Raw genomic sequence first — 57,671 nt, forward strand, 5'->3', positions numbered from 1 at the left:
CGGCATGCCGGCGTCGGCCTTGGTCTGGTCCCGCGGCACCGTCTTCATCAGTTCCGCGTGCACGACCAGCCGCTGGTAGTTGTTGAACTTCGGGTTGCAGGTGGTCAGCGTGAGCAGCGCCTTGGTCGGGGTCTCGCCCGGCTTGTTGGGCACCGGGGCGACCACCTCGACCTGGTTGGGCGTGACGATCTGGTGGCCGGTGACCTGGTAGACGTACCAGCTCTCGCGGGTCTCCACGCCGATCACGTCGCCGGGCTTCAGCTCGTCCAGCCGCCAGAAGATCTTCTTGATCCGGTGGCCGGCCACCGAGAAGTTGCCGATCTGGCCGGGCTTGGCGGTCTCCGGGTAGTGGCCCGGGGCGTACTTGATGTCCTGCGGACGGACACCGTCGACGACCACCCACTCCTTGTCCAGCTTCGGGATGTAGAGGCGGCCAACCAGGGCCTCGCCCGGCGCGGCCGGACCCTGCACCTTGCTGGTCGGCGCGACGGTCGGATCGGCCCAGGCCTGGTCCAGCTCCTGAGCCAGGTGGTCCTGCTCGGCCTGCACCTCGGCGGAGTTGCCGAAGACCTCGTAGCCGGCGAACAGCAGCACGATCAGACCGAAAGTGATCATCAACTCGCCGGCCCCGCGGATGCCGGTGCGCAGCCGGGACGCGGTGGTCGGGCGGGTCAGCTCGGAGTAGACGCTCTTGTAGCCCTCGTCGGTCTGCTCCGGGCGCAGCTTGACGACCTTCTCCCCGCGTTTCGGCGGTTCCGGCTCGGCGGTCTCGGCGGCGGGCTCGTCGAGGACCGGCGGGACGTCCTTGATCGAGGCGGCGCCGACCACGGCCTCCGGGCCGGCGGCCTCGCGGGCGGCCTGGGCCGCCTTGCCGGGCGGCAGGACGGTCAGCTTGCCGGGCAGCGGGGCGCCCGGCGTCAGGGTGGGCAGGACGCCGGTCGGCGCGTCGAGGGTCGGGATGACCCGGGTGGCCGAGACGATCGGGTTGGTGGCCGGATCGCTCGGCTCTAGCGGCTCGTTGCTGGCCCACCGGGTGTTCTTCGAGCCCATCGGCGGACCGCTCGCAGCGGGCAGAGGACGCGTCGCGGCCCCGGAGGGCTCCCAGGATGCCGGAACGGCGGTTTCGGCCGTCTCCGGGGATTTCCGGGCCGTTTCCGGGGTGCTGGTGATCGGCTGGCCGGTGACCGGGGCGGTCGGGTGCGCCGCCCAGGCGGCGGCGGTCGGCACGCCCGCCGGTGACGCGGTGGCGGCGAGTGGCGGCGCGGCGGGGGACGCGGTGGCCGGGGAGGCCGGCGCGGCGGCGGTCTCGATGCGACCGGTCGCGTCCGGATCCCAGGCGGGAGCGGCCGGGCTGGCCGGCGCCGCGGCGCGCCGCCCGGAGACCGGTGCGGTCTGCCGAGTCGGCTCGGCGGACCAGTCGGCCGGGGTGCTCGGCGCGGCGGCCTCCGCGGGCCAGCCGGCGGGGCTGCCCGGCGTGGCGGGAGCTGCGGTGCGACCGGCGGGGCTGCTCGGTGCGGCGGGATCCGGGGACCAGCCGGCGGGACTGCCGGGCGGGCTGGACGGCGCGGACCAACCCGCGGGGCTGCCTGGCGTGGCGGCGGCCGCGGACCAGCCGGGCGCGGCCGGGGCGGGGCTCTGCGGGCGGGTCGGCTGGGTGCTCCAGACCGGTCCGCCGGCCGGCGTCACGGCGGGCTCGCCCGCTCGCGCGGGCCGGTCGGCGGCACGCCCGGGCAGGTCAGCCGCGGGCACGGGCACGTCGGTGACGCGCGGGAGCGGCTCGGTGGCACGGGCGGCGGTCCGGTCGCTGGCCGGGAACTGCTGGGTGTCGCCGACGGGCGCCGGGGACGCTTCGGTGCGTACCGAAAGCGGGTTTGGCTCCTCGTCGGGAGCGGGGGCGAAGAAATCGAAACTCTCCGGCGCGGCCGGGGCCGACGGCATCGCCCGGCGGCGGGCCGCCGCGGCGGCCGCGCTGACCTCGTCGAGACCATTTTCGGTACGGGCGGAGTCCCGGGCAGCGCGAATCCGCCGCTGCGCGCTCTCGTCCGCCGCGAGGATCGCGGTGTCCGGGGCGTCCGGCTGAGCGGGGCTCGGCGGCGCCTCGGGAAGGCGGGGGGAACGGGCCGGCGCGGCCGGGCTCACGTTGGCGCCGAGTCCCACCGGTGGGGTCAGCGGGCCACCGGGCACCCCGTCCGGCGACGCGTCGCTGAGCCGCGGGATGTACGCGGTCTGGGCCTCGGAGTCGGGAGCGCGGTGCCGTCCCCGGCCGGCCGGGCTGCTCCCCGGGTAGTCCGCGGGCGTGCTCGTCACTGGGCAGCCTGTGCGGATCGGAGGTCGGTCGACCCGTCGTACGCCGGCACTGTCACATCCTTTTCGTTTCTCTCCGCGTAGCCGAGCCCGAAATCGGTGACGGCCTCGCGGAACTGCCTGACTCCTTCTGCGGACTCCAACGCACGATGCATCGCTGTGGGTTCGCCGATCGCTGTGATCTTGAATGGTGGCGAGAAAACCTGGTTGTGAAGGAGCAGCGTGTTGCCGACACAGCGTACCGCGCTCGTGCTGATCACGCGGACATCCATGATCGTCATGGCCTCGGCCCCGCCGGCCCACATCGCGTTCACCACCGCCTGGACATCGCCCTGGTGAACGACCAGATCGTCGTTGTCGGGGGCGTTGTCACCGAAGTCGGATCCGCGTCGCGGTGAGTCGTTGAGGGTGACGGTGAGGCCGGGTCCGTGCAGGGCGGTGAAGCCGGCCGGCTCGCGGACCGCGTCGGCGTGCTCGCGGGCGTCTTTCACCGGCGTGTCCACCTCGGCGAGCCGGGCCGCCTCGGCGTCGACGCCGGCGCGCAGGGCGGCGGCCCGTTTCTCGCTGTCGGCCAGGCGGTCCCGCTTGTCGGCGATCAGCTGGGCCAGCTGTGGCCGCCGGTCGTCACGCAGTGCCGTCCCGTCCGCGGTGGTCGCGGACGTGGTGAAGAGCAGGCCCGCGGCCAGCGCGATCAGCGGAACTCCGACGGACCAGATGGTCCGCCGGCCACCCCGGCGCGGCCGCAGTCCACGAGCCGCGCGCCGCAGCGCCAGCTGCCAGGAGGCGCCCCCGCGCCCACCTTGAAAAGCCACCCGGCCTCCCGCGAGAAGTCGACGCCGGGTATTTTCTCGCCCCGGCGGGTGCCTGTCCGCACGCTGTCTTGATTACGCTAGCTGGCGAACAGTATTCGCCACGGGCAGCATTCGGAGTCCCCGGAGCCGCTCACCGGTGGTTGTTCACCACTTGTTGCCCTCAGGAGAGTTCCGTGCCCAAGTCGCAGGTTCGTAAGAAGAAGGTCTACACCCCGCCCGCGGACATCCGTCCCGCGGTTGCGGCGGCGTCCAAGAAACCGAGCCCGGTCTGGCTGCCCGCCACCGCGGTCACCCTCATCGTGGTCGGCATCGCCTGGCTGGTGATCTACTACCTGTCCTCGCAGCAGTACCCGGTGGCGAGCTGGCGGTACTGGAACCTGGCGGTCGGTTTCGGCTGCATGGTGGCCTCGCTGGGCATCCTCTCCCGCTGGCGCTGAGCTGTCGCTCTCGCCGGCGCTGAGCCGTGTGAAATTCATCTAAACCAAGCGCACCCCCGCCTGGCGTGGGGTGCGCTTTCGGCTGAGGGGCCGGAGGTCCTTGACCTGCGACCTGCACCGGCCTATTACTCATGGGTAACATAGGCTGGCGCCCAGCCGACCGAGGAGGCACAACACACATGGGCTACGCGCAGATAATCGCCACCGTCTTGTCGGTGGCGGTCACGGTGGTGGCCGTCGCCCTCGCGGTGCGTGCCGTTCTCACCATCACCAAGGTGATCCGGTCGGGCCAGCCCGCGCCGGAGCGGTTCACCGACAAGGGGACCCGGACCAAGACCCTGCTCAAGGAGTCGGTCGGGCACACCCGGATGCTCAAGTGGAGCGCCATCGGCGCCGCCCACTGGTTCGTCATGTTCTCCTTCATCATCCTGTCGTCGCTGGTCCTCGAGGCGTACTTCGAGGCGGTGACGCCGGACGGCGAGCTGCCGATCATCGGCCACTGGGCGATCTTCGGGTTCGTCACCGAGTGGTTCGGGATCCTCGGCACCGTCGGCATCCTCTACCTGATCTTCGTGCGCCAGCGGCAGAAGCCGGGCGCGGTGAAGCGCAGCCGGTTTCTCGGCTCGACCATGTGGCAGGCCTACTTCGTCGAGTCGATCATCGTCGGCGTGCTGGTCTGCGGCTTCCTGATCCGCGGGCTCAAGGTCGCCAACGACACCTTCCCGTACCCGGTCTGGGCCGCGCCGCTGTCGCACGCCATCGGCGGCGTCCTGCCCGCCTGGGAGGACGGCCCCACCTGGGTCGCCCTGGTCAAGCTGCTCATCTCGATGGGCTGGCTGATCACCATCTCGCTGAACCCGACGATGGGCGTGGCCTGGCACCGCTTCCTGGCGTTCTTCAACATCTTCTTCAAGCGCAGCCCGGAGAAGCCGGCCGGTTCCGGCCTCGGCGCGCTGAAGCCGATGATGAGCGAGGGCAAGCCGCTGGACTTCGAGGAGGCCGACCCGGAGAAGGACCTGTTCGGGGTCGCCCAGGTCGAGCAGTTCACCTGGAAGGGCCTGCTCGACTTCTCCACCTGCACCGAGTGCGGTCGCTGCCAGTCGCAGTGCCCGGCGTGGAACACCGCCAAGCCGCTCTCGCCGAAACTGCTCGTGCTGTCGCTGCGGGACCACGCGTACGCGAAGGCGCCGTACCTGCTGGCCGGTGGCGGCAAGGACCTGACCGGCGAGGAGAAGGCCACCGAGGCGCAGCTCGCGCACCTCGACGTCCTGTCGCTGGCCGAGGGCAACCGCCCGCTGATCGGCGGCGTCGACGAGAACGGCGTGATCGACCCGGACGTGCTCTGGTCCTGCACCACCTGTGGCGCTTGCGTCGAGCAGTGCCCGGTCGACATCGAGCACATCGACCACATCGTCGACATGCGCCGCTACCAGGTGCTCATCGAGTCGTCGTTCCCGTCCGAGGCCGGCGTCATGCTCCGCAACCTGGAGAACAAGGGCAACCCGTGGGGCGCCCCGCAGAACACCCGCGAGGACTGGACCAAGGGTCTGGACTTCGAGGTGCCGCGGGTCGGCGAGGTCGAGGACTTCGACTACCTGTTCTGGGTCGGCTGCGCCGGCGCGTTCGAGGACCGGGCCAAGAAGACCACTCGCGCGGTGGCCACGCTGCTGCACGAGGCGGGCGTCAACTACGCGATCCTGGGCGAGGGCGAGACCTGCACCGGCGACCCGGCGCGGCGGATCGGCAACGAGTTCATCTTCCAGATGCTCGCCCAGCAGAACGTCGAGACGCTGAACGAGGCGTTCGGCGACCAGAAGGTGAAGCGGATCGTCGCGACCTGCCCGCACTGCTTCAACACGCTGGGCAACGAGTACGAGCAGCTCGGCCTGAAGGTCGAGGTCGTGCACCACACCCAGCTGCTGGCGCACCTGGTCAAGGAGGGCAAGCTCACCCCGGTCCAGCCGATCGAGGGCGACATCACCTACCACGACCCGTGCTACCTGGGCCGGCACAACCGGGTGTTCGACGCGCCCCGCGAGGTGCTCGGCGAGACCGGCAACCTCATCGAGATGCCGCGCAACTCCGAGCGGTCCTTCTGCTGCGGCGCCGGCGGCGCCCGGATGTGGATGGAGGAGCGGATCGGCAAGCGGATCAACGTGGAGCGCACCGAGGAGGCCCTGGCCACCGGTGCGAAGACGATCGCGGTGGGCTGCCCGTTCTGCTACACGATGATCGGCGACGGGGTGACCGGCAAGGGCAAGCAGGAAGAGGTCGAGGTGGTCGACGTGGCCACCGTGCTGCTGCGCTCGCTCAAGCAGGAAGCCTGACAACGATTCACGTGAAACGGCCGGCCTCGTCTCGGGGCCGGCCGTTCGCCGTTCCGGGCCGGGGTGCCGAACCCGGCCTACGAGCTGATCGCGGCGGCCGTGGTCGCGGCCACCACGCCGGCGGTGATCGCGGCCTGGACGTCCTGGATCGCCTTGCGCACCGCGGCGGCCGCCCAGTCGCCCTGGCTGATCTCCTTGAGCCGGGTCCGGACCATCTTCCGGTCGAGGTCGCGGAACAGCTTCTTGTCCAGCTCGGTCGCGGCCACCAGGGCGCCGAGCGCGGCGGTGCGAGGCGGCACCTGGCCGCCGGCGAGGATCGCCGTGCGGAGCTGCTCCAGGGCGGCCGGCGCGGTGGCGTACGCCGACGGGTACCGCGTGCGGGGGAAGACGCCGAGCACCGTGCTCCGCTCGACGCGCAGCACCCCGGCGGCGACCAGCCGATCGAGCACCCGGCGCTGGGTGCCCTTGGCGAAGCGTTTCACCCAGTCCACCGGCTTGCGCGCCCGCCGGTCGGTGGCGATCCGGTCGAGGGCCTCGTCGAGCAGGGCGTCACCCGTCGATCCGGCGCCCCGGACCACCACCCGGCCGTCCACCACGTCGACCCGCTCGGCCAGCACCAGCTCCAGGAGCAGCGCGCCGCCCAAGCCGTGATCGATCCGGGTGCTGTCGATGACCCGCCGGCCGAGCTGGTCATGCGCGAGAACGGTGAACTCCTCGAGAAGGGTCATGACCCGACGGTAAAGGTGCTTGTCACCACCACGGTTGGTATCGGACGGTGGCGGTCCGGCAGAATGAGGGCCGAGGTGAAGCGATCATGGACGGCCTGCTCCTGACCGCGGTGCTCCCGCTGGTGGCTTTCGCGCTGCTGACGGCGGGCAACGCGTTTTTCGTGGCAGCCGAGTTCGGGTTGGTCACCGTCGACCGGGCGGAGATCGATCAGCGCGCCGCGGCGGGCGACCGCCGCGCCGGGACGGTCCGCACCGCGCTGCACGGGCTCTCTTTCCAGCTCTCCGGCGCCCAGCTCGGCATCACACTGACCGCACTGCTCACCGGCTACCTGGCCGAGCCGGCCCTGTCCCGGCTGATCACCCCGGTGGTCGAGCCGCTGGCCGGGTCGGCCACCGAGACCATCACGCATGTGCTCGCGCTGGTCGTCGCGACCCTGCTGTCGATGCTCTTCGGCGAGCTGGTGCCGAAAAACGCGGCGCTCGCCCGGCCGATGGGCCTGGCACTGGCCACCGCCGCCCCGCTGCGCGGTTTCTCCCGGCTGTTCCGGCCGATGATCACCGCGTTGAACGGGACGGCCAACTGGCTGGTCCGCCGGATCGGCATCGAGCCGCAGGAGGAGCTGGCCAGCGCCCGCTCGCCGGAAGAGCTAGGGCTGCTCGCGGCGATCAGCGCCCGGGCCGGCGCGCTGCCCACCGACACCGCGACGCTGATGCGCCGGACCATCCGGTTCGGCGAGAAGCGCGCGGCGAAGGCGATGACCCCGCGGGTCGACGTCGTCGGGCTGAAGACCACGGCGAGCGTCGCCGACCTGATCACGGTGGCCCGGCAGACCGGGCACACCCGGTTCCCGGTGTACGAGAACACGCTCGACGTGGTGACCGGCGTGGCCGGGGTCAACGACGCCCTCGGGGTGCCGCCCGAACGGCGGGCCGCGACCAAGGTGTCGGCGCTGGCCCGGGAGCCGGTGTACGTACCGGAAAGCCTCGGTCTCGACAAGGTGCTGGCCGCGCTGCGGGCGGCGGACGCCGACCTGGCCATCGTGGTCGACGAGTACGGCGGCACCGACGGCGTGGTGACCGTCGAGGACCTGATCGAGGAGCTGGTCGGCGAGATCGCCGACGAGTACGACACCGAGCTCGACGAGGCCGGAGCCGCCGAGCTGACCGCGCCCGGCGGCGAGAAGACGTTCCTGGTCGACGGCCTCCTGCGGGAGGACGAGGTACTGGAGCAGACCGGTTTCGCCCTGCCCGAGGGGCCGTACGAGACGCTGGCGGGCTTCCTGCTCGCCCGGCTCGGGCACATCCCGGTGGTCGGCGAGTCCCTCGAGGAGCAGGGGTGGGAGTTCACCGTGATGGAGGTGGACCGGCACCGGATCGAGCAGGTCCGGGTGGTCGCCCCGCCGGAGGAGCCGGCCGATGACTAACCTGATCATCACGGCCGTGCTGCTGCTCGGCAACGGGGTCTTCGTGGGCGGCGAGTTCGCGCTGATCGCCTCCCGGCGGACCGCGCTGGAGCCGCTGGCCGCCACGTCCAAGGCGGCCCGCTGGGCGCTGTCCGCGATGAACCAGATCCCGCTGATGATCGCCGGGGCACAGCTCGGCATCACCATCTGCTCGCTGGCACTCGGCGCGATCGCCGAGCCGGCCCTGGCCCACCTGCTGGAGAAACCGTTCCACGCGGCCGGTCTGCCGGAGCGGGCCGTGCACCCGGTCGCGTTCGTGCTGGCCCTGGTGGTCGTGGTCTTCCTGCACACGGTGGTCGGCGAGATGGTGCCGAAGAACATCACGCTCGCCGGTCCGGAGCGGTCCGCGCTGATCCTCGGCCCGTTCATGCTGGCCTTCTGCACCGCCACCAAGCCGCTGCTGGTGGCGATGCGCTGGGCGTCCCGGACGGTGCTGAAACTCTGGAAGATCGAGGCGACCGACGCGGTGAAGACCGTCTTCACCGCCGAGGAACTGGCCGGCATGGTCACTCAGGCGCGCAGCGAGGGCCTGCTCGGCTCCGAGCAGTACGCCCGGATCCACGCCGCGCTCGGGCTGAACAGCCGGACCGCGGCCGACACGCTGCTGCCGTGGTCCCGGGTGACCACGGTGGCCGCCGACGTGTCCCCGGCGACGCTGGAGGCGGTGGCCACCCGCAGCGGCCGGTCCCGTTTCCCGGTGGTGCAGCGGGACACCCGGCGGGTGCTGGGGTTCGTGCACGTCAAGGACGTCCTCGGCTACTCCGGCCCGCAGCGGCGGCTGCCCGTCCCGGCCGAGGTGATCCGGCCGCTCGCTGTGGTGTCGCCGGAGCGCAGCCTGGCCGACCTGCTGCTCACCATGCGGCGGGATCGGCTGCACATCGTGCTGGTCAGCGACGGGCGGCGGCCGCTCGGGGTGATCACGCTGGACGACGTGCTGCACGCGGTGATCGGCGAGCCAGCCGGGGCGGGGAACCCCGCGGGGCGGCGCTGATCCGGCGCTGATCCCGAGAGGTGACGGCTTGGTCTTTCGGGTTCGGCGGTTCGGGCGAACGCGTACGGGTGGTCTGTGCCGTGTCCGGAGTTTCGACGCGAGGACCAAGCGACAATGCGGACAATAGCCCCATGCTTCCCTCCCGGCGGCGTGCCTTCCCGATCGGTGCCCTGTCCGCAACCCTCGTTCTCGTCGGCGCCTTCCTCCTGACTCCCCGGCCCGCCGGCACCGCCGCGCGCGCCCAGCCCGCCTATCGCCTGCTGCCCCCGCCCGCGGCCGGCGTGCTCACCAACACCACGCCCTTTCCGGCACCGGTCTCGCTGGGCCGGGTCCGGGTGGCCAGCACCCCCGTATCGCTGCGCTACGACTTCGATCGGGGGGTCGGCGAGCCGATCGCGGACACCGGCGGGCAGCACGAACTGCGGCCGCTCGGGCAGAACGGCGGGACGCTGCGCCTCGTACCGGAAGGGGTCGGCCTGGCGGTCGCCTACCCGGACCGATGCACCCTGCCCCGGGAGCGGGATTGCCCCCGGGCGATCCTCGAAGGCCAGCGCGACGACAGCCTCAACCCGGGCCGCCGCCCGCTGCGCTACGGCGCGTCCGTCCTGATGACCCACGCCGACCTCGCCGACGGCGCGAACGTGGTGCAGAAGGGCTACTCGGTCGGCGGGGTCAGCCAGTTCAAACTGCAGGTCGACCACCGGCAGGGGCACCCGAGCTGCGTGATGGCCGGCGAGCGGGCGAGCATCTACCGAGCCGAACCGCAGGTCGACGTCGCCGACGGGCGCTGGCACGACCTGGAGTGCAACCGCACCGAGAACCGGCTGACCATGCTGGTGGACGGCGTGCCCTACGCCTCGGTGCCGGTGCCGCCGGCGCTCTCCATCGCGAACGCGGAACCGCTCCGGGTCGGCGGCAAGGGTCCCGGCCGCGGCAACGACCAGTTCGCCGGCGAGATCGACAATGTCTTCCTGGACATCGGCGCATAGGTAGCCGGGCTACTTATGTAGCTGGTTTACGTATAGGGTGCCGGCATGACCAACCCGATGCGGGAGCCGACCTACTTCATCCTGGCCGCACTGCAGGACCAGCCCCGGCACGGCTACGCGATCATCAAGCGGGCCGCCGAGCTGTCGCACGGGCGGGTCAAGCCGGCCACCGGCACCCTGTACACCGCCCTCGACCGGCTCACCGGCGAGGGCTACGTGCGGGTGGTCCGGGAGGAGACGGTCAACGGCCGGGTCCGGCGTTACTACGCGCTCACCCCGGACGGCCTGGCCGCCCTGCGGTTCGAGGCGGCCCGCCTGGCCGAGGCGGCCAGCGTGGTCATCTCGCACGTCGCTGTGGGACTGGTGTGAGCGGCCCGCCGGCGATGACCTACGACCGGCTGCTGCGGCTCTACCCGGCCGACTTCCGGCGCGAGCGTGGCGCGGAGATGCTGGGCACCCTGCTGGAGATGGCCGAGGAGGACGGGCGTACCCGGCCGGCCCCGCGCGAGACGGTCGCGCTGGTGGTCACCGCGTTGCGGATGCGGGCCCGCCGGGAGACCTACGCGACGCCGCGGCAGAGCTGGCTGACCGCGATCCGGATCGGCGCGCTGATGCTTGTCGTCCAGGGGCTCGCGGTACCGCTGGCGTCGCTGCTCGACGACGCGCTGCACCGCGTTCCGGCCTTCTGGGAACTGCACGGGCCGCCGGTGAACACCCTGGTGCCGTTGGCCCTCGGCGGGATCGCGCTGGTGCTGGCGGCTGTCCGCCGGCATCTGCTCGCGGCCGTCGTGCTGCTGCCCGCCGGCTTCGCCGGCTTCTGGTCCTTCTTCGCGGCATCCGCGCTGCTCGCGGCCCTGGTGCGGCGACGGCCGCAGCCGGCTTCCGGACTGCTTCGGTACGCACCCCTGCTCCCGTTGCTGGTCGCGTTCCTCGACGAGGGGCTGGGCCAGCTGTTCCCGCAGATCTCCGGCATCATCGGGTTCGGGCTGTTGATGGCCCTGCCCGTCGCCGGTCTGCTGTGGCTGGCCGTCGACGAGCGGGTGGCGATGGCGTTGGGGCTGCTCTATGCGGCCAGCCTGCTCATCGGGTTGGGGCAGGTGCTGATCGGCGGGGTGTACAGCTGGGCGTGGGCGGTTCTGGACCTGGGGATTGTCGCGTTGCCGCCGGCTCTGTTGCTCGGCCTGGCGACGGAGACCGCTCGTCGGCAGGCCAGGCTTTGACCTGGCGCTTGCCGGTCGCCTGGTAGGCCGGTCCGCCGGCTCCGCATGGTCACCTCGCGGCGGCGAGCCGGCTGGCTCGCCCTGTCGATCTCCGCCGGCCTCGTGGCCGCGGCGGCGAGCCGGCTGGCTCGCCCTGTCGATCTCCGCCGACCTCGTGGCCGCGGCGGCGATCATCGTGCTCGCCGTCGCGAGCGGCTCGAGCCTCATCCCGGCCGTCGCGGCAGGGCTGTCCGCCGGCAGCTGTTGGAGCATCATCGGACCGGCCGCCGACGCGAGCCGAGGGCCATCGCTGTCACACCATGGCCCAGAACGACGGAAGCCCTGGCCGGACCATCGGTCCTGACCAGGGCTCCCACACGTGGAGCGGGTGACGGGAATCGAACCCGCGCTGTCAGCTTGGGAAGCTGATGTTCTGCCATTGAACTACACCCGCAAGCGGCATCACTGTACCCGATTATCCGGCTCTGTGGCGGAACCACCCCGCGATGTTGGTCCACCGGGGTGTCCGGTGGCTGGTGGAGGCGTGGGCCGTCCCGCGATGACCTGGGGCGGCGGCAGCTCGATCCGTGATCGGCCGCCGCCCCATGTCATGCCGTGCGGTGCCGCGCCGTGCCCGCGCCGCGCCGTGCCCGCGCCGCGCCCGCGCCGTGCGGTGCCGTGCCCGCGCCGTGCCATGCCGCGCGGTGCCGTGGACACATTGCTCCGCGGCCATGCCGGCCTCAACCGCCCAACCGGGTACGGCGATCGTTGCGCGCCATCGGTCCGACGGGCTACCGAAGCACGTGGATGGCTTCCCTGAGCGACCAGCGATCAACCGGCCATAGCAAGTTTCCGGGTTAACTTCCGAGGAGCCCGCCAGCTCTGCGCGATCGGAATCGGAAGCGGCGCCGCAGCCAGCGGAACCGCCCCCGACGGCCCGTGGCGCCGCAGCGTCGCCGACTCGACGCTGAGCTCGAAGAGTCGCCAGTCGACGTCGGGCGAGGCACGCAGGGCCCCGGCGATCGCTGACACCGTGCGCGGGTCACGGACCGGCAGCGCCTGGCCGCTCAGATAGGCCTCGTCGTCGCTCTCCTCAGGAGGGTAGGAGTGCAGCGCATAGCGCGGATCGCGCTCCAGGTCGCGCCGTTTCGGCGAGTTGACCAGGAAGCAATACAGCCCGGCGCCGGCGAAGACCGGGGAGATCGGGTGCACCCGCGGACCGCCGTCCGGGCGGACGGTGGCGAGGTAACCCATGCCGGGACCGTACTGCTGCAGGAGCGCACGGATGCCGGCGGCGAGCGACGGCTCGGCAGCGGCGAATTCGGACCAGGAAGCCATGCGGCCATTCTATCGAACATACGTTCTAAGCGGCCAGTGAACGCGCCGATCGGGGGACAACCACCGCGAATCGGCGGCTCCCGGCAGGTCGGTATGGTGTTGCGATGCTGCTCTCCGACCGTGACCTGGTGGCCGAGATCAAATCCGGCAGCCTCTCGCTCGAGCCCTTCGAGCCGTCGCTCATGCAGCCGTCCAGCATCGACGTCCGATTGGACCGCTTCTTCCGGGTTTTCAACAACCACCTCTACACCCACATCGACCCGGCCGAGCAGCAGGACGAGCTGACCGCCGAGGTCGAGGTCGAGGATGGTCAGCCGTTCGTGCTGCACCCGGGCGAGTTCGTGCTGGCGTCCACGCTCGAGGTGATCACACTCGGCCAGGAGCTGGCGGCGCGTCTGGAGGGCAAGAGCAGCCTGGGCCGTCTCGGCCTGCTCACGCACTCGACGGCCGGCTTCATCGACCCCGGCTTTTCCGGTCACGTCACGCTGGAGCTGTCCAACGTGGCGAACCTGCCGATCAAACTTTGGCCAGGGATGAAAATCGGTCAGCTCTGTATCTTCCGGCTGTCCAGCCCGGCCGAGCACCCCTATGGCTCCGCCGTCTACGGCTCCCGCTACCAGGGCCAACGCGGCCCGACGCCGAGCCGCTCGGCGATGAACTTCCGCACCTGGCCGACCCGCTGACCCCGGGGCCGTGGTCCCTTTCGGACCCGACCCGTCCCCCGGACGGATGAACCTCCGCGGCACCTCACGGTCCGCTCGCCACTCCCGCTTCGCTCGAGACGTTTTCGGTACGCCCCGAGCACGGCCACGGCAGCAGGGCGAGAACGCACTCAGCCGAGCGCGGCAGAACCTGATAGCGAGGCGAAGCGGGCTCAGCGCCGCGCGGTCGAACCGAGCAGCGGGTGAGGCGGGCTCAGCACAGCACGGTCAAACCCAGCGGCTGGTTGAGGCGGGCTCAGCGCCGCACGGTCGAACCCCGCAACGGGTTGGGGTGGGCTCAGCGCAGCACGCGAAGTCCCTGCGCCGACGCGGCCCCGAGCACCTGCTCCACCTCAGCCGCGCTCAACCCGGTCGTCGGCACCCGCACCCACCTCCCGCCGCGCAGCCCGAACATCAGCTGCCCGGACAGCGCCTCCACGCTGCGGAACGCCCGCCACGCGTAGGCATGCCGCCCGACCTCGCTCGACCGGGCGATCCCACCGTCGCTGATCTCATAGGTGGTCACCCGGCTCTCGCGCAGGGACCGCCGCGCGGTGCCGTTCAGCAGCACGACCGGCACCAGCACGGCGAGCACCACCCCGCCGGCCAGCAGCCCCGGCTGCAACACGCCGGTCGCGAGCTGCCCGAGCACGGTCGCCGCCAGCAGGGCCCACCCCGCACAGCGCGCGACCAGCACCGGCGTGCGCAGCCGCCGCCGGGTGGCGGCCGCCACCAGTCCGGGGTCCGGCGCCGCGATGATCTGAATCTGCACGCCTGAAAAGTATCCCCAGCCCTGCCAAACCATCACCATCCGGACGGCCGACCCACCCTCGGCGCCAGGTCTCCGATTTTCTCGGCAGGCCCCGATCGGAGGCGCGTTTCTGTCATACCCGCGGGATAGCTTGGACCTCAGCAGCGAGCCAGGCGGTGACGTTCGTGACGGCGGAGGAGGTGGCATGACCGGCGATCTACGATGACGCCGTGTATCTGATGATTTCGACTTACCAGAAACCGCTCGCCGAGGTTGACGAGGCTCGGGAGGCGCACCTCGCGTTCGTCGCCGGGCTGGAGGAGCGGGGGCTGTCGGTCACCGCGGGCCGGCAGGATCCGCCGGTGGGCGGCATCATCCTGCTGGATGTGGACACCGAGGCCGAGGCGCAGGAGCTGATCGCCCAAGACCCCTACGTGGTGCGGGGCCTGGCTACCTACGCTGCGGTCGGCTGGCAGATCAGCCGCGGGGCGCTCGCCGGCTACCAGCGCAAGTACTGACCCGCCGGCCCGCCGGGACCCGTCGTCGGCCGGATCACGAGCCGCCATCGGCTCACCGGGACCCGTCCCCGGCCGGATCACGAGCCGCCGCCGGCCACCGGAACCTGCCGCCGGCCACCGGAACCTGCCGCCGGCCACCGCAACCCGCCGCCGGCCACCGCGACCCGTCGCCGGCCACCGCGACCCGTCGCCGGCCGGATCACGAGCCGCCACCGGCTAACCGCAACCCGCCGCCGGCCACCGTGAGCCGCCCCGGGCCTGATCACAGCCCGCCGCCGGCCCACCGCGACCCGTCGCTGGCCCGATCACCACCCACCGCCGGCCCGATCACGAGCCGCCACAGGCCGGACCGCGTGCCGCCGTCCACGCTGGATCGCTGGACGGCGGAGTGCGGGGTCTGGGGCCGCGCGGGGCGGGCGGGTGCTCCGGGCGTACGCAAGCCGGGGTTTTCTGGCGGGAAGCGGTCAGGGATCCAGATCGGCGCCGGTGAGCAGGCCGCGGATGGTCAGTTCGGCGGTGACCGGTGGCGGGCACTCGTCGACGATCGTGGCGGTGCCCAGGTAACGGTCGCCGAGCAGGGTGCGCAGGCCGCGGGCCTGGGCGCCGGTGGAGGCCCAGTCGTCGACCACCAGGACGCGGTCGTCGGCGGCCAGCAGGCGGCGGCGGACGCCGAGGTGCTGGACGTCGCCGCGGTGGTCGGCGGGGACCTCGGCCCAGATCATCTCCTCGGCGATGGCGCGGCGGGCGCCGGCCCGGTACGCCTCGACGAAGCCCACCCCGAGCGCGCGCGCCACCAGCGGGCCGAGCAGGAATCCGGTCACCTCCGGCGAGACCACCACGGTGGGCCGGTCGGACCGGAACAGCTCGGCCAGCGCCGGGCCGACAGCGTCCAGGATCACCGGGTCGCGCCACCAGCCGGACCGGTCGCTGACCAGATAATCGCTGGGTGGGCCGGGGTCGGTCCAGCGGAACGCGCGGCGCAGCCGGTCACGGAGATCGTCGGTCACCGGGCCATCGTGTCACCGCCGCGCCGCCCCTCGTGGACCGACCGAATGACCCCGCAACTGACAGGTGGTCAGAACCTGATCGGACAACGGGTCAACTTGATGCCTGACAGGACTCGGATCGGGCATGCTGTTCGCGAACCATGCCTACCAACGCGCCGGGCCGCGGCCCGATGAGTTCAGCGAACCGCACCGGTCTCGGTGCGGCCTTCGTGCTGCTCGCCATCGTGTCCGCCGTGGAGTCGGCGGACCGGACCTCGCTCGGGTACGCGGGCCTGCTCGTCCTCGCCCCGCTGCTGGCCGCCCTCTTCGCGGCCTGGCAGTACGTGCTCGGCGTCGGGGTGGTCGCCACCCTGGTCAGCGCGATTCTGGTGGGACAGACGCACATCCCCGACTCGGCCGTGCAGCGACACGCCGCCGACTCGCCCGGGATGGTCTACCTGGTCGGCATCATCCTGGCCACCGGCATCGCGGGGGCCGTCGCGATGAAACGGCAGCAGCAGGCCGACCAAATCACCGAGCTGCGGCAGCTGGCCTCGGTGGCCCAGCAGGCGGTGCTGCGGCCGATCGGCCCGCAGGTCGGCGCCCTGGCGGTGGCCGGGCGGTACATCTCGGCGACCGCGGCCGCGGACATCGGCGGTGACCTCTACGAGGCGCTGAACACGCCGTACGGTGTCCGGATCATCATCGGTGACGTGCGCGGCAAGGGACTGGACGCGGTCCGGCTGGCCAGCATCGTCCTGGGTTCCTACCGGCACGTCGCCTACGAGCGCGCCGACCTGAAATCGATTGTGGCGGACCTGGACCGGGCGGTCGCCCGCAGCGTGGGTGACGAGGATTTCGTGACCGCCGCCCTGGTCGAGGAGCGCGGCGGCACGCTGACCATCGTCAACTGTGGACATCCGGCGCCGCTGCTGTTGCGCCGCGGGCTGGTCATCCCGCTGGAGCCGCCGGCCCCGGCACCCCCGCTCGGGTTCATGCCCGAGGTGAAGGCGCGTGTCGAGCGGCTGGAGCCGGGTGACCGGCTGCTGCTGTTCACCGACGGCCTGGGTGAGGCTCGCCGGGAGGGTGAGTTCTTCCCCACCGCCGACCGGGCCTGGCGCCTGCTGGGCCACGGCACGGTCGGCGACGGGCTGGCGTCCCTGGAGACCGCGCTGGTCGATTGGGTGCACGGCCGCCTGGAGGACGACATCGCTCTGGTCCTGCTGGAGTACGCCGGTCCGGACGCGGGCGCGTCGGTGCCGGTGCCCAGCTGGGAAGTCGGTGCCGCCGGCAGTTAGGCGGCGTTGTCCTCGGGCTCGCCCGGAGCCGGTGAGGTCGGGGCCGGCAACGGCGGGACCGGCTCGGGCTGACGGTGCCGGCCGACGTAGTTGCGGGGCTGGCCCGCCTGGCGCGGCTCGGGAATCAGGCTTTTGATCGTGGCGAACATGGCAACGCCCCCCTCGACGCTTGCGGTGAATGTTCTCCGCTGTCTATTCGGAGCAACGAGCCTCATCGGGGCGCGATACGTGGATCCCTCGTCGAAGTAGGCAAATGGCCGAACGGCTGTACTGCTGACCACCTGATCGGAGACGTTTGGCCCTCGATCCGACGGACAACGTCCTCGGGCAGGTGAGTTCGACGCGAAACCTTACCCGGGTTGTCGGTTCCTACCGATCAGTAATACAGTGCTAGTTACTGACGGGTAACTCGCGTTCGGAGAGCGGGCCAGACACCATGACTCACTACCAGAGCAACCTTCGGGACCTCCAGTTCAACCTGTTCGAGGTCTTCGGAGCGGACAAGGCGTTCGGGCAGGCGCCGTTCGACGAGATCGACGCGGAGACCGCGCGTGACGTGCTCGCCGAGGTGAACCGGCTGGCTCGCGAGGACCTCGCGGCCAGCTACACCGACGCGGACCGCAACCCGCCGGTGTTCGACCCGGCGACGCACACGGCGCCGCTGCCCGAGTCGTTCAAGAAGTCGTACGAGACCTTCATGGCCTCCGAGTTCTGGCGGCTCGACCTGCCCAGCGCGCTGGGCGGCACCTTCGCCCCGCGCACCCTGTGGTGGGCGATCGCCGAGCAGATCCTGGGCTCCAACGCCCCGATCTGGATGTACGCGTCCGGCCCCTCCTTCGCCCACGTGGCGCACACCGAGGGCACCCCGGAGCAGAAGGAGTGGGCGAAGCTCTTCGTCGAGAAGCAGTGGGGCTCGACGATGGTGCTGACCGAGCCGGACGCCGGTTCGGACGTCGGCGCCGGCCGCACCCGGGCGATCCCGCAGCCGGACGGCTCGTGGCACATCGAGGGCGTGAAGCGGTTCATCACCTCGGGTGAGCACGACCTGACCGACAACATCATCCACTACGTGCTGGCGCGTCCGGTGGGCGTCGAGGGCGCCGGCGGCCCGGGCACCAAGGGCCTGTCGCTGTTCATCGTGCCGAAGTACCACTTCGACCCGCAGACCGGCGAGCTGGGCGAGCGCAACGGCGTCTACGCCACCAACGTCGAGCACAAGATGGGCCTCAAGGTCTCCAACACCTGCGAGATGACCTTCGGCGAGCACGGCACCCCGGCCAAGGGCTGGCTGCTGGGCGACAAGCACGACGGCATCCGTCAGATGTTCATGATCATCGAGTACGCCCGGATGATGGTCGGCACGAAGGCGATCGCCACCCTCTCCACCGGTTACCTGAACGCGCTGGAGTACGCGAAGAACCGCGTCCAGGGCGCCGACCTGGTCTCCAACGGTGACAAGGCCGCCCCGCGGGTGACCATCACCCACCACCCGGACGTACGCCGCTCGCTGATGCTGCAGAAGTCGTACTCCGAGGCCCTGCGCGCCCTGGTGATCTACACGGCGAGCTGGCAGGACAAGGTCGCCATCGCGGAGGCCGCCGGCGACGAGAAGGCCGCCAAGATCGCGAGCAAGGTGAACGACTTCCTGCTGCCGCTGGTCAAGGGCGTCGGCTCGGAGCGGGCGTACGAACTGCTCGGCCACGAGTCGCTGCAGACCTTCGGTGGCTCCGGCTTCCTCCAGGACTACCCGCTGGAGCAGTACGTCCGGGACGCGAAGATCGACACCCTGTACGAGGGCACCACCGCGATCCAGAGCCTGGACCTGATCTTCCGCAAGATCGTCCGGGACAGCGGCCGGGCGCTGGGCACGGTGGCCGCCGAGATCCAGGGCTTCGTGGAGAGCGAGGCCGGCAACGGCCAGCTCAAGGACGAGCGGCAGGCGCTGGGCAAGGCGCTCGGCGAGATGCAGCAGATCCTCGGCGTCACGATGGGCTGGCTGGCCGCGGTGCAGGGCGGCGAGTCCCGCGAGCTGTACAAGATCGGTCTGACCTCGCGCCGGATCCTGCTCGCCCTCGGCGACGTGATCCTCGCTTGGCTGCTGCTGCGCCAGGCCGAGGTGGCGCTGAACGCGCTGAACGGCGAGGTCTCCGAGGCCGACAAGAACTTCTACACCGGCAAGATCGCGGCGGCCCGCTTCTTCGCCCGGGAGATCCTGCCGCGGATCGGTTCCGACCGCCGCATCATCGAGAACACCAACCTGGACCTGATGGACCTGTCCGAGGACGTGTTCTGATCTAGAGCTTTTCCCACTCTCCTGAAAAAGACGTAGGCCGGCGGACAAGGGCGTCCGCCGGCCTTCGTCGTTCCCCGATCTTGACGGTACGCGGATACGCCCCCGTCGCCGTTCACGTGGGACCCCGTCGCGAAGGTCACCTACTCCACGGTCCGTACCTGGCGCCGTTGAGAACTCACCCTCGGGCGGTGTGCCGGCGGGACAGGCGCATCCCCTTCGGCTGAGCCTCGGACCACGGGGTCTCGGCGGTGTGCACGGCGAGGCCGGACGTCTTCAGCTCGACCGCGAGGCCGTCCCACTGGTCGTCCGGGATCAGCAGGGCGGACACTTCGGACACCGTCGGATTGTGCCCGACCAGCAGGATCGTGCGGACCGTCTCCGGAACCGCGTGGAGCAGGTCGAAGACCTCGGTCCGGCCGCCGTAGTAGAGCTGGTCCGCGTAGTGCACCTCGGGCGCCCCGTGCGCGTGGTCGCCCTGGGCCAGCGCCATGGACGCGGCCTGCCAGGTCTGCCGGGTGCGCTTGGCCGGCGAGCAGATCACCAGGTCGGGGTGCAGCCGTTCGTCGACCAGCCAGGCGCCGGCCGCGTCCGCGTCGGACATACCCCGCTCGGTGAGGCCTCGGTCGAAATCAGGCAGTTCGCCGGGAGTCTCCGCTTTGGCGTGGCGTAGCAGGATCAGCGTCCGCAAGGTCATTGGACCAGCTTGCCTGATTGGGAACTCACGCGTACGGGTATGCCTCGATCGACGTATTCAGCGCGGTCAAAACAAACGGCACCAACCGAGGAGGGCCCGATGGGCATCGGCGCAAGCATCTTCCTGCTCGCTCTGGGGGCGATCCTGGCGTTCGCCGTCAACGCGGACATCAGCGGCCTGGACATCAGCGTGATCGGCTGGATCCTGATGGCGGCCGGGCTGGTCGGGCTGGTCACCACGCTGTGGTTCTGGAACAGCCGCCGGCGCACCGTGGTGACCCGGACGACCGGCGGCGCGCCGGTGGCCGGCTCCACCTACAGCAGCGAGTACCGCGAGGTCCGGCAGGACGACGTCCCGCCGCCTCCGCCGCCCGCGTACCGCTGAGCGCGTACGCGAATCGCGACGAACGGCCCGGCAGCGCCGGGCCGTTTCTCGTAGCGGACCTACGCGTAGAGCGCGAAGTAGATCGCGATGTGGTGGCAGATCGCGGCGACCAGGGTGCAGGCGTGGAAGAACTCATGGTGACCGAAAACGGTCGGCCACGGGTTGGGTCGGCGCAGGGCGTAGAAGACCGCGCCGATCGTGTAGATCGCGCCACCGACCAGCATCAGGACCAGGCAGGTCACGCCACCGACACGCAGCACGTCGGGGACGATCGCGACAGCCACCCAGCCCAGCGCGACGTAGAGCGGCGCGCCGGCCCACCGGGGCAGGTGCGGCCAGATCACCTTGAGCGCCACGCCGCCGACGGCGCCACCCCAGACCAGCCCCAGCATCCACTCGGCGGTGTTGGTGTCGAGCAGCGAGACGCAGAACGGGGTGTAGGTGCCGGCGATGAAGATGAAGATCATCGAGTGATCCATCCGGCGCATGATCTGGTAGCCGCGCTCGCTCCAGACCCGGCGGTGGTAGAGCGCGCTGGTGCCGAAGAGGCCGCAGACCGTGATGCTGTAGATCAGGCAGCTGACGAACGGGGCGATGCCCGGCCGGGTGAGCGCGATCGAGCAGAGCACGACGCCGCAGACGACGGCGACGAAGAAGGCGTATTGATGCAACCGGCCGCGTAGTCGCGGCTTGCCGAGATCGGTCGGCTTCATCCGGAACGGGGCTGAGGTCGTCACGCGATCCAGGTTACGACACCGTAGGTTACCAGCGGGTAGTGATGCCGGATACGGTTCACCAAGAATCGCGGTGCTGGGCGCCACCGGTCAACCCGCCGGCGACTACGGTGAGGTGCCATGGGCTCGATTGATCTCAACGCGGACCTCGGCGAAGGCTTCGGCGCCTGGCGGCTGGGCGACGACGAGGCCCTGCTCGACATCGTGACCTCGGCGAACGTGGCCTGCGGCTTCCACGCCGGCGACCCGTCGACGATGCACCGGGTCTGCCGGGCCGCGGCCGAGCGGGGCGTGGCCGTCGGCGCCCAGGTCGGTTACCGGGATCTGGCCGGGTTCGGGCGCCGCCGGATCGACTACGCGTTCGGCGAGCTGCGCGACGACGTGCTCTATCAGATCGGCGCGCTGGAGGCGTTCTGCCGGGCGGCCGGCGACCGGGTGCGCTACGTCAAACCGCACGGCGCGCTCTACAACACCGCTGCGATCGACCAGGGGCAGGCGGACGCGGTGGTCGCCGCGATCCTCGCCTACGACAGTGCGCTGCCGGTGCTCTGCCAGCCCGGATCGGTGCTGCACCGGCAGGCCGAGGCGGCCGGGCTGACGGCCGTCGGCGAGGGGTTCGCCGACCGCGGATACCTGCCGGACGGCCGGCTGGTGCCGCGCTCGCGGCCGGACGCGCTGGTGCACGATCCGGCCGCGGTGGTGGAGCGGGCCGCCCGGATGGCCGTCGACGGCGAGGTGGTCGCCGTCGACGGCTCGGTCATCGCCTGCCCGGTGCGGTCGATCTGCGTGCACGGGGACACACCTGGCGCTGTGGAACTGGCCCGTGCGGTCCGGACCGGGCTGGCGCGGCGGTCGACGGTCGGCGCGTTCGCCTGAGGCCGGCTCAGGCCTGCTGGTCCATGCCGCGCAGGATCAGCGGCAGCCGGTCCGGCCCGGCCGGGTCGATCACGATCGGCACACCCCAGTCCTGCCTGGTCAGGTGACAGGCGCCGAACTCGGCGTCGACGTCACACGTCGCGGCTTGCGCGACAACCTGCAAGACCCCTTTCGGTACGGCGGGGTTGAGCACCAACCGGCGGGACAGCTCGGTGGTGGTGCCCTCGCCGTCGAGCAGCAGCTCGGCCGGCGAGGCGGAGACGGTCAGCCGTACCGGCGAGCCGAACTGGCTGTCCAGTTTCTGGCCGGGTGCCGGAGTGAAGATCACATCGAGGGTGACCTCGCCGGCGGCCAGGTGCGACGGCGGGCGCTCGGTCTTGTGCCGCTCACCGGCGACCGTCTGGACCACGCCCGGGGCGAGCCGGGTCAGCCGGTGCGCGGCCGACTCGACGACCAGCACCTCGCCCGAGGAGGTGACCAGGATGTCGCTCGGCTCGGCCACGCTGGAGTCCACCGTGGAGACCTGGCCCGACGCCGGATCGAAGCGCCGGACCGCGCCGTTGTAGGTGTCCGCGATCAGCACCGAGCCGTCCGGCAGGCCGGCGACGCCGAGCGGGTGCTGCAGCAGGGCCTGGTCGGCCGGACCGTCCACGTGACCGAAATCGAACAGGCCTTGACCGACCGCGGTGTGCAGCACGCCGGCCTCGACGTAGCGCAGCGCGGAGGTCTCGCTGTCGGCGATCCAGAGCCGATCACCCTGAACGGCGAGGCCGCTCGGCTGGGCCATCCAGACGTCCGGGATCGGGCCGTCGCGCAGCGCCTCGACGGTGGTGCCGGCGTACACCCCGACGGTGCGCTGGATCGGGTCGAACCACCACAGCTGGTGAATACCGGCCATGGCGATGATGACCTTGTCGTCGAACCAGGCCAGGTCCCACGGCGAGGAGAGGTCGGCGGCGAGGGCGTCGTGCGGGTGATCATCCACGGTGGAACGCCATGGCCGGCCGGAGCCGGCGACCAGGGTGATCTCCCCGGTGCTCAGGTTCAGGCCGCGCAGCTGGTGGTTGACAGTGTCGGCGATGACCACGTCGTAACCGGCGATGCCGCCGGCCTCGGGCGGCAGCAGGAGCAGGCCTTGCGGCTCGCTGAACGGCTCGTTGCGAGTGCCGCCGAAACGGCGGATCAGGGTCTCGGCGTCCGGGGACAGCTCGACGACCGAGTGCCGGGCCGAGTCGGAGACCAGCAGGTTGCCGCCGGGCAGCTCGATCGCCTTGCCGGGGAAGTGCAGCAGACCGGCGGCGGCGGGCGGCGGGACGTACGGCCCGTCGCCGCGGTGCAGGGTGCCGTCCGCCTCGTGCTTGGCGACCAGCTCGTCGATCAGCCGGGACAGGCCCTCGGCGTGACCCTCACCGGCCATCGAGGCGACCAGGTAACCGGTCGGGTCGACGACGGCCAGGGTGGGCCAGGCCTTCGCGGCGTACTGCTGCCAGATGTGCATGTCGCCGTCGTCGACGACCGGGTGATGAACGCCATACCGCTCCACCGCGGCGGCCAGGGCCCGCGGGTCGCGCTCGTGCTCGAATTTCGGGGAGTGCACGCCGATCACCACGAGGGCGTCGCCGTACTTCTCCTCCAGCGGGCGCAGCTCATCCAGGACATGCAGGCAGTTGATGCAGCAGAACGTCCAGAAGTCCAGCAGGAGGATCTTGCCCCGAAGGTCGGCCAGGGTGAGGGCCTTCCCACCGGTGTTGAGCCAGCCGCGACCCTTGAGTTCGGGCGCACGCACGCGAGAAGTCATTCGACCATGGTGCCTCAGCGCGCGGACCAGCTTGCGGGCTGGTCCGCGCGACTGCTCAGTTGGCGGTCGGCTTGCCCAGGCAGTAGACCTTCTTGCCGGCCACGATCACCGGCTGCGCCTTGTCGGCGCACTGGGCCTTCGAGTCGGCGATCTGGGTGACCTGGTAGGCGCCCTGCTCGGTGCAGGCCACCTTGACCACCTTGTCGCCGTTCTTCACGCAGTCGCCCTGGCCCAGCTTGAAGTCGCTGTCGTCGCCGCCCGAGGAGATCAGCCAGGTCAGGCCGAACACCACGGCCAGCAGCAGGGCCGCGCCGAGCACCACGAACATCGCCACCGGGCCGGTCTTCACCTTCGGTTTCGCCGGCGCGGGCGGCTCCTCGGCCTTGAACTGGTCGAACTTGCCCTGATCGGCCGGTCCGGGCCAGCTCGTGGTGTCCTCCGGGCTGGGCGGCGTCACCGTGGCCTGGTTGGCACCGAACGGGTCGGCGCCGAACGGATCGGAACCCTGTGCGGGCATCGGCGGCGCGCTGCCGAACGGGTCCGAGCCGTGCGCGGGCATCGGCGACGTGTTGCCGAACGGGTCGGTGCCCGGCATCGGCGGCAGGGCCGGAGCCGGGACGAACGGCGAGTTGCCCCGGCCGGAGACGTCAGTGGTGTGCTCGTTGAAGTGGTCGTTGCCGGGGGCGGCCGGGGCGCCGAACGGGTTCGACGTGGCCGGACCGCTGGGGAACGACGACGACGGCGGCGGGAAGGTCGGCTCCTCGGCCCCGAACCCCTGCGCCGGCGGCGGGAAACCCTGTGCCGGCGGGGGGAACGACTGCGCGGGCGGCGGGAACGACGGACCGTTGCCGGGGATCGCGGGCGATCCGGGCGGGCCGAACGGGTTCGCGCCGTCCGGCGGCGCCACCCGGGCGCTGCCCGACGTCGGGCTGGACGGGCTCATCGGCGCGCCCGGCTCCGGCGGGGAGACGCGGGCGGTGGCCCGGGCCGGGGACTGCGGCGCCGGTCCGGGAGCCTCGCCGAACGCCTCGGCGCCACGCGACTCCTCACCGCGCTGCGGCGGCGCGAAGCCGCCGAAGCCGCCGGTGTTCTCCTCGTTGCGTTGCGGGAGTGAGCCGAAGCCGGCCGGGTTCTCGTCGGCGCGCTGCGGGAACCCGCCGAAGCCGCCGGTGTTCTCCTCGTTGCGTTGCGGGAACGCGCCGAAGCCGGCTGGGTTCTCCTCATGGCGCTGGGGGAACGCGCCGAAGCCGCCCGAGTTTTCCTCGTTGCGCTGGGGGAACGCGCCGAAGCCGGCCGGGTTCTCCTCATGGCGCTGCGGGGACGCGCCGAAGCCGCCGGAATTCTCCTCGGCGCGCTGCGGCGGCGGGAAGGAGCCGAAGCCCTCCGAGCGAGAGGTGGGCGGCGGGAAGCCGCGGTCGTCGGCGCTCTCCGGGGCCGGCGGGCGGGCGCCGGGGAACGGCGGGTTCTCACCGGTCGGCGGGAACGCCGGGGACTCCGGCGTCTCCGGTTGCTCCGGGGTCTCGTCCGCGGCGGGCGCGGGACGTCCATAGACCCGGGCCTGCGGCGCGGCGGTGGGCGGCGGGATCTCGCCGCCGTCGGCGGGCGGTGTCACCCGTCCGGGTACCGAGACGCTCGCGGTGACCGGACGGGCCGAGCCGCTGGCCGGGTGGGCCGCTGCGGCGTCGCGCGGCTGCGGGACCGAGCCGGAGACCGGCACTGACGCGGAGCCGGCCGGCGACACCGAGGCCGGTCCCATCGGAACCGAGGCCGATCCGGCCGGTGCCTGCCCGGGGAACGCGGATCCGGCCGGCGCCTGGCCCGGGAAGGCGGAACCGGGGGCCTGACCAGGGAAGGCGGGTCCGGTCGGCGGCGGGAACTCCGGCCCGGCGGGCGGGAAGGAGGAGCTCGTCGGCGGCGGGAACTCGGACCCGGCGGGCGGGAAGGAGGAGCTCGTCGGCGGCGGGAACTCCGGCCCGGCGGGCGGGAACGAGGAGCTCGTCGGCGGCGGGAAGTCAGGCGCGGCAGGACCGCCGGGCGCGAAGGGTGACTGGGCCGGCGGTGGGACCGAACCCGAGGTGGGCGCGGTCGGCGGCAGCGCACCACCGGTGCCGAGTGCGGCCCCGGGCACCCGCTGCGGGAAGCCCGATGAGTCGGCCTGCGACTGCTCCGAACCGGCGGCGTCGCCGGAAGACGGGGACGCGGCACCGAACGGGGAGGGCGCGGCACTCCCGGAAGCGGGTGCCGGATATCCCGCCGAGCTGCGGATCGGCAGGTCCAGGCCGGGCGTGGCCCCGCTCGGCTCCTCGATCGCGCCCGGCCCGGCCGGCGCCCGCAGCGGGAATCCGCCGCTGTCGCCCTGTCGGGTCGGGAACGTGGTGGACGGCGGCCCGCTGGGGGCCTCGTCGGCCGGGCGGGCGGCGCCACCGAGCCAGCTGTTCTCAGCCGGGCCGGTCAGGCCGGAGGGCCCGGGACCGTCCGGAAGATCGGTAAGGGTGGCGCCGGGGACACGCGCCTTCTGATCGCCGAAGGCGGAGAAGGTCGACTGGTCGGCCGCGGCGGCCGAGGCACCCGGAGTCCGGGTCGGCAGCCCGCTGCTGCTGGTCGGCGGCGGGAAAGCGGGCGCCTCCGGCGCGGCCTGCGGCGGCGGGAAGGAGCCGGAACCGGGCTGCTGCGGCGCGAAGGGGCCGGAGCCGGGCTGCGGCGGCGCGAAGGAGCCGGATCCAGGCTGCTGCGGCGGCGGGAAAGCGGCGGAACCAGGCTGCTGCGGCGGCGGGTAGGAAGCGGATCCGGACGGCTGCGGAACAGCCGCGGATGCACGCCCGGGCGGCGTGAAGCCAGCCGGCCCGAAAGGCGACTCAGCGGGCGGCGGCCCCGGCTCAGCGGGGGCCGGCGGCGCCCAGGCCGACGGCGGCGCGCTCTCACCAGGCTGCTGTCCATACCCCGAATTCGGCCCGTACGGCGAAGCCGTCCCGGGCGAGACCGACCCATACGGCGAAGCCGGCTCCTCGGGCTGCGGCACGCGCGCCGACCCGTACGGAGTCCCGGTCGGGTTCGATCCCGACCCGAAAGTGGCGACAGCCGGCACCACGAACGGTGATCCGCCACCCGGCGTGGCCTGCGGCGGCGGCCCGTACGACGTGGGAACGCCCTCGGCCGGAGGCACCGATGCCGATGCCCGGCCCGACACTCGCTGACCGTCCGGATCGGGTCCGCCCGACGCGGCCTCGGCCGGCTGCCCGGCGTAGTGCCCCTCGGACGTCATACGCGCCTCCTCATCGATGCGGCCGTGCCAGCTTTGCACGGACGCGACCCCCTCGGCGACCTGCCGCCGGGAGCCGTGCCAGCTTTTCAGGCCTGGCCGTGCTGGGGCGCACCGGCGAGGTCGCCGTCGGAGCCCCGGTCGCCCGCCCCGACCGGCCGTGCCGGTTTGGGGACCAGTGCCCCACCGTACCGGGCCAGCCCGGCGGAGAAAATCCCGGTGTACGCCACTGAGGGAATGCCACGCGGGGTGCCGGCACGGTTGCCGATACGAAACAGCCCGCCCGGGTGATGCGGGCGGGCCGAATGGTGGGCGCTCTGCCTACAGCGGCTGACGGCGCTGGGCGAACAGGTTGATCTCGTCGCGCATGGCCCGGCTGGGCGCGACCTGCCAGGCGCGGTCGATGGCGCGGTTCTGGCGGTTGAACTCACGACGCTGGCGGAGGCGATCGATCATGTTCACTGCTGGTGCTCTTTTCCCCGGTAGTGGTGGCCGGTCTCGCGACGTGCCACCGCCGGGCCCGCTGGTGGCGGACACCCTCGGCGCACGTCTCAGGTGTGCCTCAAGTGTCCGCCTCAGCGGTTGATCGTGCCAACTATTTAGATGGTGATCCCGGTCATCTGCCTAACAATCAAAGGTCATTCGGCTGATGGGCCGAAAGTCCTCAGGTCCAGGCCAGGATCGCTGCTTCCGGGTCGGTGAGGAAGACGCCGATGTCCCGGAGGAACTTCGAGCCCAGCTCGCCATCGATGATCCGGTGGTCGAAGGAGAGCCCGAGGGTGGTGACCTGGCGCACCTTGATCTTGCCCTTGTGCACCCACGGGGTGGGCCGGATCGCACCGAACGCGAGGATCACCGACTCGCCCGGCGGCAGGATCGGGGTACCGGTGTCGACGCCGAAGACGCCCACGTTGGTGATCGAGAGTGTGCCGTGCGCCATGTCGGCCGGCGGCGTCTTGCCCGATTTCGCCGTCCGGACCAGCGTGTTCAGCGCCTCGGCCAGCTCCACCAGGCTGAGCCGCCCGGCGTCCTTGACGTTCGGCACGATCAGTCCGCGCTCGGTCGCCGCGGCGATCCCGAGGTTCACGTACTCCTTGACCACGATCTCGTTCGTCGCGGCGGACCACGACGAGTTGACCATCGGGTGCCGCTTGACCGCGAGCAGCACCGCTTTCGCCACCATCAGCAGCGGGGAGATCCGCAGCTCGGCGAACTCCGGCCGGGCCTTCAGCTTGTCCAGAGCCTTCATCGTCCGGGTGACGTCGACGGTGAGGAACTCGGTGACGTGCGGCGCGGTGAACGCCGAGGCCACCATGTTCTCGGCCGTCAGTTTCCGCACGCCCTTGACCGGGATGCGCTGCTCACGGGACGCGTCGAAGACCGCGACGGGTGCGGCAGCGGCCTTCGCCGCCGGTTTCGCGGCGCCTTCGGCGGCTTTGTGTACGTCGTCCCGCGTCACCGACCCCAGCGGCCCGGTCCCCGCGATCGTCGCGAGGTCGACGCCCAGATCGCGGGCGAGTTTCCGGACCGGCGGCTTGGCCAGCACCGGACCACTCCGGACCGGTGCCGCCGGGGGGACGGTCGGTGCGGGAGCCGTGGCAACGGCAGGGGCGGCGGCCACCGGGGCGGCTGACGGGGCGGTCACCCGGGGACGCCGTTTCGCGCTCGCCTCCCGGACGCCGTAGCCGACCAGCACCGGCGTACGCCCGACGCCGGGCGCCGCGGGTGCCGGACTGCCGATCATCCCGGGCTCCACGGCTCCCTCGCTGGGCGCGATCTCGACAGCGGCCAGCGACTCGGCGGACGGCTCCGGCAGCGAGCCGGCTCCCGGGTCGGTGTCGATCGAGATGATCGGCTGGCCGACCTCCACCGTGACACCGGCCTCGTGGAAGATCTTGGTGACCACGCCGGCCCATTTCGCCGGGATCTCGACGGCCGCCTTCGCCGTCTCCACCTCGACGATCGGCTGGTTCAGCTCGATCGTGTCGCCGACCTTGACCAGCCAGGCGAGGATCTCGCCCTCGGTCAGGCCCTCGCCCAGGTCGGGCAGGTTGAACTCCTTGATCCGCGACATCGGCGTCACCAGCCGAACGAGCGGTCGACGGCGTCCAGCAGACGGTCCAGATCCGGCAGGTACTCCTCCTCGGAGCGCGCCGCCGGATACGGGATGTCGTATCCGGTGACCCGGAGCACCGGTGCCTCCAGCGAGTAGAAGCACTCCTCGGTGATCTTCGCGGCCAGCTCGGCGCCCATCCCCAGGTTGCCCGGTGCCTCGTGCACCACGACCGCGCGGCCGGTCCGCTTCACCGACTCGAAGATCGTCGGGAAGTCGACCGGGGAGAGCGTGCGCAGGTCGATGACCTCCAGGTCACGCCCGTCCTCGGCGGCAGCCGCCGCGGCATCCAGGGCGACACGCACCATCGGGCCGTACGCCAGAAGTGTCGCATCGGACCCGGGCCGGGCCACCCGCGCCGCGTGCAGCGGGTAGGCGCCGCTCAGCGGCGCGTCCAGGTCGACGTCGCCCTTCTCCCAGTACCGGCGCTTCGGCTCGAAGAACACCACCGGGTCGTCGGACGCGATCGCCTGCTGGATCATCGTGTACGCGTCGGCCGGGTTGGAGCAGGTCACGACCTTGAGCCCGGGGGTGTGCGCGAAGTACGCCTCGGGCGACTCGGAGTGGTGCTCGACCGCGCCGATGCCGCCGCCGAACGGGATCCGGATCACCATCGGCACCCGGACCTTGCCCTTGGAGCGGTAGAACATCTTCGCCACCTGGGCGACGATCTGGTTGTACGCCGGGAAGACGAACCCGTCGAACTGGATCTCGCAGACCGGCCGGTACCCGCGGATGGCCAGGCCGACCGCGGTGCCGACGATGCCGGCCTCGGCCAGCGGGGTGTCGATGACCCGGTCCTCGCCGAAGTCCTTCTGCAGGCCGTCGGTGATCCGGAAGACGCCGCCCAGCTTGCCGACGTCCTCGCCCATGATGACGACCTTCGGGTCGTTCTCCAGGGCGCGGCGCAGGCCGTGGTTGAGGGCCTTGCCCAGGGTGATCTTCTCGGCCATCAGTGCCCACTCCCCTCGAACGACGCGTGGTACTCGGTGAACGCCTGGCGTTGCTCGTCGAGTTCCGGTGATCCGTTGGGATAGACGTGGTCGAACATCGTGACCGGCTGCGGATCGGGCATCGCCAGCACCCGCTCGCGCAGGCTCAGGGCGAGTTGCTTGGCGCCCTCGTCGACCTCGGCGAAGAAGTCGTCGCCGGCCAGCTTCTGCTTGGTCAGGAAGGCCTTGACCCGGGCGATCGGGTCCTTCGCCTTCCACGACTCGACCTCGGAGGCGATCCGGTAGCGGGTCGGGTCGTCCGAGCTGGTGTGCGCGCCCATCCGGTACGTGTACGCCTCGATCAGCGTCGGACCCTGGCCGTTGCGCGCGTTGTCCAGCGCGGCGCGGGTCACCGCGTAGCTGGCCAGCACGTCGTTGCCGTCGATCCGGATGCCCGGGAAGCCGTAGCCGGCCGCGCGGTTGTACAGCGGGATGCGGGTCTGCCGCTCCAGCGGTTCGGAGATCGCGTACTGGTTGTTCTGGCAGAAGAAGACGATCGGGGCGTTGAACACCCCGGACCAGACGAACGACTCGTTGACCTCGCCCTGGCTGGTCGCGCCGTCGCCGAAGTAGGCGATCACCGCCTCGCCGTCCGGGCTGCCGGTCTTGCCGTCCATGGTGACACCCATGGCGTAGCCGGTCGCGTGCAGCGTCTGCGAGCCGATCACGATGGTGTAGCTGTTGAACTTGTGCTCGTTCGCGTCCCACCCGCCCTGATCGACGCCGCGGAACAGGCCGAACGGCATGATCGGGTCGATCCCGCGGCAGTACAGCACGCCGTGCTCGCGGTAGGTGGGGAAAGCCATGTCCTGCGGGCGCAGCGCCCGGCCGGAACCGACCTGCGCCGCCTCCTGGCCCAGCAGGCTCGCCCAGAGCCCCAGCTCACCCTGCCGCTGCAGGGCGGTCGCCTCGGCATCGAGCCGGCGCACCGTCACCAGGTCGCGGTAGAGCCCGCGGTACTCCTCGTCGGTGAAGTCGACCGAGTACGTGGTTCCGTCCGCCGTGGTGACGCTGCCCAGGTGCTCGCCGTCGGGCGTGAGCAATTGGACGAAGCCGCCTGCCGGCGCGTCGGTGCCGCCTCCCGAGGGGGGCACCGCCCCGGCTTTGCGTTCGCCTTTCGCCATCCGTGTCTCCCTGTATCTCCTCTGCGCCCGCGGCGGGTGTCGCCCGGCCACGCGGCGGAACCACTGGCCGCCGCGCATGTGCCGGGTGAGGCTGCCGCGCGACGTTCCGGCCGGGACTGCGCCCCTCCGGGACGGCCCGCCGTTGCCCCGCTGGTCGGCGGAAGGCGACGGCGGCGGTGCCGTCGCCACCATCCTGACAGAGGGAGTGAGGGGCGTTACATAGTGCGTGGATCACGAATAGAGATTTTCTGCTGACGTATCGTTAAGGGTATTTGTCCGATATAACCGACTTTGCGACCTCACTACCGTACGAATAGCCCGAGTCCGCCGCTGCCGATCAGCCGATGCCTCGTTCACACCTTGACCGAGACGGATCCAGGATGATCTTTTGGTTCGGAGGACACCGGAGTGCCGCACCTGCCCGACGACGACGGCTACGAGCCGCCCCTGAAGGTGCTCCGGAAACGGCTCGACGGTGTATATCGCGAGGACCACGGCCTGTCCGGGCCGACCCGGCGATACATCCTCATGGTCGCCCTGCTGGTCGGCCTCGCCTCGATACCGACCCTCGCCGTGATCACCGCCGGCACCAGCGAGATCACCCGGAACAAGCGGACCGGTGCGATGGACGCGCCGTTCCTGCCGCCACCGGCGACCGGCCCGGTCCGGCCCTCGCCAACCCCGGGGAACCATTCCCGGCACGCCGATCCGAAGCGGTCACCATCACTTTCCAGTACGACGACGCCGCCGGGCGTGTCGCCGGGCCACGGGGTGCCACCGGCACCGTCCTCCGATGTGGATCATCAGACTGGCGACGCCGGTGCGGAGCCGTCCCCGGCGGTCACGGCGTTCCCGACGGTGCCCGGACTGCCCGTGGTGCCGCCGGAGGACTGGGACAGCCCGCTGGCCCGGCGCGCGCCCGCCGGCCTCTGGGACTCACCGGAGTTCCCGGAGATCCCCGAGGTCCCCGAAGTAGCTGACCCCGCCGTCTCGCCGGACTCCACCGACGATCCCGATGCCGCCGGCTCGTCGGACTCATCGGACTCACCGGACGCGTCGGGCGCCGGGAGTGACGAGGACGCCGACGACGAGCGGTCCTCTTCGGACAGCGCTGATTCTTCAGATGATGCCAATTCTGCTTACGACTCGTGGCGTGTGGATCCGTCCGGTGACCGGGACGGCTCCGCGCCTCACGAGTGTGAGGCCGTTCTCCGTTCCACAGTCATCGACCGGCGACGCAGCCGGTCCCGTCCCAGCCGGAGGTCAGCAGTGACCGAGCGTCCGCACGTCAACGCCGCCCGGAACCTCACCCACAGCTACGGCGACAGCCGCAACGTCCGCCGCTCGATGACCCAGCCGCGCTCGGACGAGAACCGGATCACCAACCGTCCGTACCGGGGCCACCATCGTGCCGAGCACACCCGCCACGACGAGAACACCCCGGCCCGCCAGCGCAGCTCCCGGGTGGGCCGGCACCACGCCGACCCCGTGGAGGAGCACTACCTGAACCACCGCTGACCCAGGCGGCGGCCCCGCGGTCAGTCGTCGGTGAGGCGGTCGCGGTTGGCCTGCAGCCAGGCGTCGATAGCGTCCGCATCGTTGGGGTCGACACCCTCGGCGATCAGCTGGGCCACCGCGGCGGTGGCCGGGCTGCGCCGCTCGCCGGTGGAGTAGAGCCGGACGAACTCGGGCACCAGCTTGTCCACCTCGGCGGCGGTTTCCGCGATCGCTGCCGGTGGCAGGCCGCGGCGCCAGGTCGCGTACTCCGACCAGGCCCGGACGACCCGGGGCAGCATCGCGGCGTCGTCCATGTCCAGGACCGCCCGGCGGTGCACCCAGTCCAGCAGGAAGAGGCCGGCCACCGCCGGGCTCCAGCGCAGCGGATCACCGCCGGGCAGGGTGGCCGCGTGGTCGACCAGCAGGCCGAGGCAGAACTGCAGGGACGGCTGGTCGGCGTCCGGTGCGGCCAGCCCGGCGCGAGCCGCCTCCGGCGAGGCCAAGAAGTCGCGGAGCAGCTCGGGCACGTTGCGCCCGGGCGGCTCGGTGAGGGGCGGGGTGGTCGGCGCGGGCAGCAGCGCCAGCCGGGCGCCGGCCAGGGCCCGGTCGGTGGCCAGCGACCCGTCGGCCGGCAGCTCACTGAGATCGTCGGTGACCCGCAGGTGCCGCTCCACCTCGTCGCGCAGCAGGCCCGGGTCCTCGTCCCGGAACCAGGTGAGCTCGTCGTGCTCGCAGAGCGACCGGACCTGGGCCAGGATCCGCTCGGCCGAGCCGGCCACGAACACGTCCTTGACGATGCCGATGTTGTGATCGACCAGCGCCACCACGGCATGTTCCGGCCCGCCCTCGGCGGCCTCCTCGTACGCGAAGGTCACCAGGTAGGAGGTCTGGTCGCCGTACACATCGCCGTAGGCATGGCAACCGGTGGCCCGGACCCGCCCCAACTGCCCGGTCCACGACGGACCGTGCGGGTCGTGCCCGACCTGGCCGGCGCCGCCGGCATCGGGCACCAGCGCGGCGAAGACCTCGCGGATGATCGTGGCGGCCGGCTCCGGCCGCTGCCCGGTCGCGGCCAGGAACTCACCGACGAACTCGCGGACGGCAGCCGCCCGGTCGCCCTCGGCCACCGCGTAGACACTGCCGAGCAGCGCGGTGCCGAGCATCTCGGCGTCCAGTGCGCTGCTCAGCCCGGTGACGTCGCGGGCCGCGTGCAGCACCGCCTCATACACGCTCTGGGGTGCCGGCATGCCGCGAGCCTACCGCTCGCGGCATGCGGAAGGACTACTCCGAACGCACCACACCGAGCGCTTCGCGCGCTTGAGCGTACGCGTTGAGCACCTCCCGGACCGGCGCCACCACGTATCCCCGACCGACATCGGTGACCGAGGCGCGCAATCGCTGTTCGGCGCGTCGCCGGGCGCGTCGCCCGCCCGCCTCGACCAGCGGCTTGAGCAGCAACCAGAGCAGCAGGCCGGCGAACAGCCCGCCGAGCAGCAGCACGGTCGGCAGCGGCACCGTGCCCACCTCCGGCTCGCCGAGATCGGGCAGCCCGAGCGCGCTCATCGCGTAGCCCGCCACCAGCCAGACCAGGCCGGCCAGGGCGGCGGCGAGCAGCAGCCACTGCAGGATCCCGGTCACCCGCCACCAGAGCGGCCTGCGGTCGGTGCCCAGGTCCGTCGTGGCGATCGCCCGGTCCAGCGCGTCCGGCAGATCGGCGGCTTTCGACCGGGCCGCTGTGGTCAGGGCCGGCGCCCACACCTCCGGCAGCGGCGCGGCGGCTCGCGCGGCGACCGCGCGGACCGACAGGCCGACAGCCGACTTCTGCGCCGCGTCGGCGGCGGGCAGCGAGGTCCGGGGCACGACGTCGGTCGACACCGCGTCGGTCTTGACCGGCTCGCCCAGGTGCAGCTTGCGCAGCGGATCGGGGCGGAGCCGGCGCAGCCCGCGGACCAGCGGCCAGCCGGTCGCCGCGGCGGCCCGGTGCCGGTAGGAGGCGCCGGCGGCGTCGGCCACCGCGGGCACCCCAGCCGAGGCCGCGAGCGCGTCGGTCAGCTGCCGGATGGTCGTCCGGTCCACCTCGTCCTCGGCGGCCGGCGGACCCATCATCTCGGCCAGCTCCTCGCCGGCCGCGTCCAGGTCGGCGGCGAGCCGGCGCAGTGCGGCCCGGCGCTCGGCGACCGTGATTTCCAGCGCCTCGCGCAGCTCGGCCAGCATGCCCGGCTGTTTCGCCGAGGTGGCCAGCACCGGCGCGCCGGTCAGCCCGTCCTCGTCGAGCAGCCGGCGCAGGTCGGTGAGGACCGCGTCGGTGTCCGCGGTGCTGAGCCGGTCGGCCTGGTTCAGCACCACGATGGTCACGCCGGCGTGGGTGGCGAACTGGGAGAGGTAGGCGCGGTGCAGGATCCGGTCGCCGTACTTCTGCGGGTCGACCACCCAGACGATCTGGTCGACCAGCCCGAGCAGCCGGTCCACCTCCAACTGGTGCGCGCGTTCCACCGAGTCGAAGTCGGGCAGGTCGAGCAGGACCAGGCCGCGCAGCGACGCCTCGTCGTCGCCGTCCAGCGCGCTCTCCCGGACGAACCGCTGCCGGGGCAGCACGCCGATCCAGTCGAGCAGCCGGTTGGCCGGCTCCAGCGGACCCCAGACCACCGCGTGCGCGGTGCCGGTGGTCGGCCGGCGCACCCCGACCGGCGACAGCTTGAACCGGGCCAGAGCGTTGAACAGGCTGGACTTGCCGCTGCCGGTGCTGCCGGCCAGGGCCACCACGGTGTGGTCCAGCGACAGCGTGAGCCGACCGCTGGCGCGCTCCACAATGGTGTGCGCGGTGACCAGCTCGCCGTCCGGCAGGTACGGATCGACCAGCCGGAGAAAACGGGTCAGTGCCTCCAGCCGCCGGGTCAGTCCCTCGGCGTCCACCGGATCGCCCCCGGACGGGGCATCCCGCAGCTTTTCCACCAGACTCATGACCCCGATCCGGTCAACGCGATGTCCTTCCTGGCGCTCTCCACCTCGGCGGCGGCTTGGCGCAACAGTGTGCCGGGTTCCGCCTCACGGCGCACGGCGGCCGTCCGATCGGTGAACCGGGCGGCCTCGGTGTCCAGCAACTCGTCGAACTGGGCGATCAACTCGGTGCGGGCCCGGGTGGCCAGGCTGCGGATGGCCTGGTCGCCGAAGACCGCCTCGAGCACCTTCTGCGCGGCGACGGTGGTGCCGGCGCCGACCGCCACCTCCAGGCCGGTCGGGATGAACGCGGTAGCGGTGAACACCGCGATCATCACGGCCAGGCCGGCGCCGTTCACCGCGAACGCGGTGCCGCGGGCCACCGAGCGCCTGTCGCCACCCTCGCGCCGGACCAGGTCCAGCACCCACAGCTGCCAGTCGCGGACCAGCCGGTCGGCGCGCTGCGCCAGGCCGGCCGAGGCGGCTTTCAGATCGTCCTGCAGCAGCGCCTGCCCGGCCGGGTGCGCGTGCCACGAGGCGTAGGCCTGCTCGGCGGCGTCGGTCGCCACCCCGCGCAGCAGCGTGACCAGCTGCGACTCCAGCGCGACCTGCAGGCTGCGACTGGGGCCGGGCCGGCCGGTGACCGCCGCGACGAACCGGTCGCGCAACTGCCCGATCCGCGACTCCAGGTTGCGGGCGAACTCGCCGGTGCCGACGAACTCCTGCCAGCGGGCCAGCACCTCGCCGCGGAGCAGCCGGCCGTCCTGCAGGCCGTCGCGCACCGTGCGCTTGGCCGTCTGGTAGGCGGTGCTGACCCGCTCGTCGAGCGCCTGCGCGGTCTTGGTCTGGTCCTCGGCGGCCTCGGCCAGGCCGTCGACCGCCGGGGCGAGCGCGGCCAGCGCGCCGTTGAGGGTCTGCCGGACCACCGTGTCGCGGGCCCCCGGATCGGCCGAGAGCTGGGCGAACCACTGCCGCATCGGCTGGATCACCGGTGCCGGGAGCATGCCGCGGGCGTCCAGCTCGGTCTCCGGCAGCACGAACAGCGGGGCGTTGCCCAACTCGTGCTCGGTGAGCATCTCGCCCAGGTGGGCGGCGATCTCGGCGGCCGCGTCGAGCGGCACCCGGTCGAGCACCAGGGCGATCACCGTGCCGCGCAGCCGGGCGGTCTTGAGCAGCTCCCAGGGCACCGCGTCGGCGTACCGCGCGGCGGTGGTGACGAACAGCCACAGGTCGGCGGCGGCCAGCAGCTGGGCGGCGAGTTTGCGGTTGCGGTCGACCACCGAGTCGACGTCCGGCGCGTCCAGCAGGGCCAGGCCGGGACCGATGCCCCGGGCGCCGACGACCTGCAGCGAATTCGGGTCGTCGCTGCTCTTCACCGTGCGGATCAGGCCGGGCAGCAGGTGCGGCTGCTCGAACCAGCCGAGATTTTCCGGGTGCGCGACCAGCACCGGCGAGCGGGTGGTCGGGCGCAGCACCCCGGCACTGGTCACCGGCTCCTGGACCAGGCTGTTGACCAGCGTCGACTTGCCGGCCCCGGTGGAGCCGCCGACGACCACCAGCATCGGCGCGTCCAGCCGGGCCAGCCGGGGGAGCAGGTAGTCGTCGAGCTGCGCGAGCAGCGCGGAACCGACCCGCTGGGCCTCCTCGGCCGAGGGCAGCGCCAACGGGTACGAGACCGTGCCGAGCGCCGCCCGCAGCCGGCTCAGTGCCGTTGCGAGCCTGCCCACGGCGGCCGGGGGTTCGACCGGTGCGGTGATGGCGTTCTCCTTGTTCGCCAGACGGGCCGGGACGCTCCCCGTACCATCGGAAAGGTCTGCGCGCGCCGGGCTGACCTGGGCTTTCTTGTCTGATGCGGCGGGGACGGCGGATGGGGCCGACGGACCGACCGCGTCTCCGTGCGTCGTCACGGAAATAGCGTGCACGATCTACCCAGGCCCGGCAACGGGTACCGGTATGCCGTGACCGGACAGGTATGTAGGTGATTAGGCGCGCGGCCTGGACTTGCGTCGCTTCGGCTCAACTTCGATTTGACGGTTAGCGGACCCGTGGCATCATTGAGTCGGTTCCACTCAACCCTTTACGGACCAGCCGGTAACGAAGCGAGGAACACCATGGCACGTGCGGTCGGCATCGACCTCGGCACCACGAACTCCTGCGTCAGCGTTCTGGAAGGAGGCGAGCCCACCGTCGTCGCCAACGCGGAGGGCTCGCGGACGACGCCGTCGATCGTCGCCTTCGCCCGTAACGGCGAGGTGCTCGTCGGCGAGGTCGCCAAGCGTCAGGCGGTCACCAACCCGGACCGGACCATCCGTTCGGTCAAGCGGGAGATCGGCACCAACTGGTCGATCGACATCGACGGGAAGAAGTACACCCCGCAGGAGATCTCCGCGCGGGTGCTGATGAAGCTGAAGCGCGACTCCGAGGCGTACCTGGGCGAGACGATCACCGACGCGGTGATCACCGTCCCGGCGTACTTCAACGACGCCCAGCGCCAGGCCACCAAGGAAGCCGGCGAGATCGCCGGCCTCAACGTCCTGCGGATCGTGAACGAGCCGACCGCGGCGGCGCTGGCCTACGGCCTGGACAAGGGCTCCAAGGAGCAGACCGTCCTGGTCTTCGACCTGGGTGGCGGCACCTTCGACGTCTCGCTGCTGGAGCTGGGCGACGGCGTCATCGAGGTCAAGTCCACCTCCGGTGACAACCACCTCGGTGGTGACGACTGGGACCAGCGGATCATCGACCACCTGGTCAAGACGTTCCGCGGCGAGCACGGCATCGACCTGTCCCAGGACAAGATGGCGCTGCAGCGGCTGCGCGAGGCCGCGGAGAAGGCCAAGATCGAGCTCTCCGCCGCCACCACCACCAGCATCAACCTGCCCTACATCACCGCCGGGGCGAACGGCCCGCTGCACCTGGACACCTCGCTGTCCCGGGCCGAGTTCCAGCGCATGACGCAGGACCTGCTGGACCGCTGCAAGGGCCCGTTCGAGTCCGCGATCAAGGACGCCGACGTCAAGCTCTCCGACATCGACCACGTCATCCTGGTCGGCGGCTCCACCCGGATGCCCGCCGTCACCGAGCTGGTCAAGAGCCTGACCGGCAAGGAGCCGAACAAGGGCGTGAACCCGGACGAGGTCGTCGCGGTCGGCGCGGCGCTGCAGGCCGGTGTGCTCAAGGGCGAGGTCAAGGACGTCCTGCTGCTCGATGTCACCCCGCTGTCGCTGGGCATCGAGACCAAGGGCGGCATCATGCACAAGCTGGTGGAGCGCAACACCACCATCCCGGCGCACCGCTCCGAGGTCTACACCACGGCGGACGACAACCAGCCCTCCGTGCTGATCCAGGTGTACCAGGGTGAGCGCGAGATGGCGGCGTACAACAAGAAGCTCGGTACCTTCGAGCTCTCCGGCATCGCGCCCGCCCCGCGCGGCGTGCCGCAGATCGAGGTCTCCTTCGACATCGACGCGAACGGCATCGTGCACGTGTCCGCCAAGGACCTGGGCACGGGCAAGGAGCAGAAGATGACCATCACCGGCGGCTCCGCGCTGCCGAAGGAGGACATCGAGCGGATGATGCGCGACGCCGAGTCGCACGCCGAGGACGACAAGAAGCGGCGTGAGGACGCGGAGGCCCGCAACCTCGCCGAGCAGCTCCAGTGGCAGACCGAGAAGTTCCTGGCGGAGAGCGGCGACAAGCTCCCCGAGGACAGCAAGAACAAGATCAGCGAGGCGCTCGGCGAGCTGCGCGGCGCGCTCGGCGGCACCGACATCGAGAAGATCAAGTCGGCGCACGAGCGGCTCTCGCAGGTCTCCCAGGAGGCCGGTTCGCTGCTCTACTCGCAGGGTGAGGCCCCGCAGGCCGGCCCCGAGGGCGCCGGCGCGCCGGGTGGCGCCACCGGTGCCGGTCCGGCCGCGGGCGGCGACGACGTGGTCGACGCCGAGATCGTGGAGGACGACAAGAAGTGAGCGTCAAGGACGACGAGAACGACGGTCCGGTGACCGAGCGGGAAGTCATCCAGGGCGAGAGCGACTCGACGGCCGAGACGACTTCCGAGCAGCAGCCGGGTAAGAAGCCGGGCGGCGCGCATCGCGCCCCGGAGGAGGAGGAAGTGGCTCCGGTGGCCGAGGACACCAAGTCCGGCGTGGGCGCCGAGCTGGACGCGCTGCGCGGCGAGCTCGACGAGCGGACCCATGACCTGCAGCGGGTGACCGCGGAGTACGCCAACTACCGCAAGCGGGTGGACCGCGACCGGGGTGCGGCGGCGGAGCAGACCACCGGCGCGGTGCTCACCGCGCTGCTGCCGGTGCTGGACGACATCGACCGGGCCCGTGAGCACGGTGACCTGGTCGGGCCGTTCGCCTCGGTGGCGGAGCAGCTCACCGCGGCGACCGGCAAGCTCGGCCTGGTCGCGTTCGGCGAGAAGGGTGACCCCTTCGACCCGAACCGGCACGAGGCGGTCGCGCACCAGACGTCCGCTGACGTCACGGAGCCGACCTGCGTCGAGGTGATGCGCCGCGGTTACACCCTGGGCGAGCGGCTGCTGCGCCCGGCCATGGTCGCCGTCGCCGATCCCGAGTGAGTTTCCGTTCCTGTCCCGCCCGCCGGTTCCCCGGCGGGCGGGACGGCACCCATCATGAGTCGAGGAGGTGGACCAACTGAGCTCGAAGGACTGGCTCGAGAAGGACTTCTACGCCGTTCTCGGCGTGAACAAGTCCGCCTCAACCGACGAGATCAAGAAGGCGTACCGGAAACTCGCCCGCGACCTGCATCCCGACCGCAACCCCGACAACAAGGAGGCGGAGGAGAAGTTCAAGGCCGCGTCCGAGGCGTACGACGTGCTGGCCGACGACAAGAAGCGCAAAGAGTACGACGAGATGCGCTCCCTGTTCGGCTCCGGTGCGTTCCGCCGGGGCGCCGGCCGGCCCGGTGGCGGTGCCCAGTTCGACCCGTCCGACCTGTTCGGTGGTTTCACCGGGGCCGGTGCGGCGGGTGGCGGGGCGGACCGCCGGTTCGGCGGCACCGGGTTCTCCGACATCTTCAGCTCGATCTTCTCCGGCGGCGGTGGCGCCAGCCCGGCCGGGCGACGTGGCCCGCAGCGCGGTCGCGACGTGGAGACCGAGGTGACACTGGACTTCGCGCAGGCCGTGCGGGGCACCACGCTGCCGCTGACCCTGCGCACCCCGGGTGCCTGCGACACCTGCCGCGGCTCCGGGGCCAAGCCGGGCACCATCCCGCGCTCCTGCGCGAAATGCCACGGTACCGGCCTGGTCTCCAGCAACCAGGGCTCGTTCAGCTTCTCCGAGCCGTGCCGCGAGTGTCAGGGCTCGGGCAGCATCGTCGACGAGAAGTGCCCGGAGTGTCGTGGCACCGGCGGCGTGACCAAGACCCGGACGATCAACGTGCGCTTCCCGGCCGGTGTCGCCGACGGGCAGCGGATCCGGCTCAGCGGCCGGGGCGAGCCGGGCGATCGGGGTGGCCCGGCCGGTGACCTGTACGTGCAGGTCAAGGTGCGTCCCGACGAGCTGTTCGGGCGCAGCGGCGACGACCTCACGCTGACCGTCCCGATCAGCGTGGCCGAGGCCGTGCTCGGCACCGACCTGCGGGTGCCCACCCTGGACAACCCGGTGACGCTGCGAGTGCCGGCCGGTACACCGAGCGGCCGCAAGCTGCGGGCCCGGGGCAAGGGCGTGGTCCGCAAGGAGGGCCAGGCGGGCGACCTGATCGTCACGGTCGAGGTGCAGATCCCGTCCGGGGTGACCGGCGAGGCCCGGGACGCGCTGGAGAAATTCGCGAAACTCACCCCGCCCGCGGGGCGGGAACGGCTCGAAGCGCGCGTGCGCAAGACCGGCTAGAGACCCTCCGGAGGTGGCACATGTATGAGGAGATCCACGTCTCGGTCGAACAGGCCTCCGACGCGAAGGTCCTGATCATCTCCGTGGCGGCCCGGCTGGCCGGGATGCACCCACAGACGCTGCGCCAGTACGACCGGCTCGGCCTGGTGCAGCCGGGTCGTGCCGGTGGTGGCGGCCGGCGATACAGCGAACGAGACGTGGCGCTGCTCCGCGAGGTGCAGCGGCTGAGCCAGGAGGACGGGGTCAACCTGGCCGGCATCAAGCGGATCATCGGCCTCGAGCAGATGGCCGGCGACCTGCAGCAGCGGGTCGCCGAGCTCGAACAGCAGCTGGCCGACGCCTACGCCCGGATCGCCCAGCTGGAGGCGATGAACCCGTACGCGGGCCGCGGTGACCTGGTCCGCCAGGAGAACCACTCCACAGCACTGGTGGTCTGGCGTCCGCGCCGCCCCGCGGACAGATAGCAACGGCGGCCCCCAGATGAGGGGCCGCCGTTACGACACGTAGTTACCTGTTGATTACCGCCGGTTGAAAAGGCCGAGCCGGCGCGGGTTGCGCACCAGGCCGCCCTCCATCCAGTCGTGGTGGTCGAACAGCTCCGGCCGGGTCATCAGGACCCGGGTGTTGTGCGCCCAGATCTGCATCGGCTCGTCGCCGACCTCCTCGGCGCGCTCCACCCATTTCTTGAGCCGCCGCCTGCGCTGGTTGCTCGCATTCTGCCGGACACCGTCCGCCGCGTAGATGTACATGCAGTGCTGCGCGAACCGCCGGGCCGGGCACTGCCGGTCCATGGCCAGCTCGAACAGCGTCGGGCCGAGCACGTCGCCGGAGATCAGCAGATCCCAGTCACGTGGCATCGTGCTCAGCGGCACCGACTCGGGGTGATAGGCCCACGCCTCCATCTCACCCGGCTTGGGATCGACGGGGTTCTGGAACCCCAGGAAAGTCGCCTCACGCACGCTCAACGCCGCCGCCTCATTCATCCGTTCGCGCGCGATCCGGGTCACATCCGCCGTCGCGCGTGTCGAACGTCCCAATACACAGAGTTGTCGCGGCGCAACGGTAGCGCGATCAACGAGTGAACGGAAGTGTCAACAGTTCACATTCAGATACTGGACAGTAACTTTCGGCGGGGGCGCCTGTTACCCGGCTCACTCGGCGCTGGGCAGGGGTTTTGTCGTCGGCCGCCGCGCCGCCATCCGCCGGCGAATCAGGTTCCTGAACCAGGCATAGTCGGCGAGCCGGGCCAGCATCGGTCCGCAGACCACCGTGATCAACACGTAGGCGGTGGCGAGCGGCGCGAGCTTCGGCTCCACCCCGGAGGCGACCGCGAGTCCGGCGATCACCACCGAGAACTCGCCGCGCGGGGTGAGCGCCAGCCCGGCCCGTAGCCGGCCGGGCAGCGCGATCCCGGCCCGCCGGGCGGCCAGATACCCGGTGGCCACCTTGGTCAGCATGGTGAGCACCGCCAGGCCCAGCGCCGGGAGCAGCACCGGCGGCATGTCGGCCGGGTCGGTGGAGAGCCCGAAGAAGACGAAGAACACCGCCGCGAACAGGTCCCGCAGCGGCGACAGCATCTCGGTGGCGTGGTGCGCGACCGGCCCGGAGAGCGCGATGCCGACCAGGAACGCGCCGACCGCCTCGGAAACCTTGAGCTCGGCGGCCACCCCGGCCACGAACAGGGTCAGCCCGAGAACGCTGAGCAGCAGCGCCTCCGGGTCCTTCACCGACATGAACCGGCTGATCGTGCCGCCGTACCGGATCGCCACCACCAGCACCGCGATCACCGTGACCACCGCGACGGCGAGCGTACTGAGCCCGCCCAGCAGGCCCACCCCGGCCAGCACCGCCGTCGCGATCGGCAGGTAGAACGCCATCGCCAGGTCCTCGATGACCAGCACCGAGAGGATCACCGGGGTCTCCCGGTTGCCGAGCCGGCCCAGGTCGCCGAGCACCTTGGCGATCACCCCGGAGGACGAGACCCAGGTGATCCCGGCGAGCACCAGCGCCGCCTTCAGATCCCAGCCCAGCAGGACCGCGAACAGTGCCCCGGGCAGCGCGTTGAGCAGCATGTCGAGGACACCCGCCGGTGCTGCCGAGCGCAGGTTGCCGACCAGCTCGTCGGCCGAGTACTCCAAGCCCAGCATGACCAGGAGCAGGATCACCCCGATCTGGGCGCCGATCGCGATGAAGTCCTCGCTGGCCGAGAGCGGGACCAGCCCGCCGCGCCCGAAGAACAGCCCGGCCAGCAGGTAGAGCGGGATCGGCGACAGCCCGAACCGGCGGCCCGCGCGGCCCAGCATCCCGAGGCCGAACAGCAGCGCCCCGATCTCGATGAGCAGGACGGTGGAGGCATGCACGACAACTCAGCCGTCGGTGTCGCCGGCCAGGATGGCGGTGACACCGTCCAGGCCGTCGCGGGTGCCGACGGCGACGACCACGTCGTTCGCCTCGAACTGGAAGGTGGGGCCGGGGGACGGGATCACCTCGCGGTCGCGCAGCACCGCCACGATCGACGCACTGGTGCGGGTGCGGGCCCGGGTGTCGCCGAGGCGCCGGCCGACGAATGGCGAACCGGCCGGCAGCGCGATCTGCTCAGTGAGCAGCCCGGCCGCCTGCTGGCGCAGGCCGGCCAGCTGGCTGAGCATCAGCGACGCGCCGAGGACGTCGGCCAGGGCCTCCGCCTCGTCGTCGGTCAGCGGGATCGAGGCCAGGCACGAGTCCGGGTCGTCCACGTCGTAGAGCACCAGGTCGCGACGCCCGTTGCGGTGCGAGACCACCCCGACGGTACGCCCGGAGGAGGTCACCAGGTCGTGTCGGACACCGATACCCGGCAGCGGAGTCTGTTCCACCCGTACGCGCACGATCTCCACGTTAGCCCGCGGAGAGTGATTTACGTCGCGGAGTGTCAGTCCTGCTCGGCACTCAGCTCGGCCAGTGGCGCGGTCGCCGGGATCGCCGGCGGCTTCGCCACCAGCAGCAGGAGCAGGCCGAGGACGGCGAGGACCAGATTCATTCCGTACGCCAGGCGGTAGCCGTGCACCTGCGCGATGCCGAAGAGCGGTGCCGCGAGGATGTTGCCGAGCGGGAAGGCGTTGGTGAACATCGTGGTCACCCGGCCCGGGTGCGCCGGCATCATCTCCTGCACGTAAGAGATGCCCATCCCGGAGGTGGCCGCGATGAACAGGGCGTTCAGCACCTGGGCGGCGGCCAGCATCCCGATCGACTGGGCGGTCGCCGCCACCGCCTGATAGGCCACCGCGCACACCGTGCCGGCCAGGATCAGCCGGCGCAGCGGCATCCTGGTGCTGAGCGCACCGAAGCCGAGCATCAGCGGGATCTCCAGGGCCGCGCAGAGCCCGAGGATCAGGCCGGCGTCGCCGACCGAGCCGTGCAGGTCGGTGCTGACGTACAGGGACATCGCCTGCACGCCGAGCACCATCGTGGTGGTGAGCAGGACGAAGCCGCCGATGATCGGGTAGATCGCGCGCGGCGGACGGACCCGGGCGCCTCGCTCCGACGGGGTACTGGCGGGTGCCTCGATCTCGGGCAGCCAGCGCACGGCGATCAGGGCGGCGACGAGATAGAGGACGGCGGCGGTGCCATAGACGTACCGGAAATCGGTTTTGTCCAGAAGGATCGCCGCAAGCGGCGGACCGCCGACCCAGGCGATCGAGAAGATCGTGCGCAGTGCGCTGATGCCCATCGCGGCCCGGCCCGGGTCGTCGCCGGCGAGCACCTGCCGGGCATAGGCGAACGACTGCGGATAGAACGAGCCGGCGAACGCCGTGGCGGTGACGGTCAGCGCCAGCAGGACCCAGTAGTCCCGGATCATCGAGGTGAGCCCGGTGCCCGCGCAGCCGGCCAGGGCGGCGGCGATGAGCAACATGCGCCGGATCGGGCGACGGTCCGAGATCCGGCCGATCACCTGCGACATCGCCACCCCGGAGAGGGAGGCGACGATCAGGAACGCGGAAACCTGGAACGGGCTCGCGTGCACCGCGGTGCTGAGAAACAGGCCGAGGAACGGGCCGACCACCGCGGTCGCCACCCCGGAGGCGAGAAAGATGAAGCCGAGCGGGAGCAGCCGCCGCGACAGGAGGCGCGTCACCAGCCAAACGTTACGTCCGATCAGGAGAGAGCGCTTTCGCAGGTGGTGACCATCACGCGGGGTTGCCACGGGCGAGCTAAAGTTGAGTGGAATACGCTCAAGTCTGTTGGGTTACACCCGGTGGGAAGCCGATCAGGGGAGCTCATGAACGCCGAACGTTTGACCACCAAGAGCCGCGACGTGATCACCGGCGCGGTGGCCAATGCCGCCCGGAGCGGGCACGCCACGGTGGAGCCGTGGCACATGTTGTTGTCGCTGCTGGACACCGCCGGGTCGACCGCGCCCGCGCTGCTGCGCGCGGTCGGATCCAACCCGGCCGACGTGCGCCGGGCCGCGGCCCGGGCCGTCGAGCAGCTGCCCAGCGCGCGGGGAGCCAGCACCGCCGAGCCGAGCCTGTCCCGCGAGTTCGTCAACGCGATCGGCGAGGCCGAGCTGATCGCCAAGCCGCTCGGCGACGAGTACATCTCGACCGAGCACCTGCTCGCCGGCCTGGCCCGCACCGGTGGCGCGGTCAGCCGCGCGCTCAAGGATGCCGGCGCCGGCGAGGAGACGCTGGTCGCCGCGTTCCCGCAGGTGCGCGGCGGGGATCGGAAGGTGACCAACGCCGACCCCGAGCAGACCTACAAGTCGCTGGAGAAGTACAGCGTCGACCTGACCGCACAGGCCCGCGAGGGCAAGATCGACCCGGTCATCGGGCGGGACGCCGAGATCCGCCGCGTCGTGCAGGTGCTGTCCCGGCGTACCAAGAACAATCCGGTCCTGATCGGTGAGCCCGGCGTCGGCAAGACCGCCATCGTCGAGGGCCTGGCCCAGCGGATCGTGGCCGGCGACGTGCCGGAGACCCTGCGCGACAAGAAGCTGGTCTCCCTGGACCTGGGCGCGATGGTGGCCGGCGCGCAGTACCGCGGCCAGTTCGAGGAGCGGCTCAAGAGCGTGCTGGAGGAGATCCGCAGCTCCAACGGCCAGGTCGTGACGTTCCTCGACGAGCTGCACACTGTCGTCGGCGCCGGCAAGGGCGAGGGCTCGATGGACGCCGGCAACATGCTCAAGCCGATGCTCGCCCGCGGTGAGCTGCGGATGGTCGGCGCCACCACCCTCGACGAGTACCGCGAGCACATCGAGAAGGACCCGGCCCTGGAGCGGCGCTTCCAGCCGGTGGTGGTCGGCGAGCCGACCGTCGAGGACACCATCGGGATCCTGCGCGGCCTCAAGGGACGTTACGAGGCGCACCACCGGGTGCAGATCACCGACGCCGCGCTGGTCGCCGCGGCCAGCCTCTCGGACCGCTACATCAGCGACCGGTTCCTGCCGGACAAGGCGATCGACCTGATCGACGAGGCCGCCTCCCGGCTCCGCATGGAGATCGACTCCCGGCCGGTCGAGCTCGACCAGCTCCAGCGCCAGGTCGACCGGATGCGGGTCGAGCGGCTCGCCCTCGGCAAGGAGACCGACCCGGCGTCGGTGGCCCGGCTCGAGCGACTGGAGCGTGACCTGGCCGACCGCGAGGAGGAGCTGACCGCGCTGAACGCGCGGTGGGAGCGCGAGCGCGGCGGGCTGAACCGGGTCGGTGAGCTGAAGAAGCAGCTCGACGAGGCGAAGGCGGCGCAGGAGCGGGCCCAGCGCGACGGTGACCTGCTCGAGGCGTCCCGCCTGCTCTACGAGGTGATCCCGGCCCTGGAGAAGGGGATCGAGGCGGCCGCCGAGTCGGAGGAGGAGAGCGCCGAGCCGCCGATGGTCAAGGAGGAGGTCGGCGCCGACGACATCGCCGAGGTGATCTCCTCGTGGACCGGCATCCCGGCCGGCCGGATGATGGAGGGCGAGACCGCCAAACTGCTCCGCATGGAGGAGTCCCTGCAGGCCAAGGTGGTCGGGCAGAGCGAGGCGGTGGCCGCGGTGGCCAGCGCCGTCCGGCGCGCCCGGGCCGGCATCGCCGACCCGGACCGGCCCACCGGCAGCTTCCTGTTCCTCGGCCCGACCGGCGTCGGCAAGACCGAGCTGGCCAAGGCCCTGGCCGGATTCCTCTTCGACGACGAGCGGGCGATGGTCCGGATCGACATGAGCGAGTACGGCGAGAAGCACTCGGTCGCCCGGCTGGTCGGCGCCCCGCCCGGCTACGTCGGTTACGAGGAGGGTGGCCAGCTGACCGAGGCGGTGCGGCGGCGGCCGTACAGCGTGGTCCTGCTCGACGAGGTGGAGAAGGCCCACCCGGACGTGTTCGACGTGCTGCTCCAGGTGCTCGACGACGGGCGGCTCACCGACGGCCAGGGCCGGACTGTCGACTTCCGCAACGCCATCCTGGTGCTCACCTCGAACCTGGGCTCGGCCGACGCCAACTTCACGATGACCGAGGAGGAACGGCACGACGAGGTGCTGGCCGCGGTCCGGGGCCACTTCAAGCCCGAGTTCCTGAACCGGCTCGACGACATCGTGGTCTTCCACGCCCTGACCAAGGACGACCTGACCCAGATCGTGGACATCCAGCTCGGCCGGCTCCGGTCGCGGCTCGCCGAGCGGCGGCTCACGCTCTTCGTCACCGACCAGGCGGTCGAGTGGCTGGGCGAGCACGGATACGACCCGATCTACGGGGCGCGGCCGCTGCGGCGGCTGGTCCAGGCCACGATCGGCGACCTGCTCGCGAGGGCGTTGCTGAGCGGTGAGATCCGGGACGGGGACACCGTGGTGGTCTCGATCAACGAGACGATGGACGGTCTGGCGGTCCAGCGCGGCTGAGCCCGGTCACGAGAAAGGCCCCGGATCTCCGGGGCCTTTCGTCGTCTAGGAGGCTGCTTCGCGATGCCGGTAGGCGTGGGTCATCAGGACATCCGTGATGGCGTGCTCGCCGTCGGAGGACCAGATCCTGATCCCGTCTCGATGAAGTTGATACCGGACGTCCTTGAAGCGGGTCCGGGTGTCGTCATGGTGAACGACGGTCAGGGTGTCTGCGTGCGGCATGGGACTCACCGGTCCTTGTCAGGTCTGGGGCGGCCGCGGTGTGGTCACGCGGCCGGCGCAATCGGGAAGGCGCCCGGCATCGGTCTGCCTCGGCCCCGGCGATGGGTGAGCGGGGCGGGCGACTCGTGCGGGCAGCGGGTGGCGTTGGAGGTCTCAGGTGCCTGCGGGACGCCACGCCATGGAAGTCTAGGTGGTGGCGTCCAGCGATGCCGCCCCTCGAACGAGCGACCCCTTCCACGGGCAGATGAGTCATCGTCGCCCGATGTTGCCACAGCGTTGCGCAGCGTGTACGCCGGTCGCGAGACGTGGCCTCCGGCCGATACCGTGAATGGATCTAGAGGAGGACTCTGTGACCGTTCCCACCTACCCGCCGCCATACCTCGGGGCGTCGCCGCCACACGGCCGGCCGACCACCGTGACGATCTCATCAGTGCTGCTCTTCGTCATCGCCGCGGCTCAGGTGGGTTACGCGTTTCTCACCTTCTCCGCCCTCAACGGCGCCGGGGACGTCTACGCGGACGAGTACAGCGGCACCGAGTTCGAGGACTTCGGCGCCGGCCTCACCTCGCTGTCGGTGATGACCATCGTGATCTATCTGATCGTCGCCGTCGGTCTGACCCTGCTCGGCATCTTCAACCTGCGCGGCAAGCAGCCGTCCCGGGTGATCACCTGGGTGGTCGCCGGGCTGCTGACGTGCTGCGCGGTGGTCGTGCCGTACACCTCGATCGTGCTGGTCACCCAGTTCGCCACGGTGGCCGGCGAGAATTCGACCGGGACGGGCCAGCTGCCCAGCCAGCGGGAGCTGGACGCGCGGCTGGCGGACGTGGTGCCCGGCTGGTTCGAGTCGGCCGGGGTGATCTTCACGCTGTTCACGCTCGGTGCGCTGATCGCGGTGATCATTCTGCTGGCGGTGCCGCCGTCGAACCGGTTCTTCAAGAAGCCGGTGGCCGGGTGGGGGCCGTATCAGTTCGGGCAGCCGTACGCGGCCGGGTATGGGCAGCCGGGGGGTGGGCAGCCTGGGTTCGGGCAGCCGGGGCAGCCGGTGCCGGGGTTGCCGCCGTATCCGGGGCAGCAGGCTGGTGGTGGGCCGTCGCCGTATCCGGGGCAGCCTGGTGGGGCGGCGCCGTATCCCGGGCAGTCGTCGTATCCGGGGCAGCCTGGTGGGGCGGCGCCGTATCCCGGGCAGTCGTCGTATCCGGGGCAGCCGGCGGCGTATCCCGGGTATCCGGGACAGCAGCCCGGTTATCCCGGAGCGGGTGGGTATCCGGAGCAGCCGGGGTACCCGGGCGGGTACCCACCGGCCGGCGGGCCTTACTCGGGCACTCCCGGGCAGCCGGCGGCGTCGGTGCCGGAATCCGCTCAGGCTCCGGCTGAGTTCGGGCCGGCGAGTGATCCGTGGCAGGTGCCCCACACCCCCTCAACCGGCCACGCGCCGGAGCCCGCGGCCTGGGCTGGCTGGCCGGAGTCCGCGCCCCCGGCCGGCTCGGCGCCGGAGTCCGCGCCTCCGGCCGGCTCCGTGCCTCCGGCCGGCTCGGAGCAGGAGGCGCCGCCCGCTCAGTCGGCCGAGGAGCGGCGGCCACCGCAGGACCCGGCCTGACCCCATCCTGCCCGTTGATTCGCGAACCGGCCCGTCTGTCCACAGGCGGGCCGGTTCGCTTGTCCACAGGCGTACCGGTCCGCCCACGTCAGGGGCCGGCCACGCGGTAGGTTCGTGGCCAGCCGATCACCGCGGGAGCCATCGATGTCCTACGCCGCCCAGCCGCCCGTCGCCGCGCCGCCGCCGTCCACCGCGGCCCGGCCGCCGGCTGTGACGACCGCCTCCGGCCTGCTCTGGCTGATGGGTGCGGCCGGGCTCTGCTATGCGATCGCCACGGTGGTGGTCGCGGCCGGCACTGTCAGCCGGTTCAAGCACGCGGCGACCGGCGACGAGGCGGACAACTTCGTCTCGGTGATCTGGCTGGACGCGGCGCTCGCCGCGGTGCTGTCGATCCTGGTCTTCGCGCTCTTCGTGGTGCTCGGCCTGGCGCTGCGCCGGGGCAGCCGGGTGGCCCGGATCGCCGGGCTGGTGGTCAGCGTGCTCGGTGTGCTCGGCGGGCTCGGGTCGTTCATCACGGTGCTGGTGCAGCGTTCCGGCGACCCGGTGCCGGGGTCACTCGGTGACGTGCTCGCCTCGGCATACCCGGAAGGGTGGCTGGGGCTGAACGTGGTGGTCAGCGCTCTGCAGGTGCTCGCCTACCTGGCGGTGGGCGCGATGCTGCTGGCTGCCCCGCGGAGCTTCTTCGGCTATGCGCCTCGTCCGGCGTCCGGTGCGCATCCGTTCACCGCGCCGCCTTCGCCGTTCGGTTCGTCCGCTGTCCCGGGGGCGCCCGGCCCCTACGCCGGATCCCACGGTTCGCCGGTTACGCCGGGGATGGCCGGCCCGTACGCCCCGCCGCAGGGTGTGCCGGGGATGCCTGGCCCCTACGCCGCGCCGGGGGTTCCCGGTGCCTATGCCGCGCCTCAGGGCGGGCCGGGGATGCCTGGTTCCTATGCCGGGCCGGGGATGCCTGGTCCGTATGCCGGGCCGGGGATGCCCGGTCCCTATGCCGCTTCTCAAGGCGTTCCCGGGGCGCCCGGTTCCTTTGGCATGCCGCACGGCACAACCGGGATGCCCGGTGCCTACGCCGCGCCCCACGGGACGCCGGACTCGCCTCCGCATACTCCTTTCGGGGCGCCCCAGCCGGACGCCACGGCAGGCGCCGCACCCGCGCCTGATCTTTCGGGTTACATGCCGCCCGCTACCTCGGTCAGCTATCCGCCCGTCGGCAGCGCCCCGACAACCGGCGGTCCGGCTGCTGACGGGTCCTTCTCGGGCGGATCAGCCACAGGCGGAGCGGTTGCCAGCGGAGCGGCTGTCGGCGCGTCCACCGCGGGTGGAGCGGCCGTGAGCGGACCGGCCGCGTCTGGAGCGACTGCTGACGGACCGGCTGCGAGTGGAGCAGCCGGGGGTGGATCGCCCGCGGATGGGGCTGCCACAGGCAGGCTGGCTGCGGGTGGGACTGCCACGGGCGGGTCGGCTGCGGGTGGCGCTGCCACGGGCGGGTCGGCTGCGGGTGGCGCTGCCACGGGCGGGTCGGCTGCGGATGGAGCGGCCACGATCGGGCCCGCTGCGGATGGATCGGCGGGCGGTGGCTTCGCCGACGGACTCGCCGACGGACCGGGAGCCGTCGGGTTGCCGACTGAGCCAGCTGTCGATGACTCCCCGGCGACCACCGCGGGTGTCCGAGAAGGATCATCCGCCAGGGATGAGCGATCGTCGGGCGTCATGACGCAGGGTTCGGTACATGAAGCGGGATCGCAGTCGGCTACAGAGAGTGTTCAAGGCCACAGTGGGCCCATGCCCCTGTCGGGTGACCCGGCGGTGAACCGGCCCGCGCCTGGATCCGATGACGAATACTGGCGCCGCCCGTCCGAGTGACCTTGTCGGTGCTCACCTAGATCCGGTTCCGTATCGACGACTGTGGGTCACTCGAACGGGTACAGACGGTTTCCTTCACTGTCACCCGATCGGCTGTCCGGATAGCAGGAGATCGGCCGTCCGGTGGGTGTTTTCGCCTGGATGGACAAACGTGATTTCTGGGGTTCACAGCACTCTCACAGCGCGGCTACCAGGTCATCTGAAGGGGTGGCTGGGTACCGTGGCGGTGTTAGGTGCTTTGAGCTGCATCTATGGTCGCCGGAAAGGTCGAGATCCGTTGTCCGATCGGTAAACCTTGTTTACAGAGGCATGTAGAGCGCGGGGTCAATAGTTCCGTTCGTCCCGGCGGGGCGAAAGATTCCGGTTTCCTTCAAGCCAGTACGCTCGATGTCATGGGAGCACGGCAAGACCTGGGTAAATTCATCACTGAATTGCCCGTCGCGCAGCGTGGCGTCGTGCTTTCATCGGGTCGTGAGGCGCGTAGCGACCCGTTGATCGCGCAGCGTCGCGTGATGGTGTCGACGCGTTCCGTGTCGAGTCATCGTCCGGGCCGGTGAGCCGAATCAGTCGAGTCGTCGTCTGGGTCGGTGAACCGAAACAATCGATGAATTGACAATGTGGGTTGGCTCACTCCCGAGAAGGGGATCGAGAGCTCGACACGGATGGGTAGCGACCAGATGGCGGCTGAGGCGTTGCAGGAGGCAGAGACCGAAGTCGGTGTCGGCGGAAAGGTTGATCGGATGAGCGGTGTGGTTCGGGGCTCCGGCCCGCGCCGGGGGTTGACCGAGACGGCGATCGACGTCGGCCTTACGGCCTGAAAGTTAGCCGGTTCGTTCCTGCTCACATGCAGGAGAATCGATGCAGTTGGTGGAAGGATGGAGATCGTGGGAACTGCGTTGGCGGAAATGACTATGCCTCAGATCTCGCCGCTTGCCGGTGAGCCGATTGAACGCGCTGACGCCGAGCGTCTGGCGGGAGTGCTCAAAGCGCTCGCCGACCCGGCTCGGCTGCGGCTGCTGAGCCTTATCCAGTCCGCGACGGATGGTGAGGCGTGTGTCTGCGACCTGACGGCCCCGCTGGGCCTCTCGCAGCCGACTGTGAGTCACCACCTGCGGATCCTGACCGAGGCGGGTCTGCTGGAGCGGGAGAAGCGGGGAGTCTGGGCGTACTACCGCCTGGTGCCGACCGCCATCGCGACGATTGCCGACCTGCTGACGCCGCCCCGCAAGCGGGCGACGAAGAAGGCTCGCTGATCGATGGGCACTGCCTGGCGTCACTGAAAACATGGGGGCGTGACGCCAGGCCGAGGACCTCTTCCCTGGCCACCCCTGGCGATTAGAGGAGGATCGGGTGAACTACGTCCCCGGTGACCTGCGTGACCAGCTCGCGCACGTGGGTTACGACGTGGTCCAGGCCGGCCTCGTGTGCGGATCTGGCGGCAATCTGTCCGCTCGGATCCCCGACGAGGACGCCATCTGGGTCACTGCGAGCGGCGCGTGGCTCGACCGGCTCAGCCGGGCCAGCTTCGCGCCGGTGCGCATCACTGACGGTGAGCCCGCGACGGTCGGCGCCCTGCCGCCGCCGCGTATCGAGCCGACCAGCGAGCTGGCGTTGCACCTGGCGCTCTACCGCGCCCGGCCGGACGTCAACGCCGTGGTGCACCTGCACCCGCAGACCGCGTTGCTGCTCGACGCGCTCGGCGAGCACATCCGGATCGTCACCACCGACCACGCGTTCTACCTGCGCCGGGTGTCGACTGTGCCGTTCCGGTTGCCGGGCACTACCGAGCTGGCCGCGCTGACCGCGGCGATGGCCGCGGACGGCACCGATTGCCTGGTGCTCAGCCAGCACGGCTGCGTGGTGATGGGCGACTCGGTGGAGTTGGCACACAAGCGCGCCCGCAACCTCGAGGAGGCGGCGGCGCTGACCTACAAGGCACTGGCCGCCGGCCGGTTGGAAAATCTCCGGGATTGCCCGGAGGCGTTCCTGGACCGGCTCTCCGGTTCCGCCGTGGTCACGGTTTAGCGGGACCGCACTGACGCTGCCAGCCGGCCATCCCTACGGCCGGCTGGATCGCGTCGGCCGCTTCACGATCAAACCCGAGGCTTTACGGTACGGCCGACGCGGCGCCCCATGCGCCACGCGTCGGCAGCGCCATGCCCGGAGAGTGAACAACTGCGCGCCGTGCGTCGGCAGCGCCATGCCCGGAGAGTGAACAACTGCGCGCCGTGCGTCGGCAGCGCCATGCCCGGAGAGTCAGCAACTGCGCGCCGTGCGTCGGCAGCGCCATGCCCGGAACTGAACAACCTCGCGCCATGCGTGGGCGGCGCCGTGCTCGAACGTGAACAGCCAGGGCCGTGCGTCGGTGGCGCAATCCGGGGCGTGAACAACCCCGCGTCGTGTGTGGGCCGTGCTGTGCCCGAAGCTGAACGGGCCGAACCGTGCGTCGGCAGCACCGTGCTCTGGGCGTACGCAAATCGGGTCTTTTTGAAACACGACGGCCGGCCCGGGGAGTCGGGCCGGCCGGGTGGTGGACCGCGATCAGGCGCGGTGGGAACGCGGACGGCGGTTGCGGTCCTCGTCGTCCTCCGAGTGGTGCTGGGTCGCCGCCTCGGCGAGCCCGGCGATGCTGGCCGCGGCCACCACGCCGACCGCTGCCGCCGCCGGCGGACCCGGCTCGCCGTTCTTCTTCGCCCGCCGCTCACGGATGATCTCGATGAAGATCGGCAGCGCCGAGATCAGCACGATCAGCACGACCACCGGCAGGATGTAGTGGTCGATCTTGTCGCCGATGGTGTTGTAGATCTGCTTGGCCAGGGCGTAACCGATCAGCAGCACGCCGTCGGTCCAGAGGACCGCGCCCACCACGTTCCACAGGAGGAACTGGCGGGCCGGCATGCCGAGGGCGCCGGCCACCGGGTTCAGGAACGTGCGGACGATCGGGATGAACCGGGCCAGAACCACTGCCTTGGCCGGGCCGAACTTCTGGAAGTAGTGCTCCGCCTTCTCCACGTACTCCCGCTTGAACAGCTTCGAGTCGGGGCGGTCGAACATCCGGCGGCCGTATTTCGCGCCGAGCCAGTGCCCGAACTGGGCGCCGGCGATCGCGCAGAGGGGTGCGCCGATCAGCAGGCCGGTCAGGGAGATCCGAGTCCCGTCGCCGAACAGGGCGTCGGCGACCGGGGAGGCCGCGATGCCCGCCAGGAACAGCAGCGAGTCGCCGGGGAAGAAGAAGCCGACCAGCAAGCCGGTCTCCGCGAAGAGGATGGCCCACACGCCGTAGAGGCCGAACGTGTGCAGCAGATCCGCCGCGTCCAGCGGATTGAGGGCGAGCTGCTCGGTGAGCGCACGGATGTCCACGCCATGCAGGGTACCGGCCCGGACACTCGCCAAACCTGTACGACTGCTGTGGATACCTTGTGCTCACCGGCCGGAAACGGGGGCGCCGGCCCGATGTAAGACCGATGCCCCCGAATGGGCTCACAGGCGCGGGTCGACCGGTTCCGACTCCGCTGCCAGGATCGCGAAGACCAGCTCGTGCACCCGCCAGGACGGCTCGCCCCCGGCCAGCCGGTCCAGCGCCGCGAGGCCCAGCCCGTGCTCGCGCAGCGCCAGGTTCCGCTTGCGGCCGAGGTTGCGCTGCCGGAGCCGGTCGAGCTGCTCCGGCCGGGTGTACTCCGGGCCGTAGATGATCCGCAGGTACTCCCGGCCGCGGCACTTCACGCCGGGCTGCACCAGCCGGCCCTTGCCGTCCACGGCGGCCAGTCCGGCGTACGGCTTGACCACCATGCCCTCGCCACCCGCCCCGGTCAGCGTCAGCCACCAGTCGACGGCCTCCGCCTCGGCGGCCGGGTCGGCCAGGTCGAGCACCATCCGCCGGGTCGGGGTGAACAGTTCCGGGTCGTCGGCGACCAGGCGGTCCGCGATCGCCAGGTGCCAGCCGTGGTCCTTGCCGGCGAACGACACCCCGGCACCGGCCAGCACCGCGAACGGCGCGAGCGTGATGCCGGTCAGGCCGTCGGTCGGTTTCACGTACGCCCGGTACGCCGCCGAGTAGCCGTCGATCTCCGCGGAGCGCAGGTCGATCCGGTCCCGCAGCGCGGCGACGTCCAGGCCCCGGGCGGCCACCCGGTCCAGCACCTCCCGGGCGGCCGGCAGCGCGGCCCGGCCGGCCGCGCCCACCCCGGCGTAGTGCTCCCGGATCAGGCTGCCGGCCTTCGCCGACCAGGGCAGCAGCTCGGTGTCGAGCAGCAGCCACCCGGTCGAAAGCTCCGCCAGGATCGGCTCGGCAGCGGCGCGGACCCGGGCCAGCAGCGGCTCGGTCAGCTCCGGGCCGAAGAACGGGCGGCCGGTCCGGGTCCAGATCGCGTCGCCCTCGCCGGACGCCGAGATCCGGACCACGGCCCGCGAGCCCATGTGCTTCTCCTCGCAGACCACCCGGTCGACGCCCGCCGCGCGCAGGTCGGCGAAGGCGGACGTCGGGTGCTCCAGGAAGCCGTCGACGGTGGAGCTGGAGCAGGGCGCCATGGTCGGCGGCAGCCAGATCAGGGTCGCCGGGTCGACGGCGAAGCGGCCCATCACCTCCAGGGCGGCGGCGGCGTTCTCGGCGGGGACGGTGGTCCGGCCGTACCCGTAATCGAGGTGCTTGCGCCCGGTGACGTCGGCGATGTCCAGTCCGCGGTCCGGCTCCGGCACCGCGGTGAACAGCGGCCGCACCGGCGCGTAGTACTCCTTCGCCGCCGGCGTGCCGACCAGCTCCCGCTCCGGCCAGCGCAGTGCGGTCAGGGCGCCGCCGAAGACGCATCCGGTGTCCAGGCAGATGGTGTTGTTCAGCCACTCGGCACGCGGGGTCGGCACGTGGCCGTAGACGACGGCGGCGGAACCGCGGTACTCCTGCGCCCACGGGTAGCGGACCGGCAGGCCGTACTCGTCGGTCTCGCCGGTCGTCTCGCCGTAGAGCGCGAAGCTGCGCACCCGGCCGGAGGCGCGACCGTGGTATGCCTCCTTCAGCCCGGCGTGCGCCACCACCAGCTTGCCGTCGTCCAGCACGTAGTGGCTGACCAGGCCCTCGATGAAGGAGCGCACCTCGGCCACGAACTCGTCCGGCTCGGCGGCCAGCTGCTCCAGGGTCTCCGGCAGGCCGTGGGTGAGCTGCACGTTGCGCCCGTTCAGCTTGCGGGCCAGCTTCTGCTCGTGGTTGCCCGGCACGCAGATCGCGTGGCCGGCCGCCACCATGCCCATCACCAGGCGCAGCACACCCGGCGAGTCCGGGCCACGGTCGACCAGGTCACCGACGAAGACCGCGGTGCGGCCCTCCGGGTGGCTCGCGTCGACCGGACGGCCGGCGTCGTCGGTGACGATCTCCCAGCCCAGCTTGCCCAGCAGCGTCTCCAGCTCGGCGCGGCAACCGTGCACGTCACCGACGATGTCGAACGGGCCGTGCTCGTCGCGCCGGTCGTTGAACAGCTTCTCGTAGCGGATCTGCGCGCCGGCGATCTCCTCCTCGCCGCGCAGCACGTGCACCTTGCGGAACCCCTCGCGGGCCAGCTGACCCAGCGAACGTCGCAGGTCACGGTGCATCCGGCTGAGGACCCGGCGATCGAAGGTACGGTCCGGGCGGGCCTGCGTGCGCTCCCAGGCCAGCGACTCGGGCACGTCCAGCACCACGACGACCGGCAGCACGTCGTGCTCACGGGCCACCTTGATCAGCGCGGCGCGGGCATGGGACTGCAGGTTGGTGGCGTCCACCACGGTCA

The 57,671-nt window shown here is 71.3% G+C and carries 47 protein-coding genes and 1 tRNA gene (2 of these 48 cut by a window edge); 23 read left to right on the top strand and 25 right to left on the bottom strand.

Annotated features, from left to right (window positions below):
• Positions 1–2,307: the 5' portion of a class E sortase gene (locus Actob_RS00265; RefSeq protein ID WP_284917886.1), read on the bottom strand. 24 nt of this gene lie to the left of the window's left edge; the window shows 2,307 of its 2,331 coding nt (coding positions 1–2,307); the start codon lies at positions 2,305–2,307; its stop codon lies off the left edge, out of view.
• A complete protein-coding gene (locus Actob_RS00270; protein ID WP_407653526.1) occupies positions 2,304–3,116 on the bottom strand; it encodes a DUF881 domain-containing protein in 813 nt (270 codons plus the stop codon). The genes Actob_RS00265 and Actob_RS00270 overlap by 4 nt, the downstream gene beginning before the upstream one ends.
• 173 nt (positions 3,117–3,289) lie before the next feature.
• Between Actob_RS00270 and Actob_RS00275 the strand changes: the two genes are divergently transcribed.
• Positions 3,290–3,553, top strand: a complete 264-nt coding sequence (locus Actob_RS00275; RefSeq protein WP_284917887.1) for a cell division protein CrgA — start codon at positions 3,290–3,292, stop codon at positions 3,551–3,553.
• A 179-nt stretch (positions 3,554–3,732) separates the two neighbouring features.
• The gene (locus Actob_RS00280) at positions 3,733–5,880 is read left to right on the top strand and encodes a (Fe-S)-binding protein (protein ID WP_284917889.1); all 2,148 of its coding nucleotides are present in this window, start codon (positions 3,733–3,735) and stop codon (positions 5,878–5,880) included.
• Between the two features lie 77 nt (positions 5,881–5,957).
• On the opposite strand, the gene Actob_RS00285 is transcribed toward Actob_RS00280, so the two are convergent.
• Positions 5,958–6,608, bottom strand: coding sequence for a GOLPH3/VPS74 family protein (locus Actob_RS00285; RefSeq protein WP_284917890.1), 651 nt, complete (start codon positions 6,606–6,608; stop codon positions 5,958–5,960).
• An 86-nt stretch (positions 6,609–6,694) separates the two neighbouring features.
• Between Actob_RS00285 and Actob_RS00290 the strand changes: the two genes are divergently transcribed.
• The 5 genes from Actob_RS00290 (at position 6,695) to Actob_RS00310 (ending at position 11,271) form a co-directional block, all read left to right on the top strand.
• Positions 6,695–8,032, top strand: coding sequence for a hemolysin family protein (locus tag Actob_RS00290; RefSeq protein ID WP_284917891.1), 1,338 nt, complete (start codon positions 6,695–6,697; stop codon positions 8,030–8,032).
• On the top strand, positions 8,025–9,062 hold the full coding sequence (locus tag Actob_RS00295; RefSeq protein WP_284917892.1) for a hemolysin family protein: 1,038 nt from the start codon (positions 8,025–8,027) through the stop codon (positions 9,060–9,062). The genes Actob_RS00290 and Actob_RS00295 overlap by 8 nt, the downstream gene beginning before the upstream one ends.
• Positions 9,063–9,193: 131 nt before the next feature.
• Entirely contained in the window at positions 9,194–10,051 is an 858-nt protein-coding gene (locus Actob_RS00300) for a laminin G domain-containing protein (RefSeq protein ID WP_284917893.1), read from the top strand.
• Between the two features lie 45 nt (positions 10,052–10,096).
• Entirely contained in the window at positions 10,097–10,420 is a 324-nt protein-coding gene (locus Actob_RS00305) for a PadR family transcriptional regulator (protein ID WP_284917895.1), read from the top strand.
• Complete coding sequence (locus Actob_RS00310) at positions 10,417–11,271, top strand: hypothetical protein (protein ID WP_284917896.1); 855 nt, start codon at positions 10,417–10,419, stop codon at positions 11,269–11,271. The genes Actob_RS00305 and Actob_RS00310 overlap by 4 nt, the downstream gene beginning before the upstream one ends.
• Positions 11,272–11,630: 359 nt before the next feature.
• Here Actob_RS00310 and Actob_RS00315 read toward each other — a convergent pair.
• Together Actob_RS00315 and Actob_RS00320 are read right to left on the bottom strand one after the other, a co-directional pair.
• Positions 11,631–11,704, bottom strand: a tRNA-Gly gene (locus Actob_RS00315).
• Positions 11,705–12,081: 377 nt separating this feature from the next.
• Entirely contained in the window at positions 12,082–12,588 is a 507-nt protein-coding gene (locus Actob_RS00320; protein WP_284917897.1) for a pyridoxamine 5'-phosphate oxidase family protein, read from the bottom strand.
• 104 nt (positions 12,589–12,692) lie between these two features.
• On the opposite strand from Actob_RS00320, the gene dcd reads away from it, so the two are divergent.
• A complete protein-coding gene (gene dcd / locus Actob_RS00325; protein WP_284917898.1) occupies positions 12,693–13,271 on the top strand; it encodes a dCTP deaminase in 579 nt (192 codons plus the stop codon).
• 316 nt (positions 13,272–13,587) lie between these two features.
• Here dcd and Actob_RS00330 read toward each other — a convergent pair whose 3' ends face one another.
• Complete coding sequence (locus tag Actob_RS00330; RefSeq protein ID WP_284917899.1) at positions 13,588–14,061, bottom strand: YcxB family protein; 474 nt, start codon at positions 14,059–14,061, stop codon at positions 13,588–13,590.
• 218 nt (positions 14,062–14,279) lie between these two features.
• Here Actob_RS00330 and Actob_RS00335 point away from each other — a divergent pair, with 218 nt between their 5' ends.
• A complete protein-coding gene (locus Actob_RS00335) occupies positions 14,280–14,558 on the top strand; it encodes a YciI family protein (protein ID WP_284922543.1) in 279 nt (92 codons plus the stop codon).
• Positions 14,559–15,022: 464 nt separating this feature from the next.
• On the opposite strand, the gene Actob_RS00340 is transcribed toward Actob_RS00335, so the two are convergent.
• A complete protein-coding gene (locus Actob_RS00340) occupies positions 15,023–15,565 on the bottom strand; it encodes a phosphoribosyltransferase family protein (protein WP_284917900.1) in 543 nt (180 codons plus the stop codon).
• A 170-nt stretch (positions 15,566–15,735) separates the two neighbouring features.
• Between Actob_RS00340 and Actob_RS00345 the strand changes: the two genes are divergently transcribed.
• On the top strand, positions 15,736–16,842 hold the full coding sequence (locus Actob_RS00345; RefSeq protein ID WP_407653527.1) for a PP2C family protein-serine/threonine phosphatase: 1,107 nt from the start codon (positions 15,736–15,738) through the stop codon (positions 16,840–16,842).
• On the opposite strand, the gene Actob_RS00350 is transcribed toward Actob_RS00345, so the two are convergent.
• Complete coding sequence (locus Actob_RS00350) at positions 16,839–16,991, bottom strand: hypothetical protein (protein WP_284917903.1); 153 nt, start codon at positions 16,989–16,991, stop codon at positions 16,839–16,841. The genes Actob_RS00345 and Actob_RS00350 overlap by 4 nt on opposite strands.
• A 287-nt stretch (positions 16,992–17,278) precedes the next feature.
• On the opposite strand from Actob_RS00350, the gene Actob_RS00355 reads away from it, so the two are divergent.
• Positions 17,279–19,135: an acyl-CoA dehydrogenase gene (locus Actob_RS00355; RefSeq protein WP_284917904.1), complete on the top strand. Its 1,857-nt coding sequence runs from the start codon at positions 17,279–17,281 to the stop codon at positions 19,133–19,135.
• Between the two features lie 175 nt (positions 19,136–19,310).
• Here Actob_RS00355 and Actob_RS00360 read toward each other — a convergent pair whose 3' ends face one another.
• Positions 19,311–19,829: a SixA phosphatase family protein gene (locus tag Actob_RS00360; protein WP_284917905.1), complete on the bottom strand. Its 519-nt coding sequence runs from the start codon at positions 19,827–19,829 to the stop codon at positions 19,311–19,313.
• Positions 19,830–19,928: 99 nt separating this feature from the next.
• Here Actob_RS00360 and Actob_RS00365 point away from each other — a divergent pair, with 99 nt between their 5' ends.
• Complete coding sequence (locus Actob_RS00365; protein WP_284917906.1) at positions 19,929–20,213, top strand: DUF6458 family protein; 285 nt, start codon at positions 19,929–19,931, stop codon at positions 20,211–20,213.
• A gap of 59 nt (positions 20,214–20,272) precedes the next feature.
• Here Actob_RS00365 and trhA read toward each other — a convergent pair whose 3' ends face one another.
• Positions 20,273–20,950, bottom strand: a complete 678-nt coding sequence (gene trhA / locus Actob_RS00370) for a PAQR family membrane homeostasis protein TrhA (RefSeq protein ID WP_284917907.1) — start codon at positions 20,948–20,950, stop codon at positions 20,273–20,275.
• 126 nt (positions 20,951–21,076) lie between these two features.
• Here trhA and Actob_RS00375 point away from each other — a divergent pair, with 126 nt between their 5' ends.
• Entirely contained in the window at positions 21,077–21,823 is a 747-nt protein-coding gene (locus Actob_RS00375) for a LamB/YcsF family protein (RefSeq protein ID WP_284922544.1), read from the top strand.
• Positions 21,824–21,830: 7 nt separating this feature from the next.
• Here the strand turns inward: Actob_RS00375 and Actob_RS00380 are convergent, their stop codons facing one another.
• The 6 genes from Actob_RS00380 to pdhA all read right to left on the bottom strand — a co-directional run bounded on the left by Actob_RS00380 (position 21,831) and on the right by pdhA (position 31,109).
• Positions 21,831–23,621 (bottom strand): NHL domain-containing thioredoxin family protein, encoded by a 1,791-nt coding sequence (locus Actob_RS00380; protein ID WP_284917908.1) that lies wholly within the window; start codon positions 23,619–23,621, stop codon positions 21,831–21,833.
• A 55-nt stretch (positions 23,622–23,676) separates the two neighbouring features.
• The gene (locus Actob_RS00385; RefSeq protein ID WP_284917910.1) at positions 23,677–26,883 is read right to left on the bottom strand and encodes a hypothetical protein; all 3,207 of its coding nucleotides are present in this window, start codon (positions 26,881–26,883) and stop codon (positions 23,677–23,679) included.
• Positions 26,884–27,201: 318 nt separating this feature from the next.
• Positions 27,202–27,336, bottom strand: coding sequence for a hypothetical protein (locus Actob_RS00390; protein ID WP_284917911.1), 135 nt, complete (start codon positions 27,334–27,336; stop codon positions 27,202–27,204).
• Between the two features lie 208 nt (positions 27,337–27,544).
• Entirely contained in the window at positions 27,545–28,954 is a 1,410-nt protein-coding gene (locus tag Actob_RS00395) for a dihydrolipoamide acetyltransferase family protein (RefSeq protein ID WP_284917912.1), read from the bottom strand.
• A 5-nt stretch (positions 28,955–28,959) separates the two neighbouring features.
• Positions 28,960–29,946, bottom strand: a complete 987-nt coding sequence (locus Actob_RS00400; protein WP_407653529.1) for an alpha-ketoacid dehydrogenase subunit beta — start codon at positions 29,944–29,946, stop codon at positions 28,960–28,962.
• On the bottom strand, positions 29,946–31,109 hold the full coding sequence (gene pdhA, locus Actob_RS00405; protein WP_284917914.1) for a pyruvate dehydrogenase (acetyl-transferring) E1 component subunit alpha: 1,164 nt from the start codon (positions 31,107–31,109) through the stop codon (positions 29,946–29,948). Before pdhA ends, Actob_RS00400 begins: the two co-directional genes overlap by 1 nt.
• A 408-nt stretch (positions 31,110–31,517) precedes the next feature.
• Between pdhA and Actob_RS00410 the strand changes: the two genes are divergently transcribed.
• Positions 31,518–32,627 carry a hypothetical protein gene (locus tag Actob_RS00410; RefSeq protein ID WP_284917915.1) on the top strand — a complete coding sequence of 370 codons (1,110 nt, stop codon included), beginning with the start codon at positions 31,518–31,520 and terminating at the stop codon, positions 32,625–32,627.
• Between the two features lie 20 nt (positions 32,628–32,647).
• Here the strand turns inward: Actob_RS00410 and Actob_RS00415 are convergent, their stop codons facing one another.
• The 3 genes from Actob_RS00415 to Actob_RS00425 are packed head-to-tail and all read right to left on the bottom strand — an operon-like array spanning position 32,648 to position 37,270.
• Positions 32,648–33,853 (bottom strand): hypothetical protein, encoded by a 1,206-nt coding sequence (locus tag Actob_RS00415; protein ID WP_284917916.1) that lies wholly within the window; start codon positions 33,851–33,853, stop codon positions 32,648–32,650.
• Positions 33,854–33,887: 34 nt separating this feature from the next.
• Complete coding sequence (locus Actob_RS00420) at positions 33,888–35,567, bottom strand: GTPase (RefSeq protein ID WP_284917918.1); 1,680 nt, start codon at positions 35,565–35,567, stop codon at positions 33,888–33,890.
• A complete protein-coding gene (locus Actob_RS00425; protein WP_284917919.1) occupies positions 35,564–37,270 on the bottom strand; it encodes a GTPase family protein in 1,707 nt (568 codons plus the stop codon). Before Actob_RS00425 ends, Actob_RS00420 begins: the two co-directional genes overlap by 4 nt.
• Positions 37,271–37,654: 384 nt before the next feature.
• Between Actob_RS00425 and dnaK the strand changes: the two genes are divergently transcribed.
• The 4 genes from dnaK to Actob_RS00445 all read left to right on the top strand — a co-directional run bounded on the left by dnaK (position 37,655) and on the right by Actob_RS00445 (position 41,859).
• Positions 37,655–39,508 carry a molecular chaperone DnaK gene (dnaK, locus tag Actob_RS00430; protein WP_284917920.1) on the top strand — a complete coding sequence of 618 codons (1,854 nt, stop codon included), beginning with the start codon at positions 37,655–37,657 and terminating at the stop codon, positions 39,506–39,508.
• Positions 39,505–40,122 carry a nucleotide exchange factor GrpE gene (gene grpE / locus Actob_RS00435; protein ID WP_284917921.1) on the top strand — a complete coding sequence of 206 codons (618 nt, stop codon included), beginning with the start codon at positions 39,505–39,507 and terminating at the stop codon, positions 40,120–40,122. Before dnaK ends, grpE begins: the two co-directional genes overlap by 4 nt.
• 76 nt (positions 40,123–40,198) lie before the next feature.
• Entirely contained in the window at positions 40,199–41,395 is a 1,197-nt protein-coding gene (dnaJ, locus tag Actob_RS00440; protein ID WP_284922546.1) for a molecular chaperone DnaJ, read from the top strand.
• A 20-nt stretch (positions 41,396–41,415) separates the two neighbouring features.
• Positions 41,416–41,859 carry a heat shock protein transcriptional repressor HspR gene (locus Actob_RS00445; RefSeq protein WP_284917922.1) on the top strand — a complete coding sequence of 148 codons (444 nt, stop codon included), beginning with the start codon at positions 41,416–41,418 and terminating at the stop codon, positions 41,857–41,859.
• Positions 41,860–41,913: 54 nt separating this feature from the next.
• On the opposite strand, the gene Actob_RS00450 is transcribed toward Actob_RS00445, so the two are convergent.
• From Actob_RS00450 to Actob_RS00465, 4 genes are all read right to left on the bottom strand, one after another.
• Positions 41,914–42,360 carry a hypothetical protein gene (locus Actob_RS00450; RefSeq protein WP_284917923.1) on the bottom strand — a complete coding sequence of 149 codons (447 nt, stop codon included), beginning with the start codon at positions 42,358–42,360 and terminating at the stop codon, positions 41,914–41,916.
• Between the two features lie 186 nt (positions 42,361–42,546).
• Positions 42,547–43,755: a cation:proton antiporter gene (locus Actob_RS00455; RefSeq protein WP_284917924.1), complete on the bottom strand. Its 1,209-nt coding sequence runs from the start codon at positions 43,753–43,755 to the stop codon at positions 42,547–42,549.
• A gap of 6 nt (positions 43,756–43,761) precedes the next feature.
• Entirely contained in the window at positions 43,762–44,259 is a 498-nt protein-coding gene (locus tag Actob_RS00460; RefSeq protein ID WP_284917925.1) for a cation:proton antiporter regulatory subunit, read from the bottom strand.
• 44 nt (positions 44,260–44,303) lie between these two features.
• Positions 44,304–45,506 carry a sugar efflux transporter gene (locus Actob_RS00465; RefSeq protein WP_284917927.1) on the bottom strand — a complete coding sequence of 401 codons (1,203 nt, stop codon included), beginning with the start codon at positions 45,504–45,506 and terminating at the stop codon, positions 44,304–44,306.
• 144 nt (positions 45,507–45,650) lie between these two features.
• Between Actob_RS00465 and clpB the strand changes: the two genes are divergently transcribed.
• From clpB to Actob_RS00490, 5 genes are all read left to right on the top strand, one after another.
• Positions 45,651–48,236 (top strand): ATP-dependent chaperone ClpB, encoded by a 2,586-nt coding sequence (gene clpB, locus Actob_RS00470; protein WP_284917928.1) that lies wholly within the window; start codon positions 45,651–45,653, stop codon positions 48,234–48,236.
• A 571-nt stretch (positions 48,237–48,807) separates the two neighbouring features.
• Positions 48,808–50,055, top strand: a complete 1,248-nt coding sequence (locus Actob_RS00475) for a hypothetical protein (protein ID WP_284917929.1) — start codon at positions 48,808–48,810, stop codon at positions 50,053–50,055.
• A 144-nt stretch (positions 50,056–50,199) separates the two neighbouring features.
• The gene (locus Actob_RS00480; RefSeq protein WP_284917931.1) at positions 50,200–51,915 is read left to right on the top strand and encodes a hypothetical protein; all 1,716 of its coding nucleotides are present in this window, start codon (positions 50,200–50,202) and stop codon (positions 51,913–51,915) included.
• An 875-nt stretch (positions 51,916–52,790) separates the two neighbouring features.
• Positions 52,791–53,168 carry an ArsR/SmtB family transcription factor gene (locus Actob_RS00485; RefSeq protein WP_014440216.1) on the top strand — a complete coding sequence of 126 codons (378 nt, stop codon included), beginning with the start codon at positions 52,791–52,793 and terminating at the stop codon, positions 53,166–53,168.
• A 97-nt stretch (positions 53,169–53,265) separates the two neighbouring features.
• Positions 53,266–53,940: a class II aldolase/adducin family protein gene (locus Actob_RS00490; protein WP_284917933.1), complete on the top strand. Its 675-nt coding sequence runs from the start codon at positions 53,266–53,268 to the stop codon at positions 53,938–53,940.
• Positions 53,941–54,456: 516 nt separating this feature from the next.
• Here the strand turns inward: Actob_RS00490 and Actob_RS00495 are convergent.
• A complete protein-coding gene (locus Actob_RS00495) occupies positions 54,457–55,275 on the bottom strand; it encodes a DedA family protein (protein WP_284917934.1) in 819 nt (272 codons plus the stop codon).
• 120 nt (positions 55,276–55,395) lie between these two features.
• A protein-coding gene (locus tag Actob_RS00500; RefSeq protein WP_284917935.1) for a polynucleotide kinase-phosphatase crosses the window boundary here: on the bottom strand, positions 55,396–57,671 show its 3' portion. It continues 217 nt past the right edge of the window; 2,276 of the gene's 2,493 nt are visible here — the last part of the coding sequence; its start codon lies beyond the right edge, outside the window; its stop codon occupies positions 55,396–55,398.

The sequence above is a fragment of the Actinoplanes oblitus genome (assembly GCF_030252345.1).
GTDB classification, from domain to species: domain Bacteria; phylum Actinomycetota; class Actinomycetes; order Mycobacteriales; family Micromonosporaceae; genus Actinoplanes; species Actinoplanes oblitus.

What these genes read in the sequence shown, in the direction of transcription:
- Actob_RS00280 (WP_284917889.1), top strand. Translation starts at nt 3,733, where the DNA reads ATGGGCTACGCGCAGATAATCGCCACCGTCTTGTCGGTGGCGGTCACG.
- Actob_RS00285 (WP_284917890.1), bottom strand. Translation starts at nt 6,608, where the DNA reads ATGACCCTTCTCGAGGAGTTCACCGTTCTCGCGCATGACCAGCTCGGC.
- Actob_RS00290 (WP_284917891.1), top strand. Translation starts at nt 6,695, where the DNA reads ATGGACGGCCTGCTCCTGACCGCGGTGCTCCCGCTGGTGGCTTTCGCG.
- Actob_RS00295 (WP_284917892.1), top strand. Translation starts at nt 8,025, where the DNA reads ATGACTAACCTGATCATCACGGCCGTGCTGCTGCTCGGCAACGGGGTC.
- Actob_RS00300 (WP_284917893.1), top strand. Translation starts at nt 9,194, where the DNA reads ATGCTTCCCTCCCGGCGGCGTGCCTTCCCGATCGGTGCCCTGTCCGCA.
- Actob_RS00305 (WP_284917895.1), top strand. Translation starts at nt 10,097, where the DNA reads ATGACCAACCCGATGCGGGAGCCGACCTACTTCATCCTGGCCGCACTG.
- Actob_RS00320 (WP_284917897.1), bottom strand. Translation starts at nt 12,588, where the DNA reads ATGGCTTCCTGGTCCGAATTCGCCGCTGCCGAGCCGTCGCTCGCCGCC.
- dcd (WP_284917898.1), top strand. Translation starts at nt 12,693, where the DNA reads ATGCTGCTCTCCGACCGTGACCTGGTGGCCGAGATCAAATCCGGCAGC.
- Actob_RS00335 (WP_284922543.1), top strand. Translation starts at nt 14,280, where the DNA reads ATGATTTCGACTTACCAGAAACCGCTCGCCGAGGTTGACGAGGCTCGG.
- Actob_RS00345 (WP_407653527.1), top strand. Translation starts at nt 15,736, where the DNA reads ATGAGTTCAGCGAACCGCACCGGTCTCGGTGCGGCCTTCGTGCTGCTC.
- Actob_RS00350 (WP_284917903.1), bottom strand. Translation starts at nt 16,991, where the DNA reads ATGTTCGCCACGATCAAAAGCCTGATTCCCGAGCCGCGCCAGGCGGGC.
- Actob_RS00355 (WP_284917904.1), top strand. Translation starts at nt 17,279, where the DNA reads ATGACTCACTACCAGAGCAACCTTCGGGACCTCCAGTTCAACCTGTTC.
- Actob_RS00360 (WP_284917905.1), bottom strand. Translation starts at nt 19,829, where the DNA reads ATGACCTTGCGGACGCTGATCCTGCTACGCCACGCCAAAGCGGAGACT.
- Actob_RS00365 (WP_284917906.1), top strand. Translation starts at nt 19,929, where the DNA reads ATGGGCATCGGCGCAAGCATCTTCCTGCTCGCTCTGGGGGCGATCCTG.
- Actob_RS00380 (WP_284917908.1), bottom strand. Translation starts at nt 23,621, where the DNA reads ATGACTTCTCGCGTGCGTGCGCCCGAACTCAAGGGTCGCGGCTGGCTC.
- Actob_RS00385 (WP_284917910.1), bottom strand. Translation starts at nt 26,883, where the DNA reads ATGACGTCCGAGGGGCACTACGCCGGGCAGCCGGCCGAGGCCGCGTCG.
- Actob_RS00390 (WP_284917911.1), bottom strand. Translation starts at nt 27,336, where the DNA reads ATGATCGATCGCCTCCGCCAGCGTCGTGAGTTCAACCGCCAGAACCGC.
- Actob_RS00395 (WP_284917912.1), bottom strand. Translation starts at nt 28,954, where the DNA reads ATGTCGCGGATCAAGGAGTTCAACCTGCCCGACCTGGGCGAGGGCCTG.
- Actob_RS00400 (WP_407653529.1), bottom strand. Translation starts at nt 29,946, where the DNA reads ATGGCCGAGAAGATCACCCTGGGCAAGGCCCTCAACCACGGCCTGCGC.
- pdhA (WP_284917914.1), bottom strand. Translation starts at nt 31,109, where the DNA reads ATGGCGAAAGGCGAACGCAAAGCCGGGGCGGTGCCCCCCTCGGGAGGC.
- Actob_RS00415 (WP_284917916.1), bottom strand. Translation starts at nt 33,853, where the DNA reads ATGCCGGCACCCCAGAGCGTGTATGAGGCGGTGCTGCACGCGGCCCGC.
- Actob_RS00420 (WP_284917918.1), bottom strand. Translation starts at nt 35,567, where the DNA reads ATGAGTCTGGTGGAAAAGCTGCGGGATGCCCCGTCCGGGGGCGATCCG.
- dnaK (WP_284917920.1), top strand. Translation starts at nt 37,655, where the DNA reads ATGGCACGTGCGGTCGGCATCGACCTCGGCACCACGAACTCCTGCGTC.
- Actob_RS00445 (WP_284917922.1), top strand. Translation starts at nt 41,416, where the DNA reads ATGTATGAGGAGATCCACGTCTCGGTCGAACAGGCCTCCGACGCGAAG.
- clpB (WP_284917928.1), top strand. Translation starts at nt 45,651, where the DNA reads ATGAACGCCGAACGTTTGACCACCAAGAGCCGCGACGTGATCACCGGC.
- Actob_RS00480 (WP_284917931.1), top strand. Translation starts at nt 50,200, where the DNA reads ATGTCCTACGCCGCCCAGCCGCCCGTCGCCGCGCCGCCGCCGTCCACC.
- Actob_RS00485 (WP_014440216.1), top strand. Translation starts at nt 52,791, where the DNA reads ATGGAGATCGTGGGAACTGCGTTGGCGGAAATGACTATGCCTCAGATC.